This window comes from Paraniabella ginsengisoli, from assembly GCF_022513635.1.
Lineage (GTDB): Bacteria > Bacteroidota > Bacteroidia > Chitinophagales > Chitinophagaceae > Niabella > Niabella ginsengisoli.
Genome location: NZ_JAKWBL010000001.1, coordinates 574807 through 632477, shown reverse-complemented (window position 1 = coordinate 632477; position 57671 = coordinate 574807). Strand labels below are relative to the sequence as shown.

General features: G+C 38.5%; 64 protein-coding genes, 7 tRNA genes and 2 pseudogenes (2 of these 73 only partly in view). 33 read left to right on the top strand and 40 right to left on the bottom strand.

What is annotated here, in order from left to right; all coding sequences use genetic code 11:
- The 15 genes and pseudogenes from MKP09_RS03540 to rpsU form a co-directional block, all read right to left on the bottom strand.
- On the bottom strand, positions 1-473 hold the 5' portion of the coding sequence (locus MKP09_RS03540) for a glycine zipper family protein (RefSeq protein ID WP_240826459.1). The gene continues 55 nt to the left of window position 1, outside the view; 473 of the gene's 528 nt are visible here — the first part of the coding sequence; the start codon lies at positions 471-473; its stop codon lies beyond the left edge, outside the window.
- A gap of 302 nt (positions 474-775) precedes the next feature.
- Positions 776-955 (bottom strand): transcription termination/antitermination protein NusG, encoded by a 180-nt coding sequence (gene nusG / locus MKP09_RS27840; RefSeq protein WP_240829186.1) that lies wholly within the window; start codon positions 953-955, stop codon positions 776-778.
- Positions 956-1054: 99 nt separating this feature from the next.
- Positions 1055-1368, bottom strand: a pseudogene (locus MKP09_RS27835) (transcription termination/antitermination NusG family protein); the annotation flags it as partial.
- 3 nt (positions 1369-1371) lie between these two features.
- Entirely contained in the window at positions 1372-1620 is a 249-nt protein-coding gene (secE, locus tag MKP09_RS03525) for a preprotein translocase subunit SecE (protein WP_240826458.1), read from the bottom strand.
- A 41-nt stretch (positions 1621-1661) separates the two neighbouring features.
- Positions 1662-1732: transfer RNA gene (locus tag MKP09_RS03520), tRNA-Trp, on the bottom strand.
- A 169-nt stretch (positions 1733-1901) separates the two neighbouring features.
- Positions 1902-2291 carry an EF-Tu C-terminal domain-related protein gene (locus MKP09_RS28595; protein ID WP_449586469.1) on the bottom strand — a complete coding sequence of 130 codons (390 nt, stop codon included), beginning with the start codon at positions 2289-2291 and terminating at the stop codon, positions 1902-1904.
- On the bottom strand, positions 2284-2901 hold the full coding sequence (locus tag MKP09_RS28590; RefSeq protein WP_449586718.1) for a GTP-binding protein: 618 nt from the start codon (positions 2899-2901) through the stop codon (positions 2284-2286). Before MKP09_RS28590 ends, MKP09_RS28595 begins: the two co-directional genes overlap by 8 nt.
- A complete protein-coding gene (locus MKP09_RS28585) occupies positions 2883-3086 on the bottom strand; it encodes a GTP-binding protein (RefSeq protein WP_449586467.1) in 204 nt (67 codons plus the stop codon). The genes MKP09_RS28590 and MKP09_RS28585 overlap by 19 nt, the downstream gene beginning before the upstream one ends.
- A 214-nt stretch (positions 3087-3300) precedes the next feature.
- Positions 3301-3372 (bottom strand) — tRNA-Thr (locus MKP09_RS03510).
- A gap of 84 nt (positions 3373-3456) precedes the next feature.
- Positions 3457-3529, bottom strand: a tRNA-Gly gene (locus MKP09_RS03505).
- A 46-nt stretch (positions 3530-3575) separates the two neighbouring features.
- Positions 3576-3658: transfer RNA gene (locus MKP09_RS03500), tRNA-Tyr, on the bottom strand.
- Between the two features lie 74 nt (positions 3659-3732).
- A tRNA-Thr gene (locus tag MKP09_RS03495) sits at positions 3733-3805 on the bottom strand.
- A gap of 696 nt (positions 3806-4501) precedes the next feature.
- Positions 4502-4801, bottom strand: a complete 300-nt coding sequence (locus tag MKP09_RS03490) for an HPF/RaiA family ribosome-associated protein (protein WP_240826457.1) — start codon at positions 4799-4801, stop codon at positions 4502-4504.
- Between the two features lie 122 nt (positions 4802-4923).
- The gene (locus tag MKP09_RS03485; RefSeq protein ID WP_240826456.1) at positions 4924-5829 is read right to left on the bottom strand and encodes a tyrosine-type recombinase/integrase; all 906 of its coding nucleotides are present in this window, start codon (positions 5827-5829) and stop codon (positions 4924-4926) included.
- Between the two features lie 58 nt (positions 5830-5887).
- Positions 5888-6085, bottom strand: a complete 198-nt coding sequence (gene rpsU / locus MKP09_RS03480) for a 30S ribosomal protein S21 (protein ID WP_240826455.1) — start codon at positions 6083-6085, stop codon at positions 5888-5890.
- A 50-nt stretch (positions 6086-6135) separates the two neighbouring features.
- Between rpsU and MKP09_RS03475 the strand changes: the two genes are divergently transcribed.
- The 6 genes from MKP09_RS03475 to MKP09_RS03455 all read left to right on the top strand — a co-directional run bounded on the left by MKP09_RS03475 (position 6136) and on the right by MKP09_RS03455 (position 10861).
- Complete coding sequence (locus MKP09_RS03475) at positions 6136-6414, top strand: hypothetical protein (RefSeq protein ID WP_240826453.1); 279 nt, start codon at positions 6136-6138, stop codon at positions 6412-6414.
- 38 nt (positions 6415-6452) lie between these two features.
- On the top strand, positions 6453-6785 hold the full coding sequence (locus MKP09_RS03470) for a riboflavin synthase (protein WP_240826452.1): 333 nt from the start codon (positions 6453-6455) through the stop codon (positions 6783-6785).
- A gap of 118 nt (positions 6786-6903) precedes the next feature.
- Positions 6904-7776 carry a cupin-like domain-containing protein gene (locus MKP09_RS03465; protein ID WP_240826451.1) on the top strand — a complete coding sequence of 291 codons (873 nt, stop codon included), beginning with the start codon at positions 6904-6906 and terminating at the stop codon, positions 7774-7776.
- Between the two features lie 86 nt (positions 7777-7862).
- Positions 7863-8252, top strand: coding sequence for an HYC_CC_PP family protein (locus tag MKP09_RS28580; RefSeq protein WP_449586464.1), 390 nt, complete (start codon positions 7863-7865; stop codon positions 8250-8252).
- Between the two features lie 78 nt (positions 8253-8330).
- Positions 8331-10004 (top strand): carboxypeptidase-like regulatory domain-containing protein, encoded by a 1674-nt coding sequence (locus MKP09_RS03460; RefSeq protein ID WP_240826449.1) that lies wholly within the window; start codon positions 8331-8333, stop codon positions 10002-10004.
- Positions 9992-10861, top strand: a complete 870-nt coding sequence (locus tag MKP09_RS03455; protein ID WP_240826448.1) for a TonB-dependent receptor plug domain-containing protein — start codon at positions 9992-9994, stop codon at positions 10859-10861. The genes MKP09_RS03460 and MKP09_RS03455 overlap by 13 nt, the downstream gene beginning before the upstream one ends.
- Positions 10862-11059: 198 nt before the next feature.
- On the opposite strand, the gene MKP09_RS03450 is transcribed toward MKP09_RS03455, so the two are convergent.
- The 3 genes from MKP09_RS03450 to MKP09_RS03440 all read right to left on the bottom strand — a co-directional run bounded on the left by MKP09_RS03450 (position 11060) and on the right by MKP09_RS03440 (position 14113).
- The gene (locus MKP09_RS03450) at positions 11060-11791 is read right to left on the bottom strand and encodes a shikimate dehydrogenase family protein (RefSeq protein WP_240826447.1); all 732 of its coding nucleotides are present in this window, start codon (positions 11789-11791) and stop codon (positions 11060-11062) included.
- Positions 11742-12494: a phosphosulfolactate synthase gene (locus MKP09_RS03445; RefSeq protein ID WP_240826446.1), complete on the bottom strand. Its 753-nt coding sequence runs from the start codon at positions 12492-12494 to the stop codon at positions 11742-11744. Before MKP09_RS03445 ends, MKP09_RS03450 begins: the two co-directional genes overlap by 50 nt.
- Before the next feature lie 218 nt (positions 12495-12712).
- The gene (locus MKP09_RS03440; protein ID WP_240826445.1) at positions 12713-14113 is read right to left on the bottom strand and encodes a tetratricopeptide repeat protein; all 1401 of its coding nucleotides are present in this window, start codon (positions 14111-14113) and stop codon (positions 12713-12715) included.
- A 226-nt stretch (positions 14114-14339) separates the two neighbouring features.
- Here MKP09_RS03440 and MKP09_RS03435 point away from each other — a divergent pair, with 226 nt between their 5' ends.
- Positions 14340-14687 carry a hypothetical protein gene (locus tag MKP09_RS03435; RefSeq protein ID WP_240826444.1) on the top strand — a complete coding sequence of 116 codons (348 nt, stop codon included), beginning with the start codon at positions 14340-14342 and terminating at the stop codon, positions 14685-14687.
- Positions 14688-14734: 47 nt separating this feature from the next.
- Here the strand turns inward: MKP09_RS03435 and MKP09_RS03430 are convergent, their stop codons facing one another.
- The 3 genes and pseudogenes from MKP09_RS03430 to MKP09_RS03415 all read right to left on the bottom strand — a co-directional run bounded on the left by MKP09_RS03430 (position 14735) and on the right by MKP09_RS03415 (position 17192).
- Positions 14735-15391 carry a GLPGLI family protein gene (locus tag MKP09_RS03430; RefSeq protein WP_240826443.1) on the bottom strand — a complete coding sequence of 219 codons (657 nt, stop codon included), beginning with the start codon at positions 15389-15391 and terminating at the stop codon, positions 14735-14737.
- Positions 15392-15488: 97 nt separating this feature from the next.
- Positions 15489-16222, bottom strand: a pseudogene (locus MKP09_RS03425) (YidC/Oxa1 family membrane protein insertase).
- A 325-nt stretch (positions 16223-16547) separates the two neighbouring features.
- Positions 16548-17192 (bottom strand): hypothetical protein, encoded by a 645-nt coding sequence (locus MKP09_RS03415; RefSeq protein ID WP_240826442.1) that lies wholly within the window; start codon positions 17190-17192, stop codon positions 16548-16550.
- 306 nt (positions 17193-17498) lie between these two features.
- Between MKP09_RS03415 and MKP09_RS03410 the strand changes: the two genes are divergently transcribed.
- The gene (locus MKP09_RS03410; protein WP_240826441.1) at positions 17499-19088 is read left to right on the top strand and encodes a C1 family peptidase; all 1590 of its coding nucleotides are present in this window, start codon (positions 17499-17501) and stop codon (positions 19086-19088) included.
- 83 nt (positions 19089-19171) lie between these two features.
- On the opposite strand, the gene MKP09_RS03405 is transcribed toward MKP09_RS03410, so the two are convergent.
- Positions 19172-19621 carry a hypothetical protein gene (locus tag MKP09_RS03405; protein WP_240826440.1) on the bottom strand — a complete coding sequence of 150 codons (450 nt, stop codon included), beginning with the start codon at positions 19619-19621 and terminating at the stop codon, positions 19172-19174.
- 316 nt (positions 19622-19937) lie between these two features.
- Here MKP09_RS03405 and MKP09_RS03400 point away from each other — a divergent pair, with 316 nt between their 5' ends.
- From MKP09_RS03400 to MKP09_RS03335, 15 genes are all read left to right on the top strand, one after another.
- Complete coding sequence (locus MKP09_RS03400; protein WP_240826439.1) at positions 19938-20498, top strand: DUF2867 domain-containing protein; 561 nt, start codon at positions 19938-19940, stop codon at positions 20496-20498.
- Between the two features lie 181 nt (positions 20499-20679).
- A complete protein-coding gene (locus MKP09_RS03395; protein WP_240826438.1) occupies positions 20680-21060 on the top strand; it encodes a SpoIIAA family protein in 381 nt (126 codons plus the stop codon).
- A gap of 252 nt (positions 21061-21312) precedes the next feature.
- Positions 21313-21792 (top strand): sulfatase-like hydrolase/transferase, encoded by a 480-nt coding sequence (locus MKP09_RS25335; RefSeq protein ID WP_262915097.1) that lies wholly within the window; start codon positions 21313-21315, stop codon positions 21790-21792.
- The gene (locus MKP09_RS25330) at positions 21789-22721 is read left to right on the top strand and encodes a sulfatase-like hydrolase/transferase (protein ID WP_317235237.1); all 933 of its coding nucleotides are present in this window, start codon (positions 21789-21791) and stop codon (positions 22719-22721) included. The genes MKP09_RS25335 and MKP09_RS25330 overlap by 4 nt, the downstream gene beginning before the upstream one ends.
- A gap of 122 nt (positions 22722-22843) precedes the next feature.
- Positions 22844-23629, top strand: a complete 786-nt coding sequence (locus MKP09_RS03385) for a sulfatase-like hydrolase/transferase (protein WP_240826437.1) — start codon at positions 22844-22846, stop codon at positions 23627-23629.
- On the top strand, positions 23557-23940 hold the full coding sequence (locus MKP09_RS03380) for a sulfatase-like hydrolase/transferase (protein ID WP_240826435.1): 384 nt from the start codon (positions 23557-23559) through the stop codon (positions 23938-23940). The genes MKP09_RS03385 and MKP09_RS03380 overlap by 73 nt, the downstream gene beginning before the upstream one ends.
- A gap of 23 nt (positions 23941-23963) precedes the next feature.
- Positions 23964-24320 carry a hypothetical protein gene (locus tag MKP09_RS03375; protein ID WP_240826434.1) on the top strand — a complete coding sequence of 119 codons (357 nt, stop codon included), beginning with the start codon at positions 23964-23966 and terminating at the stop codon, positions 24318-24320.
- Between the two features lie 121 nt (positions 24321-24441).
- Positions 24442-24771 carry a hypothetical protein gene (locus MKP09_RS03370; protein ID WP_240826433.1) on the top strand — a complete coding sequence of 110 codons (330 nt, stop codon included), beginning with the start codon at positions 24442-24444 and terminating at the stop codon, positions 24769-24771.
- Positions 24666-25514, top strand: a complete 849-nt coding sequence (locus MKP09_RS03365) for an alpha-L-fucosidase (RefSeq protein WP_240826432.1) — start codon at positions 24666-24668, stop codon at positions 25512-25514. Before MKP09_RS03370 ends, MKP09_RS03365 begins: the two co-directional genes overlap by 106 nt.
- Before the next feature lie 62 nt (positions 25515-25576).
- The gene (locus MKP09_RS03360) at positions 25577-25756 is read left to right on the top strand and encodes a hypothetical protein (RefSeq protein ID WP_240826431.1); all 180 of its coding nucleotides are present in this window, start codon (positions 25577-25579) and stop codon (positions 25754-25756) included.
- 277 nt (positions 25757-26033) lie between these two features.
- Positions 26034-26675: a glycoside hydrolase family 88 protein gene (locus MKP09_RS03355; protein WP_240826430.1), complete on the top strand. Its 642-nt coding sequence runs from the start codon at positions 26034-26036 to the stop codon at positions 26673-26675.
- Positions 26672-27055, top strand: a complete 384-nt coding sequence (locus MKP09_RS03350) for a hypothetical protein (protein WP_240826429.1) — start codon at positions 26672-26674, stop codon at positions 27053-27055. Before MKP09_RS03355 ends, MKP09_RS03350 begins: the two co-directional genes overlap by 4 nt.
- A gap of 193 nt (positions 27056-27248) precedes the next feature.
- The gene (locus MKP09_RS03345) at positions 27249-27482 is read left to right on the top strand and encodes a hypothetical protein (RefSeq protein WP_240826428.1); all 234 of its coding nucleotides are present in this window, start codon (positions 27249-27251) and stop codon (positions 27480-27482) included.
- Entirely contained in the window at positions 27449-28504 is a 1056-nt protein-coding gene (locus MKP09_RS03340) for a DUF2264 domain-containing protein (protein ID WP_240826427.1), read from the top strand. Before MKP09_RS03345 ends, MKP09_RS03340 begins: the two co-directional genes overlap by 34 nt.
- Positions 28505-28563: 59 nt before the next feature.
- A complete protein-coding gene (locus MKP09_RS03335) occupies positions 28564-29703 on the top strand; it encodes a glycoside hydrolase family protein (RefSeq protein WP_240826426.1) in 1140 nt (379 codons plus the stop codon).
- 59 nt (positions 29704-29762) lie between these two features.
- On the opposite strand, the gene MKP09_RS03330 is transcribed toward MKP09_RS03335, so the two are convergent.
- The 6 genes from MKP09_RS03330 to MKP09_RS25320 all read right to left on the bottom strand — a co-directional run bounded on the left by MKP09_RS03330 (position 29763) and on the right by MKP09_RS25320 (position 39320).
- Positions 29763-31388, bottom strand: coding sequence for an arylsulfatase (locus tag MKP09_RS03330; RefSeq protein ID WP_240826425.1), 1626 nt, complete (start codon positions 31386-31388; stop codon positions 29763-29765).
- A gap of 10 nt (positions 31389-31398) precedes the next feature.
- A complete protein-coding gene (locus MKP09_RS03325; protein WP_240826424.1) occupies positions 31399-32490 on the bottom strand; it encodes a sterol desaturase family protein in 1092 nt (363 codons plus the stop codon).
- A 162-nt stretch (positions 32491-32652) separates the two neighbouring features.
- On the bottom strand, positions 32653-34497 hold the full coding sequence (locus MKP09_RS03320; protein ID WP_240826423.1) for an arylsulfatase: 1845 nt from the start codon (positions 34495-34497) through the stop codon (positions 32653-32655).
- 27 nt (positions 34498-34524) lie between these two features.
- Positions 34525-36084, bottom strand: coding sequence for a RagB/SusD family nutrient uptake outer membrane protein (locus MKP09_RS03315; protein WP_240826422.1), 1560 nt, complete (start codon positions 36082-36084; stop codon positions 34525-34527).
- Positions 36085-36225: 141 nt separating this feature from the next.
- Complete coding sequence (locus MKP09_RS25325; RefSeq protein WP_262915096.1) at positions 36226-37830, bottom strand: SusC/RagA family TonB-linked outer membrane protein; 1605 nt, start codon at positions 37828-37830, stop codon at positions 36226-36228.
- On the bottom strand, positions 37809-39320 hold the full coding sequence (locus MKP09_RS25320) for a SusC/RagA family TonB-linked outer membrane protein (protein WP_262915095.1): 1512 nt from the start codon (positions 39318-39320) through the stop codon (positions 37809-37811). The genes MKP09_RS25325 and MKP09_RS25320 overlap by 22 nt, the downstream gene beginning before the upstream one ends.
- 675 nt (positions 39321-39995) lie before the next feature.
- Here MKP09_RS25320 and MKP09_RS03305 point away from each other — a divergent pair.
- Positions 39996-40457, top strand: coding sequence for a hypothetical protein (locus tag MKP09_RS03305; RefSeq protein ID WP_240826421.1), 462 nt, complete (start codon positions 39996-39998; stop codon positions 40455-40457).
- 61 nt (positions 40458-40518) lie between these two features.
- Here the strand turns inward: MKP09_RS03305 and MKP09_RS03300 are convergent.
- Positions 40519-40602 (bottom strand) — tRNA-Leu (locus tag MKP09_RS03300).
- A 295-nt stretch (positions 40603-40897) separates the two neighbouring features.
- On the opposite strand from MKP09_RS03300, the gene MKP09_RS03295 reads away from it, so the two are divergent.
- The 3 genes from MKP09_RS03295 (at position 40898) to MKP09_RS03285 (ending at position 41992) form a co-directional block, all read left to right on the top strand.
- Positions 40898-41317 carry a Rossmann-fold NAD(P)-binding domain-containing protein gene (locus MKP09_RS03295; protein WP_262915236.1) on the top strand — a complete coding sequence of 140 codons (420 nt, stop codon included), beginning with the start codon at positions 40898-40900 and terminating at the stop codon, positions 41315-41317.
- Positions 41318-41387: 70 nt separating this feature from the next.
- Positions 41388-41585 (top strand): hypothetical protein, encoded by a 198-nt coding sequence (locus tag MKP09_RS03290; RefSeq protein ID WP_240826420.1) that lies wholly within the window; start codon positions 41388-41390, stop codon positions 41583-41585.
- Positions 41543-41992, top strand: coding sequence for a Rossmann-fold NAD(P)-binding domain-containing protein (locus MKP09_RS03285; RefSeq protein ID WP_240826419.1), 450 nt, complete (start codon positions 41543-41545; stop codon positions 41990-41992). Before MKP09_RS03290 ends, MKP09_RS03285 begins: the two co-directional genes overlap by 43 nt.
- Positions 41993-42179: 187 nt before the next feature.
- On the opposite strand, the gene MKP09_RS03280 is transcribed toward MKP09_RS03285, so the two are convergent.
- From MKP09_RS03280 to MKP09_RS03245, 9 genes are all read right to left on the bottom strand, one after another.
- Positions 42180-44369, bottom strand: coding sequence for a glutamine synthetase III family protein (locus tag MKP09_RS03280; protein WP_240826418.1), 2190 nt, complete (start codon positions 44367-44369; stop codon positions 42180-42182).
- Between the two features lie 359 nt (positions 44370-44728).
- Positions 44729-44802 (bottom strand) — tRNA-Arg (locus MKP09_RS03275).
- 49 nt (positions 44803-44851) lie between these two features.
- Positions 44852-45289, bottom strand: coding sequence for an orotidine 5'-phosphate decarboxylase / HUMPS family protein (locus MKP09_RS25315; protein ID WP_262915094.1), 438 nt, complete (start codon positions 45287-45289; stop codon positions 44852-44854).
- A gap of 8 nt (positions 45290-45297) precedes the next feature.
- Positions 45298-45654 carry an orotidine 5'-phosphate decarboxylase / HUMPS family protein gene (locus MKP09_RS25310; RefSeq protein WP_262915093.1) on the bottom strand — a complete coding sequence of 119 codons (357 nt, stop codon included), beginning with the start codon at positions 45652-45654 and terminating at the stop codon, positions 45298-45300.
- A 301-nt stretch (positions 45655-45955) separates the two neighbouring features.
- Positions 45956-46900 carry an L-serine ammonia-lyase gene (locus MKP09_RS03265; protein ID WP_240826417.1) on the bottom strand — a complete coding sequence of 315 codons (945 nt, stop codon included), beginning with the start codon at positions 46898-46900 and terminating at the stop codon, positions 45956-45958.
- Entirely contained in the window at positions 46843-47385 is a 543-nt protein-coding gene (locus MKP09_RS03260) for a serine dehydratase beta chain (RefSeq protein WP_240826416.1), read from the bottom strand. The genes MKP09_RS03265 and MKP09_RS03260 overlap by 58 nt, the downstream gene beginning before the upstream one ends.
- A gap of 112 nt (positions 47386-47497) precedes the next feature.
- Positions 47498-47980, bottom strand: coding sequence for an FKBP-type peptidyl-prolyl cis-trans isomerase (locus MKP09_RS03255; protein WP_240826415.1), 483 nt, complete (start codon positions 47978-47980; stop codon positions 47498-47500).
- A 22-nt stretch (positions 47981-48002) separates the two neighbouring features.
- Entirely contained in the window at positions 48003-48518 is a 516-nt protein-coding gene (locus MKP09_RS03250; protein ID WP_240826414.1) for an FKBP-type peptidyl-prolyl cis-trans isomerase, read from the bottom strand.
- Between the two features lie 38 nt (positions 48519-48556).
- Positions 48557-48862, bottom strand: coding sequence for a hypothetical protein (locus MKP09_RS03245; protein WP_240826413.1), 306 nt, complete (start codon positions 48860-48862; stop codon positions 48557-48559).
- A 54-nt stretch (positions 48863-48916) separates the two neighbouring features.
- On the opposite strand from MKP09_RS03245, the gene MKP09_RS03240 reads away from it, so the two are divergent.
- On the top strand, positions 48917-49810 hold the full coding sequence (locus tag MKP09_RS03240; protein WP_240826412.1) for a hypothetical protein: 894 nt from the start codon (positions 48917-48919) through the stop codon (positions 49808-49810).
- 471 nt (positions 49811-50281) lie between these two features.
- Here the strand turns inward: MKP09_RS03240 and MKP09_RS03235 are convergent, their stop codons facing one another.
- Positions 50282-51823 (bottom strand): S41 family peptidase, encoded by a 1542-nt coding sequence (locus MKP09_RS03235; protein WP_240826411.1) that lies wholly within the window; start codon positions 51821-51823, stop codon positions 50282-50284.
- Between the two features lie 271 nt (positions 51824-52094).
- Between MKP09_RS03235 and MKP09_RS03230 the strand changes: the two genes are divergently transcribed.
- The 5 genes from MKP09_RS03230 to sucD all read left to right on the top strand — a co-directional run bounded on the left by MKP09_RS03230 (position 52095) and on the right by sucD (position 57170).
- Positions 52095-53558 (top strand): phosphate acyltransferase, encoded by a 1464-nt coding sequence (locus MKP09_RS03230; protein WP_262915092.1) that lies wholly within the window; start codon positions 52095-52097, stop codon positions 53556-53558.
- A gap of 70 nt (positions 53559-53628) precedes the next feature.
- A complete protein-coding gene (locus MKP09_RS03225) occupies positions 53629-54408 on the top strand; it encodes a phosphate acyltransferase (RefSeq protein ID WP_262915234.1) in 780 nt (259 codons plus the stop codon).
- 27 nt (positions 54409-54435) lie between these two features.
- The gene (locus MKP09_RS03220; RefSeq protein ID WP_240826410.1) at positions 54436-55173 is read left to right on the top strand and encodes an MlaE family ABC transporter permease; all 738 of its coding nucleotides are present in this window, start codon (positions 54436-54438) and stop codon (positions 55171-55173) included.
- Between the two features lie 158 nt (positions 55174-55331).
- Entirely contained in the window at positions 55332-56156 is an 825-nt protein-coding gene (locus tag MKP09_RS03215; RefSeq protein WP_240826409.1) for an ABC transporter ATP-binding protein, read from the top strand.
- A gap of 138 nt (positions 56157-56294) precedes the next feature.
- Positions 56295-57170: a succinate--CoA ligase subunit alpha gene (gene sucD, locus MKP09_RS03210; protein WP_240826408.1), complete on the top strand. Its 876-nt coding sequence runs from the start codon at positions 56295-56297 to the stop codon at positions 57168-57170.
- A 425-nt stretch (positions 57171-57595) separates the two neighbouring features.
- Here the strand turns inward: sucD and MKP09_RS03205 are convergent, their stop codons facing one another.
- Positions 57596-57671, bottom strand: partial view of a hypothetical protein gene (locus tag MKP09_RS03205; protein WP_240826407.1) — the 3' end only. Its footprint extends 431 nt past the window's final position; only the last 76 of its 507 coding nucleotides appear in the window; its start codon lies beyond the right edge, outside the window; it ends in the stop codon at positions 57596-57598.

The window sequence follows — 57671 nt, the reverse complement described above, 5'->3', positions numbered from 1 at the left end:
CCCGTTGCCGCACCAATAACTCCACCTACTACACCACCACCTAATCTGTTCTTTTTATTGGCTACAGCACCAATTACAGCACCCGAAGCTGCTCCAACAATAGCACCTTTAGCGGTATGGCTCATTCTTTTCTTTTGTGGAGCCGGGGCTGGTGCAGAAGCTGTACCTGAATTTGATTCACCACTTCCACCACTATTATATGTAGTGTTGTTTCTTGAGTTGGAAGAACTTGCAGATGATGATCTTCTTACAGGAGCTGCAGCAGCAGCTGCCTGCTTAGTTTCCATTTCCTTTTCTGCTTCGATTTCCTCGCGTATTTCACTTTCCATTTTCCATTTTTGATATTCAGCTAAACCTAAAGTGTCCTGCATTTGTGTATTAGCGGCATTTTCATCTTTTTTCCTGCTTGTACATGCGATCATCAAAAAAGTAACGAATAAAGCTACTATTGATAAAATTTTAAAATGTTTCATTTGTCTATTTTTTTAGTTTGTTGGTTAGATAGATCTGATTTGTCAGATTCGCTAAAAACAATATCACTTTAAGAATTTATTGTAACTAGCTTGTTTTACTAACTCAATTTCTGGTTATAAATTGATTTACCACCTATAGACAAAAAATTATGCCAATCAAGTTGCGGAGCAAATCATAAAAAAACCTAATTGAGCGGCACAAATCGTTCATTAGCTATCTTAATAAATTGATAATCAATTAGAAGAATCAAAAAAAGCTGTCTATAACAGACAGCTTTTAATAAAAATTTATTTTGAATATTTTAGATAATTTTTTCCACCTGCATATAATTCAATTCCACAGGGGTTGAACGTCCAAATATTTTCACGATCACTTTCAATTTCTTCTTTTCGTCGTTTACTTCTTCTATAATACCATTAAAGTCATTGAACGGTCCTTCCACGATCTTTATAGTTTCCCCAACTATGTATGGCTCAATCATGCTCACACCGCCAGATTCGTTCATCTCGTCCATGCGGCCCAGCATTTTGTTCACTTCAGACTTGCGCAAGGAGATGGGATTGTCTTTACCTAAGAAATGTATTACGCTATTGGTAGCTACTACTAAATCCCTCAGGTCATCGCTCATCTTTCCATCCTGCACTTCTATCATCACATAGCCGGGATAGTAGTTACGCTCGCGCATCACTTTTTCCCGTTCTGTACCTTATATACTTTTTCAACAGGCAAAAATACCTGTTTCACTGTTTTTTCAAAAGGGCTACGTGAGATCTCTTTATCCAAATACTCCTTTACCTTACGCTCTTTACCGCTTACCACACGCAGCACATACCATTTGGTATCTTGTTGAGGCGCTTCTGCAGCTTTATTTTCTACGTTATTTTCTTCTACCATTTCTTAGCTGTATAATATTTTGTATAAGAAATTAAGGCCGCCACCAGCTAAAAAGTCCATCAACCATACTATAAGTGTGATAATGATAGTAGCAACCAAAACAATCATAGTAGATTGCTGTAACTGCGCCCAATCAGGCCAGGTTACCTTTTCAGCTAATTCTTTGTAGCTATTTTTTAAATAATTGCCAAACTTGTTCATTGTAGTGTAGTTGATATGTTCAAAAGTTGACCGGTTAACAAGTACATCCAATTCAACATTTAAACTTGTAAACTTTTCAACCTAACAAAAAGCACGGGCACAAGGACTCGAACCCTGATCAACGGTTTTGGAGACCGCTATTCTACCATTGAACTATGCCCGTATAAAGCGGCCTCACCAACCCCTCTCCTCTGGAGGAGGGGCTTAATAAGCCGCTAAAAAATTAAAGAACTGTTTTTAAAAACAAAGTACCCAAGCTGATGCCTAAGGTACTTTGTAAAAGTATTCGAAGCTTTTCCAAAGTCCTCCCTTCGGGAGGATTTAGGTGGGCCTTATTTAAGAATTTCAGTAACCTGACCAGCACCTACTGTACGGCCACCTTCACGAATCGCGAATTTCAAACCTTTTTCCATCGCAATTGGAGTGATCAATTTTACAGTTAAGGTAGTGTTATCACCAGGCATGATCATTTCTGTTCCTTCTGGTAAAGTACACTCTCCTGTTACGTCAGTTGTACGGAAGTAAAATTGAGGACGGTATTTTTGGAAGAATGGAGTGTGACGTCCGCCTTCATCTTTGCTTAATACATAAACCTCAGCTTTGAAATCAGTATGTGGAGTGATTGAACCTGGCTTACAAATTACCATACCACGACGGATTTGAGTTTTCTCAATACCACGTAATAATAAACCTGCGTTATCACCAGCTTCACCTTCATCCAATATTTTGCGGAACATTTCCACACCTGTTACTGTAGAAGTTAATGGTTTTTCCATCAAACCTACTCTCAACCGGATCACCAGTTTTGATTTTACCTCTTTCGATACGACCAGTAGCAACTGTACCACGGCCTGTGATAGAGAATACATCTTCTACAGACATCAGCATTGGAAGATCGATTGGACGAGGAGGAAGTGGAATATAGCTATCAACAGCATCCATTAATTCAGTAATAGCGCCAACCCATTTTTCATCACCAGATAATGCACCAGTTGCAGAACCGCTGATGATTGGTGTGTTATCACCATCAAAGCCACGCTTGCTCAACTCTTCACGAACTTCTAATTCTACTAATTCCAAAAGTTCAGGATCGTCAACAAGGTCAACTTTGTTTAAGAATACAACCATTTTAGGTACACCAACCTGTGCAGCTAAAAGGATGTGCTCTTTAGTTTGAGGCATAGGACCATCCGTAGCCGCAACTACAAGAATAGCACCGTCCATCTGAGCAGCACCAGTAATCATATTTTTCACATAGTCAGCGTGACCTGGACAGTCAACGTGTGCATAGTGACGAGATTCTGTTTGATACTCTACGTGAGCTGTATTAATTGTGATACCCCTTTCTTTTTCTTCAGGTGCACCATCAATATCGTCGTATTTTTTGCTGTCGCAAGACCTTTCTTAGAAAGGATTTCAGTAATTGCGGCAGTCAACGTAGTCTTACCATGGTCAACGTGGCCAATGGTACCAATGTTTACGTGGGGTTTCTCCCTCTTAAAGGTCTCTTTTGACATTGTTATCTGTTTTTAAAGTTGTTTTTTATAATTCTGTGCCCGGCAAATGTACTACTATCAGCGCTATTGCGTCGCACTCTTGTACTGCTGTGCATATATTAACAGTTGACAAGTTAATAAGTTGACAAGTTTAACCAGTTGATACGATCGATTTCTTATTCCTTTATCAACTTTTAAACCTTCCAACTTTCAACTCATCTTCACCTTACAATAGAGCCGTTGATGAGAATTGAACTCACGACCTCTTCCTTACCAAGGAAGTGCTCTACCACTGAGCTACAACGGCTTGTCAAATATTAAGTTGACAGATGACCGTTGTTAGTTGACAATAATACTGTCAACCGTCATCTCATTTCTGTCATCTACACAGAGCGGGAGACGAGGCTCGAACTCGCTACCTGAAGCTTGGAAGGCTACCGCTCTACCAAATGAGCTACTCCCGCTAATAATTTCAAATCTGAAATTTCAAATTTGAAATTCAAAGAACTGTGGGCAGGGCAGGGTTCGAACCTGCGTACTCGTGAGAGAACAGATTTACAGTCTGTCGCCTTTAACCACTCGGCCACCTACCCAGTTTTTAAGTCTTAAGTTGAACAAGGAAAGAACCTTTTCACCATGTCAACTTATAAACTTTTTAACTTAACTGAGCCGAAGAAGGGAGTCGAACCCGCGACCTGCTGATTACAAATCAGCTGCTCTACCAACTGAGCTACTTCGGCTTATTATTTAAAAAGAACTGATTTTTCGGTATTTCAATGTATTTCAACAATACAGCAAGTAATACCCTAAAAATTTGGAAGGCAAAAGTAGGGGGAATTTTCCAAACGTCAAAATACGTTAAAGAATATTTTTATAAAAAATAAATAGCGTTCGTTTAAAATATAATGCTGCTACAATGACTTCAATTTACTTTAATATAGCAGTTTTCATTTTCCAAATAACCAGTGCAGAATTTTGTTTTAGAAAAATTCGTTTCCAAAACTGTACTCATTTCCATGGTTGTATCAGCTATCAGTTCAGGATATTGAGTAAGATCTCTGTCTAAGTTGAGAAAAAAGAATAAAGAGTAAGTTCTCTGTCATTATGTTCCCACAATGCATTCATCTTCAAAATCAGTTTACCGTTTTGATTATAAACCTTTCGGATATACCTATTGTGCTCCATTAAATAAATTGTATCTCGTGTATTTTTATAATTCACGGCCGAATACTTTCCCAAGACCGCTTTATGGTTTTGCCTACAAGCATATCCAACAAGAACAATAGACAATATCAGCATACACTTTTTATACTTTGATTTATACATAAGTAGCGTTTTCTATTAAAAAATAATCCTCTCACTCGTTATAACACATAAACGTAAGATAATTCCACACAAAAAAAGCCCCGCTTTTCAGCAGGGCTTAAGTATTTTATTTAAGCAATCATCTTTTGTTTTCGCCTTTTCACCTGGTTTACGAGGGAGTCGAAGGCACTGTCAAACGACTCTTCAAAGGATTTACTGGAAGATTTTACAAAAAAGCTGTGGCGGGGCACATGCACTTTTATCTCCACTATCTTGTCTTTAATATGGTGTACCACATTGTCCAATTTCAAAAATACATCCGACTCAATGATGCGATCATGAAACGTATTCAGTTTTTCCATTTTTCGACTAACAAAATCAATTAGTCTTTGATCTGCATCAAAATTAACCGTTTGAATGTTTACATTCATAGTTCATATATTTAAAGAGTGAATAATCAATAAAATGTTTTCAAAGAACTGTATCAACTGATACTAAAATTAATAAAAACATAATCTATTCTCAAAAAATAATTGCTAAAGTTTTCTATAAATCATGCTTTAGGATGGGCGTTTTTGTACACTTCTTTCAGCTTTTCAATAGTATTGTGTGTGTACACCTGCGTGGCAGCCAGACTGGAATGTCCTAATAATTCTTTTACTGCGTTTAGCTCTGCCCCATTATTTACCAAATGTGTGGCAAAACTGTGTCTTAGCACGTGTGGGCTCTTTTTGTCAAGCGTTGGAATGGCAGATAGTAACTGCTTTACCAATAAATAAGCATATTTCGGATACAATTTTTTACCCTTCTCTGTAACTAACAAAACCTCTTCTTCTCCTTTTTCAAATTCCTTGCGTTTCAAAGCAATGTAGTGTTTTATAGTCAAGATCATCTCGTCAGACAAAGGAATGCTCCGCTCTTTATTACCTTTACCCAATACCTTCACTTGTTGCCTGCTAAAATCCATTTGCTTTTCCTTTAAGTTGATCAACTCGCTCAAACGTAAGCCGGTGCCATAAAATAGAGTTACAAGCATTTTCGCATTAAGAGATTTCCAATCTTCCGTTGAAGCTGCCACAGCTGTTTGTAAAAACTGAATATCATCCTCCTTAATAAATACCGGGAGGCGCTTATTTGTTTTAGGAGAAACAATTTTAGCCATGGGATTAGCCGAAATGCTCCCTGTTCTTAAATGAAATTTGAAGAAAGACTTCAGCGTAGATATTTTTCGATTAATACTTTTTGATGTCAGGCCATGCTCCTTCAGTTCGGCCAACCAGCTCCTCACCAGCTGATAAGTCACCTCAGCCAAATGGGTATCGCCAAATACGCGAAGCAGATAAATATTGAATTCGTTAAGATCACCTTCATAAGCTATGATCGTATTTTGTGAAAACCGCTTTTCAAACTTTAAATAGTTGGTAAAGGGGGCAATATATGTTGCAAGTTTTTCCGACATAAAATAAAAAAGTCCCACATATTCTGTGGGACTGCAATTTATTCAAAATCTCGTATAATTATAGTTCGATTTTACCGCTGGCGATCTGCTGCTTGTACACGGCCTTCAAAACCTGGCCACGACGCTTAATCGATGGCTTTATAAAAGCCTGACGTTCACGCAATTCCAAAAGCACTTTAGATTTCTCAAATTTCTTTTTGTACTTTTTCAGCGCCTTGTCGATGTTTTCGCAGTCTTTAGAATCAATAATTAACATAATTTATATACCTCCTTTGGTAATTTTTTTGAGGTTGCAAAGATAGAGAAATGTTTTTTATAAACAAATATTTTGGTAAGAATGTTATAGACCCTGAAATTAGCATCATGTTTACAGGAATTATAGAAGCAACAGGAATCATAAAAAGAATAGCATCTTCAGGTAGTAATAAAACTTTCTGGATAGAAAGCGATATAAGCAATGAATTAAAAGTAGACCAAAGCGTGAGCCACAATGGCGTCTGCCTTACTGTGGAAACCATTTCAGGTAATGTACATAGTGTTACAGCCATTAACGAAACCTTGAAAAAACAAATCTTGGATCGTTAAAGGAAAATGACCTGTTAAACCTTGAGCGATGCATGATAATGAACGGCAGGCTTGACGGACATATTGTGCAGGGCCATGTGGATGGAACGGCGAAATGCCTTTCGGTAACAGAAAAAGATGGAAGTTGGGAATACGTATTTGAATTCGATGAAAAATTTGCGCCTTTGATGATCGAAAAAGGATCTGCATGTATAAACGGCATTAGCCTTACCGTTTTTGATGTAACCACTAACGGCTTTACAGTAGCTGTAATTCCATATACATACAATTATACCAATATTCGATTTATTAAAGCCCAAAGTACTGTAAATATTGAATTTGATGTAATTGGAAAATATATTTTAAGAAGCCGGGAATTAAATAACAAATGATTTTTATTAAAAAAATCGCCTCAAAACAGGAGATTCATTTCCCACCCCCTCTTTCAAAATATTGTAATCTTTAATTTTTAGTTTACATAATTTTGCACATTGTTTAAAGCAAAAACAAATGGACCTAAGACCAATTGATACGGTTGAGACAATTTCTCAACAGGAGTTTAAAACAAAATATTACAACCCCAATAAACCGTTGATCATAAAAGGCCTGGCAAAGCAATGGCCCGCTTATAATAAATGGAATTGGGATTATTTTATAGACATTGTTGGCGACAAAGAAGTAGGTGTTTACAACAATGTCAAAAGCGACTCCTACACTCCTATCAATACAGCTGACGCCTACTTGAAATTTGGAGAATACCTGCAAATGGTAAAAAAAGGGCCGGTTGACCTGCGTATTTTTCTTTTCAATATATTTCAACATGCGCCTCAAATTGTTAAAGACTTTTCCTGGCCGGATGAATATATGAACGGGTTTGTAAAAAGGTTTCCAATGCTGTTTGTTGGTGGGCAGGGAGCCATCACCCACATGCATTTCGACATTGACCTGAGCCATATTTTACATACCCAGTTTTTGGGAAGAAAAAGAGTATTGCTCTTTCCTTTTGAAGAACAACGCAAACTTTATAGAAAACCCTGGGAAGTTTTGAGCCTGGCTAATTATGCTAACTATAATGAACATTTCGATTATGAAAGCTTTCCGGCAGTAAAACTTGCAAAAGGTTATGAAGTGATCCTTGAACATGGCGACACTTTGTTTATGCCGGCAGGTTATTGGCACCACATGGAATATATTGATGCTGGTTTTGCGATGAGCCTGCGCGCCTTGCAAAGCAGCATTGGCGGCAAATTGCATGGTGCCTGGAATTTATTTGGTATGCGCAATATTGATACATTGATGAAGAAAACAGCGCCAAAGTGGTGGTATGCAAGGAAAAGAGTCAATCTCTATAAAAATGCAGATAGAGAATTGAACACCATATAAAATTCCAGAAAACAATTAATCTTTAATTTGATATTTTGAACAAATCTCCTGCTTAGTTGTTGTGAAAATTAAGAAGCGCAATTCCATTGTTGAAAAAATTTACCATAGTAGCACTACTTACACTTTACAGTTTCACTTCGTTTGGAGTAAGTGTGAACCTGTTTTATTGCTGTGGTAAACTTAAAAGTGTTTCTTTAAAGGTTCAGACCCATCATGCCAACTGCACCGTTCAGGAAAAAAGTAAAGATTGTTGCAAAGACCAATCACTTCAAATAAAGATTTCCGACGATCAGCGCAGTAATGCTTTTGAATCTCTTAGTCTTTATGCGACCAGCCAATTGGCCATAACGCCTCCGAATTTTTACACCTTTACATCGGCGTCGATTTCAACGCGCAATATTCTGTCTCAAATGGCAGACACGTCGCCACCGGCGATCCCCAGTCGATCCATTTTATATAACGTTTTCAGGATTTAGAAAGAAAGATCAAATTTCTACACAATAGCTATGGCTATTGGATTTGCTATTCTTTCTTTTCTTAAAAAATAATTTTGAATGAACGTTAAATATTTATTTTTTGCGTTGATGCTAATAATCAGCGATGCAGCCATTGCGCAAAAACACACCATCTCTGAAACATTTAAAGTACGCGGCGTTTGCGATATGTGCAAAGAACGTATTGAAACCACCGCGCTTGATCATAAAGCAAAAACTGCCGTTTGGGAAGCCGGAACACAATTGCTTACTATAAGTTTCGATAGCACCAAAACGTCTGCAGCACAAATAGGCAAAGCAATAGCCAACGCTGGCCACGATAATGAAAAAGCCAAAAGTGCTGATGATTCTTATAAAAAATTACCGGATTGCTGCCGCTATTCCCGATCAGACAATGAGGCTGACGCACACGCTCTACATGGTATCACCGGAGTTGTACTTGAAGAAAGCATTAAAGGAAAGCTAACACCACTTAGCAATGCCACTATAAACAATATTCACGCTGACGAGCAATTTACAACCGATAGCTCAGGCGTTTTTCATTTTGAGACAAAATTACCAGCACAAATAGTAGTGAGTTATGTTGGTTTTAAATCGGACACTATTACTGTCAATAGCTCCGAAATGCTTTCTATCACTTTAAAAAACTCTGTAAACAGTGATTTAACAGAGGTAATTGTTACATCCCGAACACCGTCGTCCTATGTTTCTACTCTAAGCGTTTTAAATAAACTAAACCTCGGTGTTGGCGAGCTTACCAAAGCGGCTTGTTGTAATTTATCTGAAAGCTTTGAAACCAGTCCATCAGTAGATGTTAGTTACAGCGATGCCGTTACCGGCGTAAAGCAGATCCAACTCCTGGGCTTGTCTGGCAACTACACACAACTCCTAACAGAAAATACCCCTGAGATTAAAGGGTTCGCTTCTCATTACGGAATGACTTATGTACCCGGCCCATGGCTTGAAGGTATTCAGCTAACCAAAGGCGTGGGGTCTGTAGTAAATGGTTATGAAAGTATCGCCGGACAAATCAACATCGAAGAAAAGAAGCCTGATAATTCGGAAAAATTATTTGTAAATACTTATGCCAATACAATGGGTCGCCTGGAAGCCAATATCAATACAGCTCATAAGCTGAATGATAAATGGAGCGTGGGCTTGTTGGCGCATGGCAATTATAGCGATCGAAAAGTAGATGATAATAATGACGGCTTTAAAGATTTACCAACCGGCTCGCAATGGAATATTATCAACCGCTGGAAGTATGTTGATAACAACGGATGGATTATTCAGCTTGCGCTGAAAGCTATGCAGGACAAGCGCTACGCAGGACAAACTAATTTTGATCGCTTTAAAGATATTGGCACCACTAATGCTTATGGCGTGGGAATAGATGCGGAACAATACAGTTTTACCAGTAAAATAGGATATATATTTCCTCAACATAAATATAAAAGCATTGGTCTGATACTATCAGCCAACCGATATACCAACAACGCCTATTACGGGCTTTCGAACTACGTCGGAAAACAATCTACCGTATATGGAAACCTGATTTATCAATCTATCATTGGCAATACCAATCATAAGTTTAAAACCGGATTGAGTTTCTCCAATGAAAATTATAACGAAAACTTTAACACCCTAATATTCAAACGCAATGAAATAGTCCCTGGTGCTTTTTTGAATATACTTATGACGTATCCGATAAGCTTACAGCATTGGCAGGTTTAAGAGCCGACTATCACAATCTTTATGGATTCATCACCACGCCACGCATGCACTTGAAATATGACTTTTCACCTAAAACAAATCTGCGTCTTTCTGGCGGATCGGGATTTCGTGTAAGCAATATTTTTGCAGAAAATGTAGGCGTTTTTGTAAGCTCGCGACAATACGAGATCGTGAACCCTTCCTCAACTTATGGTTATGGACTAAACCCGGAAAAAGCATGGAACTATGGTTTAAACTTCATCCACAATTTCAAATTAAATGGTCATAATGGATCCATTGCTTTTGATGCATATCGCACACAATTTAATAATCAAACAGTAATTGATTTAGACGCAAACCCGCAAGCCATCCGCTTTTATAACCTTACCGGGAAATCTTACGCAAATAGCCTTCAGGCAGAATTGAATTATGAATTGATTAGAAAATTGGATGTGAGAATGGCTTACAGATGGTTGGATGTAAAAACTCAATATCAAAATGGATTGTTGGAAAAACCGTTTACCGCTAAACATCGTGCATTCATAAACCTGGCTTACGAAACTACCAACAAATGGAAATTTGATTATACCACACAATGGCTAAGTAAAAAGAGAATTCCTGGCACTGGAAGCAATCCTATGGGTTTGCAAATGCCTGCTTATGCTCCATCTTATTTTCAAATGGCGGCGCAGGTAAGTAAAAAATTTGGTGAGAAATGGGAGGTTTATGTAGGCGGAGAAAACCTTACCAATTATGTTCAAAAAGAAAGAATTATTGATGCTCAAAATCCTTTCGGCCAATACTTTGATGGTTCGATGATTTGGGGACCGGTTATAGGTAGAATGATTTATGTAGGGATGAGATTTAATATCAAGTAAGCCTTGTTAAATCTACCGTTTAGCAAACCTTCCAGGTTTTGAAAACCTGGAAGGTCTGCTAAAATTATGTTTTGTTCAGACCGAGATGATCAGACCGCTTAAAGACTTATCGTTGTTAATATAGGATCAGATATGTATTACTGCTGAAGAGTGCGACGCAATATTGACGCTATATATTTACAGATGGCTCAATAAGAATCACTTTGTATTCCAAATTTCCCAACTTAATTCTGCCTGGCCAACCAGCATTTCATAACCGTTCTTTATAGCGGCACCGCGCTCCTCGCCTTTTTGTAAAAACAAGGTTTTGGCAGGATTGTAAACTAAATCGTACAAATAATTTTTGTCAGTTAAATATTGATACGGAATATCAGGTGCAGTATCAACTTTGGGGAAGCTACCTAAAGGTGTTGAATTAATAATAAGCGGATAGGCTTCTATAATTTCTTTAGTCAAATCTTCATAAACAAAGCCTGCGCCTTTATTTCGGGAAACATAAGCGTATTCAATACCCAACTTTTTCAAAACATAAAGCACGGCTTTTGCGGCACCGCCAGTACCCAAGATCAATGCTTTTTTATGATGAGATGCTAATTGCGGTAATAAAGATTTTTCAAAAGCAGGCGCATCTGTATTGAAGCCGGTTAATTGACCGTTGTTGATTTTTATACAGTTAACGGCGCCGATTTCTTTTGCTTCGTTGTTCAAAGCATTTAAAAATTGTAATACCTGTTCTTTATAGGGAATAGTTACATTCAAGCCTTTCAGCTCAGGATGAGTTTGCAACAAATCTGTTAATAGAGAAATATTTTCAAGTGGGAATAACTCGTAAGCGGCGTTGGCGATATGCTCTTTTTCAAATTTTTCTGTAAAATATTTTTTAGAAAAAGACTGGGCCAAAGGCATGCCGATGAGTCCGTACAAGTTCATCAGGCGGAAGTTTTCTTATCAAGATATAGATCAAATGTATCGCCGCGAAGCCCGATACGCATAGCTTCCAGCGCAATAACTTCGTTAGGGGAATGTTTCCTAAATTAACATTACATCCAATCAATTCAAGAAAATATAATTGTTGTGCTTTTTGCGGCGCCTCCCAGATTATTTTTTCATCAGGAATTTGTGTTAATATTTCCTGCACCAAGCCTTCACGCACTTCTCCACTTCCTCTGTAAATACCAACATTACCTGCTTCTCTTGCTTCAGCAATTACATATGAGGAGCCGGCTTCCAATTCGGCGCGCATCAGTTCGATCCATTTATAAGGGGGTATGATATGTGTTGCATCTTTACTACCCACTTCACTTAATACAGTACCATACTTTGTCAACTTCTCGATGTAACCACATTTTTCTGCATGTGGAATTACCAAAGAGCCGTCACTAACTTCCATATAATCTATACCAAAAGATTGACAGGTGTTGATATAATCCTGCATCTGATTACGTACTAAATATGCTTCAAATAAAGTACCTCCAAAGTAAACAGCCATACCATGAGATTTGTACACTGCTATTTTTTCTTCCAGCTTGGGCGTAACTACGGCTGTACCAAAACCTAATTTCACAATGTCAACATGGGGCTGCGAAACATCCATAAAATTTTTGGCTTCTTCTAAGCTGAGGCCCTTGTCCATTACCATAGTAAGGCCCGATGTTCGAGGTTGTTTTTTCTTTCTGGTAGTTGAGTCAGATTAAACTTCATTCGCTAATTCAAATTAGATAGCGGCAAATGTATTATATTATGTTCAATAAAAGGAAAGATAATGAGCCTAATGAGGCAATACACTTGTTGACGCTTGTTGACATAAAGCCTTAAAATATGCCTACTTGTTACTTTTTCGCTTCTTATATTTTAAGATAAGATCTGCCACTTGTTGATGTTGAAGTATGGCGGGATTGATTTGTAAAACCTTTTAAACTGGCCAGGATCGCTGATTAACGCCTCTTCCAGGTAGATCAGCGCCTGCTTCTTTTTCCCTTGTGCAAATTGTATAAGTGCTCTATAATAAATAAAAATGGGCTTGTTCTTTGTCATCGTTAATGCGTTATCAATTTGCTTTGATGCTTCATCATAATATTCTGCATCGTATAAGCATTTAATAAGCGCCTCCCAGCCAACTGCGGATTTTGGTTTAAGCCTGACAACATTGGAGAAGTATTGAATCGCCTCTTTAGTAAACCCTAACTGCATTTTACAATCGCCCATTAAAATGCTGTACTCGGGTTTATTACGTTTCAATTTTAACGCTGTATCGAGCTGCTTAACACACATTTCGTATTTTTCTTCTTTGTAATATGTGTATGCAATTTTATATGCCAGGTAACTTATATCAGGATTTAAATGAGACGCCTTACGATAATAAAACCTGGCTAGCGCATAGTTCTTCATTTTCTCATAACAGAACCCAATCGCCTCATAAATAACATCTTCTGGTTTTGATAATTCTAACACCTTCTCTAAATACTCGATCGCGTCTTTGTACTTCCGCAAACGGATATAGGCATCGCCAATATTACGGTAAGCATAATCCATCTTCTCATCAATTACCAATGCGTACTGATAAGCATCAATTGCTTTTTCGTAAAGCTTTAAACCTTGAAACGCTGCTCCTAAATTAAACCATGCTAACTCATTGTAAGGAGTTTCATCAATGATCTTTTTATGCAGTTCTATACTTTCTGCATTGCGGCCTGTATAGTCGGTCCAGAAACAAATTTTATATAATGCTTCTTCATTGTCGGGCTCTTGTTGTAAAATTTCTTTAAGACAGTCAAAAACTTTCTCGAAATCCTCATAATCGTCATAGACGTCCGCCAGTTCAAATAATAGTTCGATTTTATCCTCGCCTTCAAAAAACTCAAGTGCTTCTTTTAATAATTCAACAGCTTCTTCCTGTCGATCAAGTGCCAGAAACGCCTCCGTTTTCAAAATATAGATATCTATATTATTGTTATCAAATATCGAAGCCTGCTCAAGTAAAGTAAGCGCCTGTTCGTATTTGCGTCTATTCAATAACAGATCGGCTTTTTTGATTAATAAAGAAGCTGAATAAGGAAATTGCTCAGTTGCGATTTCTACTGCCTGGAGTGCTTTTAAAAATTGTTCCTGTGCCTCAAAATGTTCGATAATTTTCTCAAAGGCTTCTTCTTCAATGTATGAACCGCCCCTTCCTCCTCTAAAATCTTCGTACCTCTGTAACAATTCGCTTAATTCCTGGTCTTTCTCTTCATCATGCTGGGAAAAATCCTTCATAATTACCTCCTTTTGATTAAAATATATATCCGAACCATAACAATTACTAATTTATACTACTTAAACAATTAAACCCGTGCTAAGTTTTCCTCCAATTGTGAAAAACTAATTTTTGATATTTAAAATGCCATTTTTTCAATTGTTAACAAAATTTTAAAATTTATTATATATTGTCATAAAATTTCTTATCTTTGTGGTGTCTTTTAATTATATTAACTTATATGTTATGATAAAGGCTATCTTTTTTAACCTCATATTTATTTTATCTTTCTCTGCGGTAGCTTTCGCAGAAGGGGAGGCTAATGACAATGATTTGGGTAAGGAAAAACCCAAAAATGGTTTATCGTTAGATAAATCTAAGCAACTTCATTCTTTTTCGCTTCGCTCTGGGATGTATTTCAAGGGCGGAAATTTGATCAATGCAGAATCTGCTTCTAACAATAATTACACGAGTTTCAATATCAATTTCCAAAAAGAACAGAACAACTTCATTCAGCATAATAAAAAGAAAGCATTATTAAGCAAGCTTACTTTTAATCCTAATGAATTATTGAGAAATTATTCAGGTAAATAATCATTGAAAAATTTATACGAAAAATCCCGGTTTAAAACCGGGATTTTTTATTTGGCTTGTTTGCTGAATTCTGTGTAAGACATGGCGCGGTAGCCGGTTTTAGGAATATCAAATTTTGCTAACGGCACTGGATTGAACTCGATATTAGAAACGGTAAATGTAACCTTATCTTTCCCTTTAGATGCATCATACTGCATGGCTAAGCCGGGTAATCCTTTATTAATAGTTTGAAAATTAGTATTTACGGGAATAAGTTCCTTTGTAAAGAAAACAGTGAATGTAGTACCATCCGAAAGTTTTCCTATCGCCTTTTGACATTTATATCCGGCGATTTGCTTGAATTCATTTTCGATTTTATACGTTACACCTTCATAGCGTTTGTTATATGTTTTCCATTCGGCAGGAGAATATGTAATCAGAAATTTTTTATTCCCATAATCTCTTATGTTAGTGGCTGTGCTTGTTTTTTCGTCAAAAATGGTGGATGAAGCGCCTAATGAGCTTATAAAATCTGAGCGACTCATGTTACCTTTCACATAAACGATATTAGTTGCACCGTCAAGCATATCAGCCCTTTTCGGGGTATTATTATCTGTGCTTACAACAATATCGTAATATATTGTTGCATCCGTAACTTTCTTTTGAGCGAAGGATAGTTTTGTTGCGAATAAAAGAATCAGTATAGGAAAAAATCTATTTTTCATTATAAATTATAGTTCAAACAAACCTTAGACGCTACAAGATAAACAATAAGTTGCTTAAAAAAATCCGGGTTTAAAATAAACCCGGATCACTTGCTTCTTATTTTTTCTGCTTGTCTTTTAATTGTTTTTGTTGCTCCTGCATCTGCTCCAGTCGCTCCTGCCATTTGGACTTACCTTTTGGCTTCTTCCTGTTTATTTCAATTTTTGATAGAATTTTATCGTGATCTATGATATAATTCTGAATAACAAACTGAAGTGCTAAAGTAACAATGTTCGATACTGTGTAATACCAGGTAAGTGCCGATGGAAGTTTATTGAAGATAAACAATAAGAACACCGGCATAATGTATGGCATATACTTCATCATCGGATTACTTTGGTCTGGCGTCATGCTCATACTGTATATGGAAATCAATAAGCTGGTCACTACCGCAGCAATTGTAAATAAGCTTAAGTGATTGCCTAATAACGGAATATTGAAGCCAAAAGTTATCGGCGCGTCATAAGCCGACAAGTCATTCGCCCAAAGAAAATCAACCCCTCTTAAATCAACATTAGCGCTAAAAAAACTATACAATGCAAAGAATATCGGAATCTGCAGCAGTGCCGGGATACAGCCCCTAACGGGTTTACACCAGCCTCTCTGAACAACTTCATTTGATCCATGCTCATTGCCTGTTGATCATCTCCGTGTTTCGCTTTTAATTTGGCAATTTCCGGCCTTAATGCTTTCATTTTAGCACCACTTAGGTAACTGCTATAAGTTAATGGAGATATGACCAACCTGATAATAAGTGTCAGCAAAGCAATGATAATACCGTAGCTGGACACAAAACCTTTAAAAAAGTTGAAAATAGGAATGATGATATACTGGTTTAGTGGCCTTACAAAAGCATATACGCCCTGACCAAGATTTACCAGTTTATTTAAACCATTACCTTCTCTTTTCAGAATGTTATAATCTGCGGACCGTAAAATATACTAAATGGAACAGTTACAGTGGCGGCAGGTGTTACTGAAATACGCATGTTTGCAGTAGATTGAGAAACGATATGGCTGTTGTTTTCAGGCATGCTCCAATCCATATTTCCTCCGGAAAAATTATTTTTTGCGATCAGGAACGTATTGAAGAAACGTTGCCTTACGCCTACCCATTCTACAGATTTTCCAAACTCAACTGAGCTTTTTTACCAATGGTATGATAATCGAAATTGCCATCTTCAATATAACCCACCTGAGTATTCTGCCTTTCAAAATCCAGATCAGACTCCTGCTGATGAGCTTCGTATTTCCATATTAAATTCAGATTTCCTTGCGTAAGCAACTGTGCAGGCTGAGTTAGTGCGATGTTAAAGTCGATCTTATAAGTATCGGGATAAATAATAAACTGATGTTTGATGTAAGTATTTGTTTGTGCGCTATCGCCACCTCTTAGTTCGAAGCTTACCACCTGTGAACCGGAAGGGCCTTGTTCTACTTTGCCATTGCTAAAAAATAAATCAGAAGTTTGGGAACTTTGGTTAGCCGCTGTGTTAATAGCATAGCTGATTTTATTAAAATCTGAAGCCGCAAGCACAACCGGTTTTTGAGTTTCAGCATTTTTAAAACTTTTTAGTTCAACATATTTAGGCTGGCCACCCTTATTAGTAAAAGCTATTTTAAAGACACTGTTCTCAGCAAATATCACCTGCTCCGTTCCGTTAACCGCCTGCTGAAACATACCTGCTTTTGTAACCTGTAATTGCGAGTCAGCTTTTTGAGCATCTAACCGCATTGTTGTTGTATCTAACTTTGGTTGCATTGCTTTCGCAATAGAATCCTGACGGGCTTGTTCTATTAAAGACGCCTTCTGCTGCTTGGAATTATAGAAAAAGTAAAAGAAAAAAGCAGGGCCAAAAGAGAAAAACCTATGACGGTATTACGATCAAACTTCATTATGAGCTGTAATTTTTTGAGGCGCAAAGATAAGCAATGTGCAACAGGATTGACAGGTTTTAGAAAGATATTAGACAGCTGCCGCACATAAGTCATTTTGCCTGTATGGTTCAGCAATCAATTTGCAACTTAATGTGTAACATCATTTATTTTTATATCAAAATTCATTTCTATGCCAATAAGAATGACTGATGACCCTGAAGAACAAAGTAATGATTATAATAATGATCGCGGTAGCGGAGGCTCCAATTCATCTGGCGGCGGCGGATTATTTGCATTATTACCGCTCCTGCTAGGTTTGTTTAAAGGGAAGGGCATTATATTCATAATTGTGGTTGGTGCCGCACTGTGGTTTTTTATGGGGCGTGGCGGAGGGGGTTGCGGAAACATGAACATTGGAGATATGGCACAGCAATTATTTTCGCAAAGCGGTTATAGTTATAACCCTAACGAGTTTAATAAAGCCTCAATTTATGAAGGCTTAGAAGATGACACTAATAAAAATCCTTTGCCGGAAGCTGTATCATTGCTACGTTTCGCTCCTCGCCGCGGCGATCAAGGGGCACAAGGAAGTTGTGTGGCCTGGAGCAGCGCTTATGCTGCACAAACTATTTTAACAGCTGCAGCCACAGGGAAAGACCCCAACACACTTGTTTTCAGCCCTTCCTATCTTTATAATCAAATAAGATTAGGCGACGATTGTCAGGGCTCTTATATACAACGCGCTATGGAAGCCATGAAAGTTAACGGTGGCGTACCACTAAGCCAATACCCTTATACAGATCAGGATTGTAGCAGTACTCCAAATGGTACAGCTATACAAGCCGGAAGGCAAAACACCATTCATGGATTTACCAGGCTTACTGAAGGTGATAATTTAAACCAGATTAGTGTAAGAGCTGTAAAAGAACATTTGTCGAAAGATGCTCCGGTGGTCATTGGAATGATGGTTGGGCAGAGTTTTATGCAGGACATGATGGGTAAAGATCTCTGGCAACCACAAGGCCTCGATCAGTCTCAAGTTGGCCTGGGTGGTCATGCAATGTGTGTAACCGGTTATGATGACAGGAAATACGGTGGTTCTTTTCAAATCATGAACAGTTGGTCACCGCAATGGGGAAACAATGGTGTAGCATGGGTTCGCTACGCAGATTTCAAGGAATATGTTCGCGAAGCATACGGAATAGATCCACTTCCAAAGTCTTCTGCTGTAGCATCTTTGCCACTTGAATGTAATATCGGCCTGGTAAATAATGCTACAAAAGAATATATAAAATTAAAATCAACAGGTAATAACACCTTCCAAACCGCCAGTCCCATAAGCATTGGAACCCGTTTTAAAATGGAAGTAAAAAATTCAACTGAGTGCTATATATACATTTTTGGACAGGAAACAGATGGCAGCAGCTATGTATTATTTCCTTACCTAAAACCTGGACAAACGGTTTCCAAGCATGTTCTTTATTGTGGCATCACAGGTTATCGTTTGTTTCCAAAAGGGCAATCTTTAGAAGCCGATAATGTGGGAAACAAAGATTATATGGCCATTGTAACAAGTAAAAAAGAAATTAATTACTCACTATTTAATGAAGCCATAAATAATAGCAAGCAGGGCGATTTTGCGGGTAAAATTAATGACGCCTTGAAATCTTATGCCACTCAATCAACTCAAACCGCTACTGCTGATGGGCGAATATATTTTAAAGTAAATGCGAGCCCTAACCAGGCAGTTGCTACTATTGTCGCTTTCGACAAAAGATAAAATTAATTACAATTAGAGAATTTATAAATCAAAAGCCATCTCAGAAACTCTGGATGGCTTTTTAATTTTCCTTTTATTCTAAACTATCTTTTTTGAAAATTGTAAATAATATAGATCGTCTTACCTTCAAACTGAACAGGACTTCTAGCTTCAAAAGAGTTGTCTGCAAACGATGTTACTTCAAGTGAATAGCCTTCAGCAATATGCTTCGAATCACTTTTCTTTACACCGTCTTGCTTTTTAAAATTGAATAAAGTAGTGCCGCCATTTACACGCTGCGACCATAAAATTTGTCTTGCACCGCCGGGGCAATCACCACCTGCATTGATTGTATATGATCCATATCCATTATTGGGCAACACCCATTCACTTCCCTCAAAACATGTTAAAGGGGCATCATCAAAAGCAGTAACATTTATTTTCCCCTCAACACCTTCCACTCTTGCGGAAGTTATTGTCCAGTTGCCTTTAAAATCTTTGCGTGGTGCAACAGGTGCATTTTTACTTGAAGAGCATGATGCAAGAAAAAGCATCGATGCAATAAAAAAGTGAGAGCCGCTAAGTTTTTGTTTTTATTCATGTTTGTATTTTTTGCTTGTAGAATTGCCAATATAGAGCCGATAACTATCGGTTTCTTATAATACATGATTACGGCTCATTTCATGGTTAATAATTTTAGGTACAATTGCGATGCCAAATTTAGCATTTTGACGAAACCCCAAAACCAAAGGTTGTAAATTACATGGGATAAATTTTGAAAGTGTCTCGCCACTGTATTATTATACAATATGATAACACGTCTGTGCTAATTTTACACGATCCAAATTCAATCACCCTTGCCAACTTTAAATGAAAGAGATACTAGTACAAAAATCGACCATCCCACCGCAATCGCTTTTAAGAAGCACGCCCAATAATTACGACTACTTAGATAGTTTTGAAAGCCAGTTAGCTGACCCAAAGCAAAATCTTAACGCAGAAGATTTAGCAACGGCATTTTTCTTGAGCGAACCTGGATGGGTGGATAAACTATTAAAGTTTAGAAACAAAATCGCAAGGCAACTAAACCTAAAAACGCCTGGTCAAATAAAGCACAAGGAACAATATATTAACGAAATAACATGGACACCAGGCATCATGATCGGCCTCTTTAAAATTTTTGACATAACAGATAATGAAATAATAATGGGTGAAGACGATAAACATCTCAATTTCAGGGTATCGCTTTTTATTGCTAGCAATCAAAACCAAAAGCTAATAACTATATCAACAACAGTACAGTTTAATAACCTGCTTGGAAAATTATATTTCTTACCTGTTCAACCATTCCACAAAATCATTGTTCCCATAATGCTAAAGAATATGATCAGGCAGTTGCATAAAAACAAGGTCAATCCTATCCATTTTTAAGAAGTTTCACTTAGATAATAAGTAGTTAATAAAAGTAAAAATCAATTCGCCAAATTATTTCTATCTGATATTAAGCATGTAAGTCAATATCTTACTACCAATGCAACATTTCTTTACACTTAAAAAATATTTCCGGTACGACTTTGGCATATACAAGAATATTAACACTTAAAATCTACCTATGATTGATAAGATTGATAAAGTTCCGGATAATATTATGGCATTCAGTGCGTCTGGAACAATTGATGCAAATGACTTTACAAATATTTTAATTCCCGCAATTAAGAATTATATGAAAGATCATAAAGATCTTAATTATATGCTCGTGCTCGATAATGATTTAAGTAATTTTTCAGTAACGTGGTGGATGAAAAGCTTATGGGTCGCAATAAGGGATATGACTACTTGGAACCGGTCTGTTATCATCAGCAACTTAGACAAATTAAAAAATTTTACCAACGAATCCTGTAAAGAGCTTCCTGGCGAGCTTAGAGTTTATCCGAAAGAGCAAATAGAGGAAGCCATAAGATGGTTGAGCGGCAACATTAATACGAGATCATAAATATAGAGCAAATAAAATGGTGTACTTGGCTGTTTAATATTGCTTTGATCAGCTTATGATACCTACTTCATAGCCGACTCGACATTAAGGTTGTGAATAGCATTATAACATAAAAAAATCATTTTTCCACTTTATCGTCAACCATAGTTCCATAGATTACTCCTGCAATAGTTTGTATAAACTATCCTCATAATTAACAGATTTCGAAACAATTGCTTAGCTTTCACCTTTGTAAAAATTTAATATGCTTGAATGAATTACCGTAGTTCATTACGTCTATTTTGTTTTCTTTACCTTGGGTTAATTGCATTCCGCTCTTCAGCGCAAAGCAACAGCATTAGAAAATCTAACCATCCAAACATCATTTACATACTTGCCGATGATTTAGGTTATGGCGATGTAAGTGCTTTTAATAAAAATTCAAAAATCCATACTAAGCATATTGACGCTCTTGCCAGTAATGGAATGAGTTTTATTGATGCGCACACCAATTCTGCTGTTTGTTCACCTACTCGTTACGGTGTATTAACCGGGCGTTACGCCTGGCGCACTCATTTACAAAACGGTGTTTTGTGGAGTTATGATTCAATGTTGATTGATAATAACCGGGCAACGGTAGCTTCTTTGTTAAAGCAAGGTGGGTATCAAACTGCATGCATTGGTAAGTGGCATTTAGGTTTGGGTTGGCAAAAAGACAGTGACAATAACAAGGTTGACTTCACAAAAAAATAGCAGCGGGGCCTAAGAGCGTTGGCTTCGACTATTTTTATGGCATTACTGCATCGCTTGATATCCCTCCCTATTTCTATATCGAAAATGATAAGATAACCGCTGCTAAAATTGACAGCATTCCGGGGACTACAGGTAAAGGTTTTTGGCGCGAAGGTCCGATAGGTAATGACTTTAAACATGAAGAAGTATTGCCGCATCTTACACAAAAAGCAGTCGCATATATTAAAGCACACGCCAAAACGTCGAAGCCTTTCTTTCTCTACTTTCCGTTGCCATCGCCACATACACCAATTTTACCAACCAAAGAATACCTGGGCAAATCAGGCACAAATGAATATGGCGATTTCGTTTTGATGACTGATGATATGGTAGGACGAATTATAAAGGCTGTGAAAGACGCAGGCATTGAAAGCAATACTATGATTGTGTTTACAAGTGACAACGGCGTTTCACCGAACGCCGATCTTAAAGAATTGGAAGCAGCAGGACATCAGTCCAGTTATATTTTCAAAGGCACAAAAGCCGATATTTATGAAGGGGGACATCGTGTTCCTTTTATAGTAAAATGGCCTGCTAAAGTTAAATCCGGCACCAAATCTTCTGAAACCATTTGCCTTACTGACTTTATGGCTACTGCTGCAGATATTGTTAATCAACAATTAAAGCATAATGAAGGTGAAGACAGTTACAGCCTTTTACCTTTATTAATACGGAAAGGAAGGTATCAAAGAACGAGCACCATCCATCATTCCATAAACGGGAATTTTGCTATAAGAAAAGGGAAATGGAAGTTGGCTTTTGCTTATGGCTCTGGAGGATGGAGTGCGCCTGTAGAGAAAGAAGCAAAAAACAAGACGCACCTCGTGTTCAATTGTTTGATATGGAAAAAGACGTTTCAGAGAAAACCAATATTGCCTCTGATAATGTAGCAGTTGTAGAGAGCCTTACCAAAACTCTGGAAATAATAATTCAGAACGGCAGATCAACGCCTGGTACAAAACAAGCTAATGATGTTCCTGTAAACTATTCAAAATATAAATGATTTGATTTTATGAAGAAAGTATGTGTACTATCTGCCTTAATTTTATTTTTTGCCTCATTTGCCGGCATAAAAAAGGAAGCACCTTCATCGAAGACAACAGCCGACATGGAGTCTCAGCCACCCAATGTCATTATCATTTTTATGGATGACATGGGTTATGGCGATCCCGTATGCTATGGCGGAGGTCCTTATCAAACACCTAACATTGATGCGCTTGCCGCAAGCGGTATGCGTTTTACTAACTTTTATTCAGCACAGGCGGTTTGTACCGCTTCAAGAGCAGGGCTGCTAACAGGATGCTATCCTACACGGCTTAGTATTCACGGAGCTATTAATCATGCTTCAAAATTCGCACTTAATCCAGATGAGCAAACCATTGCTGAAGTATTAAGAGACAAAGGCTATAAAACCGGCATGGTTGGCAAATGGCACCTGGGACACAAAGTACCTTACCTGCCTTTGCAAAACGGATTCGATGAATTTTATGGCCTACCCTATTCTAACGACATGTGGCACTATGATTATGACGGTCAAAAGATAACCGATACATCTTTATGGAAATCAAAATATCCGCCACTTCCTTTAATCGACGGTAATAAAACTGTAAAGGTCATTTCGTCTTTTGCTGATCAGGATGAGTTAACAACGGCCTACACAAACAGAGCTGTATCATTTATCAAAAAAATAAGAACAATCCATTCTTTTTATACTTCGCCCATTCAATGGTGCATGTACCGCTTGGTGTTTCCGAAAAATTTAAAGGTAAAAGTGGCGCAGGATTATTTGGTGATGTAATGGAAGAAGTTGATTGGTCTGTGGGTGAAGTAATGAGAACATTGAAAGAAAATAATTTATTGAACAACACAATTGTAATTTTCACAAGTGACAACGGACCCTGGCTTAACTTTGGCAATAATGCGGGTAATACCGGAGGACACAGAGAGGGTAAAGGAAGTGCATGGGAAGGCGGCCAGAAAGTGCCCGGAATAATTAGTTGGCCAAAGCTTATAAAACCCGGTACGGTTAGCAATAAACTGCTTAGCACCATCGATATCTTACCTACATTAGCAGAAATAACTGGCGCGAAAAAACCTGAGAAAAAATAGATGGCATAAGCTTTAAAGAGGTATTGTCAGGCAATACAGATATCAATCCGCGCGATGAGTTTGTCTATTACTACGATCGAAACAACTTAAAAGCAATTCGAAAAGGGAGCTGGAAATTAGTGTTTGCTGCTAAATCACGAACATACGGTCCGCCTTCAACCATCGAAAATGACAGGTATGCCGGGAAAACACTAGAAGTGGAAGTTCCGTTAGCTTTATATAATTTAAGTACTGACCCTGGCGAAGACCGAGATATAAAAGATCAACATGCTGATGTAGTAAAACAACTTGATCAAATAGCACAGAAATACAGAGAACAATTAGGTGATGGGCTTACTAACACAATTGGAAAAGAAGTAAGGCCTGCAGCCCAGCTGTAACAGATCAGAACTAATAAAATCGTAGCATAATCCATAATAAGTTTGTGATACTCCATTTTTAATAACAGATGATAGGAATATCTTCGAATATTAATTATACGTTATTCTATCATAAACGATCATGAAAGAATTTATAAAGGGGACTACCAGTGTTCTTTTCCTGCTATTAGCGCTAATCAGCAATGCTCAAATACCGGTACCCAGCCAATCTCAAATTGCATGGCAGGAAGCCGAATTAGGTGTTGTATTTCATTACGACCTGCATGTATTTGACAAAAAAAATACAATCAGAAAAATAACCGAACAAGCCCCATTGCTGATTACAATATTTTCAATCCAGAAAAGTTGGATACTGATCAATGGATATTGGCAGCAAAAAATGCCGGTGCAAAATTCGCTATTCTTACAGCAACACATGAAACAGGTTTTGCTTTGTATCAAAGCGATGTAAACCCTTACTGCATGAAGGCTTTAAAATGGAAAAATGGGGAAGGCGATATTCTTCAGGACTTTGTAAATTCTTGTCGCAAATACGGAATCAAACCCGGTGTTTACGTTGGCATTCGCTGGAATGCTCGTTTGGGAATTTACGATTTTAAAGTGCAGGGCGATGGCGCATTTGCCCAAAACAGGCAGCAGGCTTATAAGAAAATGTGTGAAGGAATGGTGGAAGAAATTACTACACGTTACGGCGATCTTTTTATGATTTGGTTTGATGGTGGTGCATCTGATCCTAAAACTTATGGCGCCGATGTATTGCCCATTGTTGAAAAAAATCAACCCAATTGCTTGTTTTATCACAATGCACAAAGAGCCGACTTTAGATGGGGTGGTTCCGAATCAGGCACGGTGCCTTATCCGTGTTGGTCAACTTTTCCATATCCTTATTCCCATGCTTCAAATACAGATAAAATTTTTAAGAACGATTTCAAACTATTAAAAGAAGGTGATCCTCTAGGTAAATATTATATGCCGGCCATGTCTGATGCACCACTGCGTGGCTACAAAGGCCGTCACGAGTGGTTTTGGGAGCCAGATGATGAAGCACATATTTATCCGGTAAAAAATTTGGTTGATATGTATCATGGTTCAATCGGTCACAATTCTACTTTAATATTAGGGCTTACGCCCGATCCGAATGGCTTACTTCCTAAAGCCGATGTAGACACGTTGGCCGCTTTTGGAAAAAAATAAAAGAACTTTATACTACCCCAATTGCCAGTACAAGCGGCAACAAAAGTACAATAGACCTTCAAGTGCCTAAAGGCAAACAAATACAACGCATCGCTATCCAGGAAAATATTGTAAACGGGCAACGAGTAAAAGCTTTTGAAGTGCTGGGCTTTCAAAATGGGAAATGGAAAATGATTGTTAGCGGTTCTTCTGTCGGTCATAAATTTATTACATCGGTACCAAAAGCAACTTATAAAAAATAAGATTGGTAATTAAAACATCGAAAGGACAACCTTTTATAAAGCAGTTTGCTGTATATTGAACAGCAAATAAAATTAACCTATGCCGACACTCTACTGACTTCGTTAATAAAAAAATCTGAATAGTTTATAATGAAAAAAATCTTTTCTTTTTCTCCATCGCATCAATGTTTGCTGCAAACGCACAGGTGAAGAAAGACCTAAAAATCCTGATCGACGAAAACTTCCAACTTGCTGCACAACAATATAAATTGCTGGAAAAAATACGCCTGATGATAAAATGCCGAAAACATTTAAAGACGGAAAATCAGAATCGTCAGGGATCAGCTGGTGGACGAGCGGCTTTTTTCCCGGCAGCCTTTGGTTAATTTATGAGGCGACCAGCGATGCCGAAATTAAAACCTTTGCTGAAAAAAGATTAAAGCTTCAGGAAGGCGCACAGCGTCACATAGGCAATCATGATATTGGTTTTATGATTTTTTGTTCCTTCGGAAATGCCTATCGAATTACCGGCAATAAAAATTACAAAAGCATAATCGATACAGCAGCCGCATGGCAGATCAAACGGTACAAGCCAACTATTCGCGCCATTCAATCCTGGAATACATCTGACAAATTTAAATGTCCGGTGATCATTGACAACATGATGAACCTGGAGCAGCTTTGCTGGGTTACCGATAACGGAGGAAGCTCGCAATACAAGCAAATAGCCATCACTCATGCCAATACTACATTAAAAAATCATTTCAGAAAAGACAATAGTTCTTACCACGTTGTAGATTACGATATCAACACGGGAGGTGTTATCAAGAAAGTAACGCATCAGGGTTTTGCAGATGAATCAGCATGGTCGCGCGGACAGGCCTGGGGCTTATATGGTTACACTATGATGTATCGGTTCACAAAAAATAAAAATATTTGAATCATGCAAACGCAATTGCAAAATTCATGATTCACCATCCCAATATGCCAGCCGATATGATTCCATTGTGGGATTACAATGCGCCAGAAGGATTGAAAGCGCTTAGAGATGCATCGGCTGGAGCTGTGATGGCTGCTGCCTTATTGGAGCTAGCTAAATATTCAAAGAAAAATAAAACAGAATATGTAAAGGTTGCAGAAACTGCTATACGTACTTTATCAAGCGATGAATATCGTGCAAAGCCTGGCGAAAATGGCGGCTTTCTTTTAAAGCATAGTGTTGGTTCGCTTCCACACAAGTCGGAAGTAAATGTACCGCTTACTTATGCTGATTATTATTTCTTCGAAGCCATGAAAAGGTATAAAGACTGGTATTTATAGTAGACGATTATTAAGTCATCAGTCAATAAATGGCAGCCATGTTGCGTCGCACTCTTGTACTGAATAAATAAATATCATCCTATATAAGCAAAACCAACCTGGCACTGCATAAGGCCTCTTCGCCTCAAACAATTATGCTAACGCTTCGGGGTGATTCCTAAAAATATATAAAACAATAGACCAACAAAAAAGTATGAAATTTAAAATATTATTATCAGCATTATTAATATGCCTGTTAACTGTAGCAACCGCTCAAAAGAAAAGAATTATCAAACCCACAGACAAAACCTATGCACAGGGCGGATTGCAGGACAGAGCATATTGGTCTCATCTTTTGTACAAAATAGCGTCGCCGGTTATTTTAAATTTAGCCAACAGTACATTAAAAAAAACATGCCGGTTGAAAAAGCTCCAGGCTATGCCTTAAACGCTTCTAAGGTAACTTACTTAGAGGCTGTAGGACGAACAATGGCTGGCGTAGCTCCCTGGCTGGCCTTACCTGATGATAATACAGCAGAAGGTAAAATGCGTAAAGAACTTCGAACAGCATTAATAAAAGGCATTGCCAATGCTGTAGATCCTTCAAACCCCGATTATCTTAATTTCAGAACGGAATCACAACCGCTTGTAGATGCCGCTTTTATGGCTCATGGATTCTTAAGGGCTCCGAAATCCTTATGGGATCCGCTTGACGAGATCACCAAGAAGAGAGTAATTGAAGAATTTAAAGCTTTACGTACAAGAGCAGCAGGCTTTAATAACTGGTTATTATTTTCAGGTATTACCGAAACATTTTTATTATCGGTAGGCGAAGAAGCAGATCCTGTACGCATTCAACTTGCTCAGAAAAAAATAGCGGAATGGTATGTAGGTGATGGCTGGTATAGCGATGGGCCACATTTCAGTATGGATTATTACAACAGCTTTGTCATTCACCCCATGTTGGTTGATATGCTAAAAGCATTGCTCGATAAAAAACGGATCAAAGCCGAAGAATATGACATAGCTGTGAAACGAATGGCTCGTTATGCCGAATGGCAGGAACGCATGATCAGCGCCGAAGGCACTTATGCTCCTTTTGGTCGCTCTATAACTTATCGCACCGGCGCATTTCAAGCACTGGCACAAATAGCGCTAATGGAAAAGTTACCGGAAAACATAAGTCCTGCTCAGGTTCGTTGCGGCTTAACGGCAGTAATGCATAATATGTATGATAAATGCAATAATTTCGACAACAACGCATGGCTGGTATTAGGTTTTTGCGGCCATCAACCCGAAGTGGCAGATTATTATACAACAACAGGCAGTCTTTATATGGCTACGCTCGCATTTCTACCTTTGGGCCTTCCCGCCAACAATAAATTCTGGGCCGATCCTTATACCGACTGGACCAGCAAAAAAGCATGGAGCAGCAAAGAGCTTAAAAAAGATTATAAAGTGGAATACTAATTTAAACTGCTGCAAAATTTCAGGCGGTTAAAATCAAATAAAAAATTACACATGAAACAGTGTTTATTCCTTATAGTCTTCTGCAATTTCCTGGCACATCTTTCAGCACAGGACAACCTCGATCTGTCAAAAAAATTGGCAAAATCGATTCTACAAATATTTTCATTTCTAAAAACTATTACACCTGGGGTGCCAGTGTGGTAGAAGGGGAAGATGGAAAATATCATATGTTTTATTCGAGATGGCCGCATGGAAAACGATTAGAAAAAGATGACTCCCTAAACTATATCTTCGATGGTTTTGCCGGATGGAACAAATATTCTGAAATAGCTTATGCGGTATCAGATAACATCACGGGCCCCTATCGCCATGTAAAAACTATTTTAAAAGGAACAGGCGATCCATCAAGATGGGATCGATTTACTTTTCACAACCCCTATATCCGCAAATTCGAAGGATATTACTATTTGTATTTTATTAGCAACTCATTCGATTCATCACTTACAGGAGATAAACCTCTCTCCCCATCGCGGCTTCAGTGGTTCAAATATAATTGCACTCAAAAAATTGGTGTATTAAAAGCCAAAACCATTGAAGAGTTAATTGATCGTTCGCCAACATCCGCTACAGGCGCGTTCATTATGGAGCCAGACAATAAACAAACTTTTGAAGTAACCAACAACCCTTGCGTAACAGAAGGGCCTGATGGGAAATACTATATGATGTACAAATCGAGGAAACCGGTTTTTGGACACATGACATTTTGGATGGCTATTGCAGCAAAGCCTGAAGGCCCTTTCAAAACAGTAAGCTCCGTATTAACATCACCTGAAACTGCAAGCGAAGACCCATCCATTTGGTATGATAAAAAAAGGAAACGTTTTTATGCAGTAGCAAAATACTTTTCTAATACATTAAAGCTTGCCCCGCAGTTTGGCTCAATAATTCTAATAACCTCAAAAAACGGCATTGATTGGCAACCCGCAAAACATACACTGGCCACTTTAAAAGAGATTAAATTTCAAAATGGCTCTAAGGTTGACCTGGCAAACCTGGAAAGGCCGTTTGTTGTGGCAGACAGAAAAGGACAACCGATCGCGCTATTCGCTGCAGCAGCTATTCAAAACCCTTTTAAAGGAAATCCGCTGAGAGTAGATAACGAACATAATACTTTCAATGTACATATCCCATTGAAATAATTACTAATTGCCCCCATATAACCCGTCCGCAGATTTGATATAATCAAAGTGCTGATCGTCTATTGAGCAATCGAAAAATCTTTTCTTTTTAATTTATTATAATCGTAAAACCAGGGAAAGGTTTTCTTGAACGGCTCAGCATGTATTTGTTGGTACCAGGCTTCATATCTATTTAAAAGCTTTTTTGCAATTTCTGGCTCCGATGTTGATAGATCATGTAATTCAGACCTGTCCTTCTCTATATCATACAATTGCCATTCCTCAGTATTCTCAGCAACAAGTTTCCATTTACCATCAAGTATAGCTTTATTTCCTTCATGCTCCCAAAAAATAGGCTCTTGTCTTTTTAGCTGCTGACCTAAAAAAGCTGGCTTTAAACTTACGCCTACCGTCGGGTGAATTGCTTCCTCCTTATAAACCGAAGGATAAGTTGCATTGCTCAAATCCACTAATGTTGCCATGATATCCGTAACATGCGCAGGCTGTTTTTCAAAACTTCCGTTTCTTGATTTTGGTATTCCATCGGGCCAGGAAACAATACCCGGAGATGCAATTCCCCCTTCGTGTGTATGATGCTTATATGCCCAAAATGGAGTACAGCTTGCTTCGGCCCAACCTTGTCCAAGAAAAACGGCAGAACCTGCCGCCCCTGGCTGATCGCCCTCATATCTCGCTTCAAAGCCAGGCTCTGCATTGCCTCCATTATCAGAAACAAAAAGTATGACAGTATTATCAAACAACCCTCTTTGCTTTAATCCATCTATTAAGCGCCCAATGCTCTTGTCCAGGTGCGATACAACAGCTGCATAGATAGCCATGATGTGATCGAACTTTTGCTTCTCCGCTTCACTAAGGCTATCCCACTTCGGTACATTAGGATTGAGTGGCGATAATTTCCAAGCCGGATCGATTAACCCCAACTTTATCTGGCGCTCATAACGTTGCTTTCTAAGCGCCTCCCATCCTTCTAAATATTTTCCTTTAAAAGCGTTGATCTCTGATTCCGGAGCCTGCAAAGGAAAGTGCGGTGCATTATGAGCAAGATATAGAAGGAACGGCTTTTCTGTGGCTTTTGCTTCGTCTACAAATTTCAAACTATAATCTGTCCACAGATCAGTTGTATACCAATTTTCAGGTAACAAAGAAGTATCATTAGCCAACTTATTGCCATTTAGAAATAGCTGCGCTTTTTTATCATTGTAATAAAAGCCACCAGCCGGGGCATTAAAACTCCGGTCAAACCCACGCTTCCAGAGGACAACACCCTGTTCCTGACCAACATGCCATTTCCCCACCATTGCCGTAAAATAGCCAGCTTGTTTTAATACTTCGCCGATAGTAACCGTGTTATTATTTAAACGTCCGCGATAAGCAGGATGGTCAGGGCCTTTATCATTCATCATGTGGCCTACACCAGCCTGGTGCGGGTAAACGCCGCTTAAAAGCGCGGCCCGCGAAGGACAGCATCTCGCTGCGTTATAGAAGTTGGTGAAACGTACACCATTTTTGGCTAATGCATCAAGATTAGGAGTAGGTATTTCGCCTCCGTAACAACCTAGATCGGCAAAGCCCAAATCATCTGCAAGGATAACTACAATGTTAGGCTTCTTTTGACCCTGACTCGAAGCAAACGACAAAGTAAGCACTAAGCTCAACAATAATTTACTACAAACTATACGTATCATAAAAGTTTTTTTATGGATGAGATTGACTAACACTTGCAACAGGAACAACTTCTGAAAACTCTTCAGAAACAGCAGCAGGAAATTCATCTCCTACTATTGGCCCATCCGCGGAAAGCTCACTTCCTTTCTTTTTAGATTTTAGCAACGGCCACAAAAATTGTGCATACCATTCTTCTTCTTTATAGTGTTTTATCCCATAAGCAGAGGGGTATTTACGTGTAATGATTCCGGTTCCAAAAATAATATCCCAAAGGAAAAACATATTTCCAAAATTACCTTTATAATGGCCAATACCATCATCAGTTGAATCAGCATGATGAGCGTGGTGGGTTGCAGGTGTAGAAATAAGCCGCTCTAAAACCCATGCAAATGGATGGAGTATCTTGTATTTATAAAAAGGCTTATCCCATGCAATACTGGAGTGTGCGGCCGTAGTAATAATACTTTTTACAGCACCTACAAATAATGCGGCGTATCCCAGACCTAAATAAGTAAGCGCCGCTGTCAAATATATCTGCGAAAAGAAAATAGTATATATTATATTTTGTCTGCTAGCCATAGCCATGCCCATATAACTTGCTGAATGATGCGTACGGTGAAAGCGCCACAACCATGGTATCTGATGGTGCAATCGGTGATACCAGTATTGTGTAAGATCATCTGCAACAGCAATAATAAAAAGCGCCCATACAAATGGCACCCAGGCAAAAACATTTGCAGCATTAGGAAGTATATAAGGCAATACCGCTAGCGTAAAATAAACAACTGCCGGACGAATGATAATTTTAGGAATCGCAAAGCATACAATATCCAGCATTGCTTCATTCTTTTTCCAGCGGTTTTCATATAAACCTAAAGAAAATTCTACGATGCCTAAAGCTACAACAATCACAGGCAATCCCCAGGTTCTGAAATTCCTGAATATATTTTCTATCCAATCAGGAGCTTTAAAGGGAATACGTTCATCAATGGCTGCTAACCAGGGTTGTTCTCCAGTAGCTTTCAATACAACAAACATGAGCAATACCGGAAATGCATATAAAAAAATACTGATCAGGCCATCTCTAACAAGCCTTCCAGATGATATGGTTTCTTTTTTCATCTAATTTATTTTTGATTAAAAAAATCAGGCGCGTGTAAATAGTGTCAATAAAGAATAGAATACAAGAAGCGGTATTAAAAACACAACGATACCAACTAATATCTTTTTTGCCAATAGAATAATATCTCTAAATAACATCGTTATAAAATTTAAAGGTGAATATTATTGAACAGGCCCTTGTTCGTTACTTCCGTTTGGATGATGTATTAATTTATTATTTACATCATATCTGTCAATTAAAGGATAAAGCCTGTTTTTTTCAGCCTGCTCATCAAAGAGCCTCTTTAATTCAGCAAGCTTCTCGGGATGTTTTTTTGCCAGATCAACACGCTCATTGAAATCTTCATTAAGATTATACAATGTCCACACATCATCCTCATAGCGCGTTTTCTTAGGTTCGTTGCCCTTGGAAAAATTAAAGTCGATAGCATCCGGACTGTGCGCTGCACCAGCTTTCCAGCCATCTTTATAAATAGCACGAGAACCAAAAATGTAATAATGCTGAATCGTATGTTTCGATTTCGCTTTTGCGTCATTCACAGAATAGGCGAGTGAAGTTCCCTGAATAGTATCCTGCGGAATGCCACGTATATATTGCGGAACATCAATACCCGCTACTTCAAGTGTGGTTGGCAGAATATCAATCACATGTCCATACTGATTGCGAATGCCGCCTTTCTCCTTAATAAGTTTAGGATGGTAAACGATTAACGGATTATGAGTCCCTCCTTCTGATTGTGCATCCTGCTTCCAGTCCTTAAATGGTGTATTAGTTGCTTGTGCCCATCCTAATGGATAGTTTGTTTTGGCAGATGCCGTTCCTATAGAATCAATAAGTGTCAAATTATTTTTAAGATATTCACTTTCATCGCTAGTAGCAACGTCATTAAATCCTGGATTAATAACCCCGTCAACCGTGCCCTCTTTACTGGCGCCATTGTCGCCCACAATAACGTAAACCAACGTATTTTCTTCCAACCCATTTTCCCGCAAATAATTAACCAATCGCCCTATCTGATAATCAGTATATGTTAGATAACCTGCATACACTTCAAAAAATCTTGTGAACAATTTTTGCTCTTCACCAGCAAGACTGTTCCAGGCTTTAACTCTTTTATTTCTTTCAGGAAGCTGAGCGTAAGAAGGAATAACGCCTAGCTTCTTTTGATTAGCCAACACTTTTTCGCGGTATACATCCCAACCTTCATCAAATTTCCCTTTGTACTGATCGCTCCAATATTTATCAACCTGATGAGGCGAATGAGTGGCACCCGGCGCATAGTATAAAAAGAATGGCTTATTTGGTGCATTCTTCTTTTGCCTTTCAATATAAGAAATTGCTTTATCTGTGATTTGCTCATTTAAATGTCTTCCATCTGGTGCAACGTGTGCGTTATCTTCAACCAAATCAGGTTTATACTGATCTGTGGCAGAACCTAAGAATCCAAAGAAATGTTCAAACCCTTTACCCGTTGGCCAACGATCAAAAGGACCTGCATCGGTAGCTTCCTCATCTGGCGTTATACCATATTTACCAACAGCAAATGTGTTATACCCATTATCTCGCAAAATCTCTGCAATTGTTCCCGAAGTAGAAGGCAACCTGCCATCCCATCCAGGAAAACCCGCCGACATACGTATATGTGAAAAGCCGCCGACATGTACAAAATGACTGTTACGACCGGTCAAGAGAGCAGAGCGGGTGGGTGCACATATTGCAGTGGTATGAAAATTAGTATATCGCAATCCATTATTGGCAAGCCTTTCTAACGTAGGCGTATTAATAAGTCCACCAAAAGCGCTTGCACCACCATACCCAACATCATCCAGCAGAATCAATACTACATTAGGAGCTCCTTCCGGAGCTTTGGGTACAGGCCCCCACCACTCTTTCGATTCTTCGAGGGTTTTGCCAACTTTTCCCTGATACTGAGGCTGGGTAGGTTGTGCCTGAGAAAATTGAATGGCCGTAATTACAGTAGCAATTACAAAAAGTGTTTTTTTCATTTCGTTTGGAGTTTTAATAATTGGTGATTAATCCCATCCGGGATTTTGATGGCCTTGAAGCAATTTGTTATTATCTATTTCTGATTGAGGTATGGGATATAAATAATTCTTTTCCGTACCATTGGTTTTACCAACAGCATATAAATTTTTCAAAAGAGTTCCATTACCACTTGCATCTTTTTGCCTGATCAGATCAAACCATCTTTGATATTCAAAAACAAGTTCCAGCCTTCTATCCAGATAGACAGAATCCCTAAACTGGTCTTTTGTTAAGCCGGAAGTAAGATCAGGCAAACCAGCTCTGTTACGTATACGATTAATAGACTTGTAAGCTTTTGCAGTAGGCCCATTCAATTCATTTTCTGCTTCTGCATGTATCAGTAACAGATCGGCATATCGAATAATGGCCACATTTGACGCGGATTCTGTAGGTACAGCTTGTGCATCCGGGTCCCAAAGCTTATTAAAGAAAGGAGTAGAATCGTTAGGAACAGCAGAATTATTAAGTGGAAGCGCATATCTTTTTCCATTTGTAGGACTGGTAAAATATCTTACAAATGTCACGTCACGTCTTTGATCTTTCGGATTATATATTTTATAAATATTGAAAAAATTATCATTTCCATTTTTATAATAGCGAACCATGTGGGCATAATTTCCTCTAAGTCCAGGAACCCCGCTAAGTATGGGCCGCGATGCTTCACTGTTTCCCTGTCCTAAAGAATTAGATTTAAACTGTGCAGAAAAAATATGCTCAATACCATTTTTATACGCAGGCAAAAACACCTGTTCGTAGCTATTGATCAAATCGTAACCATAAGTACCAGTTCCTCCATCTTTAGGACTCAAAGCCTCCTCTGCAATTTTTACCGCATTGGCATATTTAGATGTATTTTTTAAAGGAATTGATGCTTCGGTTAAATAAACCTTTGCCAGTAGCGACTTTGCGGCCCCTGCCGTGGCACGCCCAATGTCAGATCCGGAATACTTATCGGGAAGCTCAGATGCGGCTTCGGTTAAATCCTTTTCAATTTGTGCGTATACTTCTTCAGCGCTGGAACGAGCCACAGCATAATCACCTGGCGAAATATATGTTTGATAACTTGTAATAAGCGGCACTCCGCCATACAACCTAACAAGATTAAAATAATACAAGGCTCTTAAAAATTTCGCTTCGTGTAGCAACCGGTTTTTAAGGTCTTCATCAAAATCGATCTGCGGAATTTTATCCAGTGCCACGTTTGCTCTTTTTATTGCAGAATAATGTTGTTGCCATATTTCATAGATCCGAAGATTAGAGGAAGATTGCGACTGAACCGATAATGATCTAACATCTGCACTAGTAGCACCCGGCCCCGGATCTTCATCATCGCTACCCATATTCATTCCGGTATTAAATAACGTATTATAAGGTGTTTGTATGCCACCAGAATTAAGCATAAAATAAACTGCGTTGATTGCTGCTATTGCGTCATCCTGTGTTTTATAAAACTGATCTTCAGAAATAAATGATTGAGGATTCTCTTCTAAGAACTTTTTGCAGGAACTGAGTATCACTGCTATTACAAAAATTGAGATATATTTCATTCGTATAATTTTTTATTTTGTCCGCCGTGGCGAACGACTTTTTATGATCGGATGCCCGCCCGGATGACCGGTCGGACGGGGAACGCCTACATACATTCCAATGTGTGAGAAGATTTATAATGGACGTTTCATTTTTTGAATTTATAATGTGAGCAATAGACCTAATTGTACAGACTTGCTATTTGGATATACACCATTATCAATGCCCTGAGCAATAAGCGACTGATTGTTGACGCTTACTTCCGGATCGAACCCTGTGTACTTTGTCCATGTAATAAGGTTTTGGGCAGAGCCGTATATTTTAATCGATTTAATGCCGGTGTTGCCAAATGCCTTTCTAGAAAATGTATAGCTAAGCATTACATTTTTCAACCGTAGATAAGATCCATCTTCAATAAATCGATCAGAAATAGTTGCGGCCGGATCCTGGTAGGCAGCTTTTACATCAGTGTTAGTGTTTGTTGGTGTCCAACGATTTAATAAATCTACAGAGCCATTCGCGTAGCCCGTAGCAAGCTCAAGATTATTTCTGTTTTGATTATATATCTGACCGCCAACAGAGGTTTGCAAAAAGAAAGAAAAATTGAAACCCTTATATGAAAAATTATTGGTTAAGCCTGCTGTAAAATCAGGTTGATTAGCAATAACCACGCGATCTCCAGCCTGTGTTATGATACCGTCTCCATTTACATCTCTGTATTTCTGTCCACCAGGGCTTTTATTTTGTTGCGGGGTAAGCGGTTCATCTCCTACCTGTATTACCCCGTCAGTTTGATAAGCAATAAATGAACCTACGGGATATCCAACTTTAATAATAGAAGGCTGAGATATATTAGGTATGATTTGATCCAATCCATTTCCCAGTTCTACTATTTCATTTACATTTTTTGAAAATACCAATCCGGTTTTCCAGGATAATGGACCATCAAGGTTAATTGAATTGATTGCCAGTTCAACGCCTTTGTTTGTTACAACACCTATGTTCTGGTATATAGTTGCCGCCTGACCTCCGCTCAAAACTGCTAATCCGGAAGTACCTGGAACGGTTAAATCAAGTAATAGATCTGAAGTTCTTTTGTAATAATAATCTGCTACTAGTGTAAGGCGGTTATTGAAAAGGCCAACGTCTACCCCACCATTTAACTGAAAAGTTTTCTCCCATCCTAAACCAGGATTAGCCACCGTTGCTGGTGCATAACCGTGTACGGTAGTGTTTGAAAAATTGTATCGAAGATAGGCCAGTTGAGAAAGTGATTGGTAGGCTGGTATGCTTTGATTACCTGTGGTTCCGGCACTCAAGCGCAACTTTAATTGAGAGAAGGAAGAATTATCGGTAAAGAATTTTTCATTTCTTACATTCCACGCAAATGCTGCGGAAGGGAAATAGCCCCATTTATTATTGGCTCCAAATTTTGACGATCCATCTGCGCGAAACGAGAACGTGAATAAGTATCTGGAATCAAAAATATAATTCACACGGCCCAAATAAGAAGCCAAAGCCCAACTTACATAAGAAGAAGAAGGAGTGCGATTAGTTATTCCTGTTTTTATGTTATGATAGGAAGCATCGTCCGTTGCAAAACCCGCTGCTTCAGCAATGACTCCCTCTGTAACTGACTTTTGAGCAGTGAACCCCGCCACCGCATTTAACTGATGCTTATCATTAATTAATTTATCATAACTGATCGTATTTTCATTAAGCCAGTTTACAGTGTTTAAATTTCCTATTTGAGCAAGACCCTGCAAGTCCAGGCCTTCAGCAGTAGTTTTAGTAAATAGCGATTTTGCTTAGTATCGACAACATCAGCACCAATCAATACTTTTGCTTTAAGATCATTAGTGAGTTTATATTCTGCAGCAACATTGCCTAAAAAGCGATTGATATTATTTTCGTTAAGTTGATTATAAAGAGAATTGATCGGGTTCTGTAAAGAAGATTCAAACGGGCTGTAAAGTATAAAAGCACCCGCATCATCGTATATTGGTAAAGAAGGCGGCGTTAGCAATATATTTCCCACAACAGCAGTAGGCGCAATATTTGCTTTTGATCTGCTAACGATCATACTGGTTGATATATGAAACTTATCGCTGTAATCATGTTCAACATTTAATCTTCCTGAAAATCTTTTGAAGTCTGTATTCTGCAAAATGCCCTGCTGATCGAAATAGCTTAAGGAAAGCGCAAGCCTTGTCTTAGCAGTTCCCATCATTAAGGACAGGCTATGACTTTGTATCGGTGCCTTTCTAAAAGCTGCAGACTGCCAGTCGGTGCCAACGCCAGTCGTGTCCAACGCATAACCTGATGTGGTAGGCAAAGAGGCTGTTTTACCTGAGTTAGCAGCAGCATCCTTTCGCAATTGCCACCATTGAGCTGCGTTTAATACCGGTAACGTTTTTGTTACTTCCTGTATGCCGTAATATGTGTCATAAGTAAATGAGTTTTTATTTTTTGCTCCTTTCTTTGTGGTGATGATCACCACTCCGTTAGCACCTCGAGAACCATAAATAGCAGTTGCCGAAGCATCTTTTAAAACGTCTATGTTTTCGATGTCAGTAGGATTGATAGTAGAAAGAGGGTTAATAGCTGAGCCAGTATTCACGCCAGCGTCTACTAATCCGTAATCAGTATTCACAGGAAACCCATCAATTACATAAAGTGGGTTGCTGCCAGCATTAATCGAATTATTACCACGTATCTGAATACTAGTACCCCCGCCCGGCTGGCCGCTTGTTTGCGTAACCTGTACACCAGCTACAGAACCTTGCAACAAACGTTCAACAGAAGAAACCGGTTGGTCTTTTACAACAGATGGAACAGATGCTACCGCTCCCGTAACATCACTCTTCTTTTGTGTTCCGTAACCAACTACAACAACTTCCGAAAGATCCTGATTTATTGGTTCCAGTGTAATTCGCAGAGATAAAGTATCTGTCACTTCAAGCTCCTTTGCTTTATAGCCAACAAAACTGACGACCAGTATGCATGGTATAGTTTGACCTGTTCTTAAACGGAATTTTCCTTTTTTGTCTGTTGAAGTTTGGTTGGTGGTGCCTTTAATGTTGACTGTTGCTCCGTCCAGTGGGTGTTTATCAATACTATCCAAAATGACACCATCCAAGATAGAATTTATTACGGGTTGCGGTTCATCCTGCGCAGTTACATAGAAGTAGAAACCAAATTGGATGATAAAAAGGAACATGATTCTTCTTAGAATCACAAAGCCATTGTAGTTCATAAAATAAAGTTGTACGCATGAGGCTTTGTAGCAACATGCCGAAAATAAATGTTGGAAAATGAAATTGGTTTAGATGGAGATGCCTGCTAACAACAGCAAATAGCCATACTTGTATAGCATCTCTTTAATGTGCAGTGGCGATAGAGTGGTAATTGCAAATGGTTATGCTTTTTTTCATACCTTTAAATTGTTAAGAATTGAATTAATATGTTCTCAGATGTATTAAAAGCTTAACAGTCTACGGGAGCGTTGCCGCGCTTCCGTTTTTTTATTAATATTAAGCTGTGATTTGAAAAAGTGATTTGAAGGTTCAATACAGACTACCTTAAAAAGCAATCTGAGCCTAAGCACAGACGCTTTAACATCGGGTTACATTTGCTTTCCCTTGTAATACCGTCACCGTATTTTCTTTTACAGTTGCCATATCTAAATGATTACTTCGGTTTAGTGAATGTGTAATTGTGATGTTGCAAAATTATCAATATCTTTTAGTCTACCAAATAAATAGACTAATATTTTAAAAAATATTTTCTGGCCGCTTAATCGATCAACGTACACTAAAATTCATTTTTCGATACACTTGCACTTTTTGTTTTAAATTCATGTACAGGTTTTCAATTGCTTCCGGTGTTAGCGCTTCTTGACTGTTACTTACCTTATAAAAAATTCTAGTAAATGATAAAGGCAATTCTCAAAGCTACATTCGTTGCAGGTTCATTAGACATATGTGCCGCATTTGCACAAGCTTATTTGTCGAACGGAGTAACACCAGATATTGTATTACAATACATAGCAAGTGGGATATTCGGAAAGGAGGCCTATTCCGGAGCGGTAAAATATATTCTGTTTGGCCTTGCAGTACACTTTTTTATTGTATTAATGTGCGCAGTTACCTATTTCCTGAGTTATACCAAAGTTTCATTCTTAAAGAAAAGTATTTTTCTAAGCTCCTTTTTAATTGCACTAATTGCCTGGGTGGTCACAACAATGGTAATTATACCATTAAGTAAAATTCAATCATCCCCTTTTAATTTAGAAAAAGCAATAATCGCTATAGCAATTTTATATTTCTGCGTTGGGATACCCATTTCCCTTTTTGCAAAATCTTATTTTAATAAACAAGGCAGTATAAATTGATGATTTCGGGATACATTGATAGTTAAACGCATAAAAAAACCACCCATCAAAGGTGGTTGTGTGCCCAGAACAGGAATCGAACCTGCACTCCCTTGCGAAAACCAGATTTTGAGTCTAGCGCGTCTACCAATTCCGCCATCTGGGCCTGCTTTTTGAAGCGGGTGCAATATTACGAATTTTATTTTAAAATATCATGGCAAAACACTATTATTTATAACGCCTATTTACAACACTTCTTCCTGGGTATAACTGCCCTGATAATAATTTTAAATATCTTCTTAAGATTCGCCATTCAAAAATCTTTAAAGTAACTTACGTACAACATTGCAACAAAGTTACATGATAAATCTTGGTATCATAAAAGAAGAAAAAATACCACACGACAACCGCGTCGCACTTACACCTGATCAATGCCGTTGGCTATTATCAGTTAAAAAAACCTGACAATAACTGTTCAACCTTCTGAAACACGCAGCTATAAAGACTTTGAATACGAAAGGGCTGGCGTAAAGCTAAATCAGGATTTATCAAAGTGCGATGTGCTACTTGGCATTAAAGAAGTTCCTGTAGCTAGCCTTATTAATAATAAAACTTACCTGTTCTTTTCACATACGAAAAAGAAACAGCCACACAACAAGCATTTGCTTCAAGCTATTTTACAAAAAAAGATCACTTTAATTGATTATGAATGCTTAGAACATGAAGACGGCCAGCGCATTATTGGTTTCGGTTTTTTGCAGGAATTGTTGGTGCACACAACGGAATTATGGCTTATGGTAATCGAACCGGCTTATATCATTTGGAACGAGTGTACAAACAAAAAAACTTTAAGGACCTTATACATAGTTATTTTGGTTTAAAACTTCCCAATATAAAGGTTGCAATAACCGGTAGCGGCGCGTAGCACATGGGCTTATCGAAATTATGAATTTGATGGGCTTGCATGAAGTAGAGCCGGATGAATATTTAGAAAGAAGATTTGCTTATCCGGTTTACACGCAACTAAAAGGCCGCGATCTTTACGAACATGAAATTACAGGAAACTACAGCCGCGAAGATTTTCATCAAAATCCACAAAATTATCAATGCAGGTTCTTGCCTATGCAGCGCAAACAGACATCCTACTAAATGGTATTTATTGGGAAGAATCTGTTCCGCGTCTTTTTCAAAAAGAAGACATAACCAATAATCGCTTTATCATTCAAACCATCGCTGATATTTCTGATGACAAATATGGCTCCATCCCCATCAATATCAGTAATGGAAATATTGAAAATCCTGTTTATGGTATCGACAGAAATAGTTTTGAAGAAACGAGGCCTTATGAAACCAACTCCGTCGACGTAATGGCCGTAGGAAATCTGCCTAATGAATTACCGCGAGATGCCAGCCGCTATTTTGGGGAACAGCTCATCAAATATGTTTTAGATAATCTGTCAGAGCAAAATAATAATAACCTGATAAAGCGCGCCACCATTGCTGCAAAAGGAAATTTGGGCAGCCACTTTCAATACTTGCAGAATTATGTGGAATAATGCCGGAAGTATTTCCTACAAAAGAGCGTAAGAATGCTACGGAACAAAGGCGGATACTCACACAACTCATGTTTCGTTCTCTGCATTCGTTGTGTCCGTTGCGTGAAAGAAATCGCTGTGCTAACCAAACAAAAAAGCCACGCATTATTTACTGCGTGGCTCTCTTCATTATTGATTATTCATTTTCTTAGCGTAAAAATAACAACTCACGATATTTTGGTAAATACCATTCTTTATCATCTACCAATAATTCTAATTTGTCAGCATGGTAACGAATTTGATCAAAGAATTTAGCTTTCACGTCAGCTTCGTATGCGATCGCTTTTTCACGAGTGTCTTCAATCGCATTAGCTTTCTTCCTTGCCCCAATCATTTGCTCTACAAGGTCGCTTGCTTTGTTAATATGCTCAGATATTTTATCAAGGATCTGTTTTTGGTTCGCATAAGCTTCTTCCGTCAATCCTGCATCCTTCAAACCTTTAATGTTTTTAGCTAAAAGATTTTGATAACGAATAGCTGGAGGAAGAATCATGCTGGTAGCCATTTCGCCCATGATACGGCCTTCGATTTGAACTTTCTTAATATATTTTTCAAGTTCTATTTCGTGTCTTGCATGAAGTTCAGAATGACTGTAAATACCGTTCTTAACAAACAACTCAGTATTCTTTTCGTTCACCATTGCATCAAGCGCTAACGGAGTTGTTTTCAGATTTGGAAGGCCTCTTTCCTCCGCTTCTTTTTCCCAAGCTTCGCTGTAGCCATCACCTTCAAACAATATTTTTTCGCTGCTTACAATGTAATCATTAATTACCTGCATAATAGCGATCTCTTTCTTCTCTCCTTTTTCGATCAAACCATCAACTTCAGTTTTAAAGTTCTTAAGCGTTTGCGCCATGATGGTATTCAACACCGTCATTGGGCTTGCGCAGTTTGCAGTAGAACCTACCGCTCTAAATTCAAATTTATTGCCGGTAAATGCAAATGGAGAAGTACGGTTACGATCAGTATTGTCTAATAAAAGATCAGGAATATTTTTGTGAATGTCTAATTTCAACATGCTTTCATCCTGCTCATCCATATCATTGTTCACACGCTGCTTAATATCGTTCAATACTTTAGTTAAGTATTCTCCAATAAATACAGAAATGATTGCAGGCGGCGCTTCGTTGGCACCCAATCTGTGATCGTTTGGAGCAGAAGCAATGGCGGCTCTTAACACATCAGCATAATCATGAACCGCTTTGATTGTATTTACAAAAAACGCAAGGAACATCAAGTTGCTTTTAGGCGTTTTACCCGGAGCCAAAAGGTTTACACCTGTATCGGTAGACATACTCCAGTTATTATGCTTTCCACTTCCGTTAATACCAGCGAAAGGTTTTTCATGAAGCAATACACGCAAGCCGTGTCTTAATGCGATACGTGTCATCACATCCATCAACAATGTGTTATGATCTACCGCAAGGTTGGCCTCTTCAAATATTGGCGCGCACTCAAACTGTGCAGGTGCTACCTCATTGTGACGTGTTCTTAAAGGAATACCTAATTTATAGCATTCGTTTTCAAAATCGCGCATAAAAGCATATACTCTTTCAGGAATCGATCCGAAATAGTGATCTTCTAATTGCTGATTTTTTGCAGAGTTATGACCATACAAAGTACGTCCGCACATAATAAGATCCGGCCTTGCCTTAAACAAACCGTCATCTATTACAAAATACTCCTGCTCCCAACCCAGGGTAACAGTTACCTTGGTCACATTTCTGTCGAAATAGTTACATACATCTACCGCGGCCTTGTTTAAAGCATCGATCGATTTTAATAACGGCGCTTTATAATCTAAAGATTCACCAGTATAAGAAATAAATATAGTAGGAATACAAAGTGTACGTCCGTGTCCAATTTCAATAATAAAAGGAGGAGAAGAAGGATCCCAACCAGTATAACCTCTTGCCTCGAAAGTAGCACGCAGGCCACCATTCGGGAAAGAAGAAGCATCAGGCTCTTGCTGAATTAAAGCAGCACCATCAAACTCTTCGATCGGAGTACCATCACTTTTAAGTGTAAAGAAAGAATCATGCTTTTCAGCAGTTGTGCCTGTCAACGGTTGAAACCAGTGTGTAAAGTGAGTTACACCTTTGCTTTCTGCCCAGGCACGCATACCATTAGCGATGTTCGCTGCTACGTTTCTGTCAATTTTCTGACCAGATTTCATTGAAGCCAAAATGCTTTTATAAGCATCGTCGCTCAAATATTCTCTCGCAGTTTTGAGGTTAAATACATGTGAGCCAAATACCGTTGTAATCTTTGGCGTAATTTTTCCCAACTCATCTGTTGTAGCCGGAATGTTTGAAAGTGCAGAAATTCTTAGAGACATCGTGATAAGTTTGTTTTAATTGTGCGCAAAGATAAGATTTACGTTGTTTTATTATAAAACTTAATTGTAATTTTTACAAAAATTGTGAATATTTCTAACATTTTCTTAAAAAAGAAATATTATCAAAATAATTAATTCATTTATGGCCAATTTTAGATATCTTAATTTTTAACTTTGCAAATTATGACATTGCAAGATTTGCCGTACACGGCTTATAGTGTATGATATATAGCATAGCTTAAAATTGGCAAAGTTTGTCTGATCATGGTACATCGAAAAGCAGATATAATTAGTGAAGATTGTCTGCATTGTATCCATAAATAAAAAACACCTACTATTGTAAGTGTTGAATTTTATTGTGATCCGGATTGGATTCGAACCAATGACCTACTGCTTAGAAGGCAGTTGCTCTATCCAGCTGAGCTACCGGACCAACTCAGAAAACTATTTCTGAGGCGCAAATATAGATATTTTTTGACGAGCTATTTCAAATACTCCATCATTTCTTTCTGATACATCAATGCTTTTGCTCTGGCAGCTTCAGCAAAATCCTGTCCTCCCGAAGCAAAAATAATATCGCGGCTCACATTCACTAACAAACCACAATCAGCATTCATCGCCTTTTCCGAGATGTCTTTCAAACTGCCGCCTTGAGCACCCACACCCGGAACCAATAAAAAATGATTAGGAATTATTTGACGAATAGCCGTAAAAGAATCAGCCTGCGTAGCGCCAACTACAAACATTGTATTTTCATCCGTTCCCCATTGCGAAACCGTCTTTAATACTTTTTCATACAACATGCCATCTTCGCAAGACTGCAACTCAAAATCCGCTGCACCTTTGTTCGATGTAAGTCCCAATACAATTGCCCATTTCCCATCGTACTTCAAAAATGGCTGAACGCTATCGCTTCCCATATAAGGCGCTACGGTAACAGAATCAAAAGGTAGCGTTTCAAAAAAGCCTTGGCATATTGATCAGACGTATTCCCAATATCGCCGCGCTTGGCATCTGCAATTTTAAAATGATCATCACCAATATAGGTCACCGTTTGCTCCATTGCCTGCCAGCCGGCCACGCCTTGCGATTCATAAAAAGCTGTATTGATTTTATACGAAACGCACAAGTCTCTTGTCGCATCAATAATCGTTTTGTTAAATTCAACCACGCCATCCGGGTTCGCTCTTAAATGCTCCGGAATTTTTGCAATATCCGTATCAAGTCCAACACACAAATAAGATTTTCTGCTTTTAATCAATTGTATCAGTTCAGCTCTTGTCATCTTAAATTATATACGTTTTAATTTTTTTATTGAATCATCTATAAACAACTGGCATCTTCCTTGCCACGCTCGCTTGTACTGCAGCATATAAATCATCCTACCTATTCTCCGCAAATCAATGTACGAGTTAAGAATTACGATGTACGTTTTATGACATTGGCATTAATTAAACATGATTAAGATAAATGAAATATTCATTTCCTTCCTAATCACAAAATCAAATAAATCCAGGTTCAGACATCACATCGCATTATCATATCATCACATTAGCTAATCGGCTAATTATCCTTATCAACTTTCCCTAACATTCCGGCAAGCTCAACGGCACATTCACCGCCAATCCGCCATCTGCCGTTTCCTTATATTTAAAGTTCATATCCTGCGCGGTCTCCCACATTGTTTTAATTACTTCGTCCAAAGATACACGTGCAAAATCAGGCGTGCTTTGCAAAGCCAACTGACTTGCAGTTATAGCTTTGATAGCGCCCATGGTATTACGTTCTATACAGGGCACTTGTACCAGCCCACCGATTGGATCGCAGGTCATGCCCAAATGATGTTCCATCGCTATCTCGGCAGCCATTAACGCCTGCTTTTGCGAGCCGCCCATCGCTTCGGTAAGCGCAGCTGCCGCCATTGATGAGGATACGCCAATTTCTGCCTGGCATCCACCCATTGCTGCAGAAATCGTAGATTCCTTTTTAAAAATACTGCCAATTTCAGAAGCTGTCATCAAAAAGTTAATTACTTTTTCTTCGTCATTGTTGCCATTGCAAAAGATCATATAATAATGAAGTACGGCAGGAATCACGCCAGCCGATCCATTTGTTGGTGCAGTAACCACGCGCCCAAATGAGGCATTTTCCTCATTCACGGCCAAGGCAAAACAACTTACCCAATCCAGTGTATATTTAAAATTGTCACCGCCTTTTTTAATGGCAATGATCCACTCCTCATAATTGGAATAATTTAAATCGCCTAATAATTTTTTACTTAGGCTGGCTGCGCGCCGGCGAACATTTAGTCCGCCAGGCAAAATGCCCGTTGTGTGGCAACCTCTGTAAACACAATCTTTCATCACTTGCCAAACCTGTAACATTCCGTTTCTTATCTGGCTTTCGCTACGCCAGGCCTGTTCGTTTTCATACACAATTTCGTTGATCGCCAAGCCCGTTTTAATACACCATTTCAGCAAGTCATCTGCATCATTGATCGGAAAAGGTAAGCTAACAGAAGCGTCAGCCACCACAACTTCACCTTCTTTTTTACAAATCCGCCACCAATGGAATAATAGGTTTCTGCAATCGAATCGCCATTGACAAAAGAGGCCAGAAAACTTAGGCCATTGGAATGATAGGGCAATGTTTCGGTAAATAAAAACTCAATATCCTTCGATGGAGTAAATGTTATTTCATGTTCGCCAGCTAAAACAAGTTGCTCCGTTTGTGCGATCTTATTAATGGATGGCGTAATTTGTTCAACATCGAAGGTAACCGGATCGAAACCACACAAACCCAGTTGCACGGCAATGTCGGTACCATGTCCAATACCTGTTTTAGCCAGTGAACCATATAACAGGACTTTTAAATGAGTAACTTTCGAAAGCCTGTCCTGCGCTTTTAATTCATTTATAAAACGCTCTGCCGCACGCCATGGCCCTAATGTGTGGGAACTGGACGGGCCAACGCCAATCTTCAACATATCAAACACCGATATTGGCTCGTACTGCATTGCAACTTTTTATCTGGCAAACCTACATCAAATTCTCATGGATATATTCGATAAATCACAAAAAAATAAAAGGCCTGATAAAATCAAGCCTTTCAATTTATTTTGGATACATCTAATGCACTTTTACAAGCTCAATATAGAAATATAAAGATTGGTTTTGCAAAGGATGGTATGCGCATCCGTAAGCTAAAGATGAAGGGATAATTAACTTGATCTTTCCGCCCTCCTTTATTTTGGGAATGCCAATCGTCCATCCTTCAATAACGCCGTTTAACTGAAACTGAGTTCCTCCGGGGTCTCTTACATAAGATGAATCAAATCCTTTCCCATCCAAAGTACGGCCAACATATTTTGCTGTAACAGTGCTGTTTGATGTGGGTGAAGCACCTGTACCCGGGTCAATAATTTGATACAAAAGGCCACTTGCATCCTGCATGGTACTAATAGCACTATCTGTAGCAAATTTTGTCATTGCAGGCATATCTTCTTCTAATGTCTTAGCTACACAAGGCTTGTAGTCATCATCATTCTTTAAGCAGCCAATTATACCAAAAACACTCGTTGCCACAAAAAGCAACAATAAAATTTTTTTCATAAGAAAATTTATTGCTATTTAGTTATTGCTTCACGTCTGTCAATGATACATCGTAAATTATTTGTGAATTAGAAGGTATAACATTTCCGTTCTCAGCTCTTCCTTCGTTACAGTTTAATCCATTATTTCGAGATGGAACAATTATTTTAAGAGACCCTCCTTCTCGTAATTTGCGTAAAGAATAGGCGATGATAAAATTATTATAATATCTAACACTATTTGTCGCAGTAGTAACATCAGCAGCTAAAATCTCCGAACCTGATAATAACTTTGCAGTCATTTTGAACGCCACTAAAGAATCGAGATTGGGCATTGACCCAGTACCTTCGCTAATTATTTGCACATAAATCTGGCCTGTATCAGTAGCATCCCATGTAAGATTCAAATCGTTTTCAAAAGCAAAGGAATCTATAATAGCCCTATCCCTTTCCAATGAATTAGGTGTACATCTTACAACATCATCTTCATTTTTTAAACATGCAGTTAAAGCTAAAGCCGTTACAACGGCCATCATTGGCAACCAAAAACTTTTTTTCATTCTTACTTTTTTAAAATTTCTAAAGTGGTTAAAAAGGTCTATTTTCTATTAATCAACTCTTTGTAGCGGGTTTCGTTGATATCCCACTTGTGGTAAGACGAGAACACCCCGGTAAACGCAACAATAATTATTCCAGCTATTAATAAAATTATAAAAAGCGACGGATCTGCATTGGCTATCATGGAAGCACGTTTATACCAACCACTCATAAAGTTCAGTAAAATGGCGATCATTAAAACCATTCCAGCGGGTAGTCCTAACAGAATTCTTCTAAAAAGGCGTTTCTTTTTAGTACGGTTCACCTCCCAATATTTTATAAAGGCCTCCTCTTCCTTTGTGTACATGCGGCAAAATTAAGTTCTTTAGCCTGTTTTGATAATACCAGTAAAAAAATTATATTGCGAACTCATCATAATCAATTGTTTGTGAAATTAGCACCTATCCTAACTCAATATCTTACAGCAAACAAAACATTAAGCTTACCTGGCTTAGGAACTTTTCATGCAGATAGCGCTTACGATCCGGAGGTGGATTATAGTAAAAAAGGAACATCTTTGCTCAGCATCAGGTTTGAACAAGAGAAAATAAGCGAGGTGGATGATGATCTGGTCGAATATGTCTCTACGCAAACAGGGAAAATGAAGGTACTGGCTAAGTCTGACCTGATGTCTGAACTGGATGCGGTGATCAACTTTCTCAATACAGGCAAACCCTATTTTATTAGTGGCATTGGCACGGTAACTAAAAAATCTGATGGAACCCTGGAGTTTCATAAAGAAAAATATCAGCAAACAGAAAGAAGAAAGGCGGCGCCTATTACCGAAAAAAATTTCATACCACAAGCCTATATTGATGAAACGAGAAAACCCAGAAGGACAAGGCCAGCAGCTATTATAACAATATTATGTCTGCTCGCTATTGCCGCAACGGTTTGGTTTTATGTAAAAAATTCGGATGACAATGCTGGTGCAATTGAAGAATCTACAGCGCACAATGATGGTGCTGTTACAGATAGCGCACAATCGCCCCGGCCCAGCTCTACATCCTTAAATCCACAATCGGCAGCAGATAAACCAGCTTCTTATAAGTATATTTTAGAGATCACCCGCGAACCTCGCGCATCCAAACGATTCAGTCAACTTAAAAACATTAACTGGCCGGTTGAAATAGAAACGGCGGACTCTGTCAATTACGCATTGTTTATTAAGCTACCAGCCGCGAATGCCGACACAACAAAAGTGAAAGACTCTCTAAGTGTGCTTTCCGGAAGAAGGGTTTGGATTGAGAGATAATCAGAACTACTATTTTATCTTGAGGTTAAATAAGTACAACGCTTAGTGTAAAATATTGGTCTGAATATAATTCCAAATGAAGACATCTTACTTTTTTATACTTTCTGTATTCCTATTTTTTCTTGCGCATCGTCGCAAAATATTTTCATTGAGGAAGCAGAAAAGAAAATAGAGAAATTAAGTTTACTGCTCAACCTAAAACCCAAACAGTCGCAGCAACTTCTAAAAGTTGAATCAAAATATTTATCTCAAAAAAAGCATTTGAAGATACTATTGATAAGGATCCAGATTTTGACATTAATAAAATTCTAGAAAAAAGAAATAAGGGTTATAAAAAAGTTTTAAGTCACGAACAGTTTATCAAATTTCAGGCTATTGAAAAAAATCACTTTAAAAATGTACGTTTCCGTATTCAGAAAGATTAGTAGGTAAACAGTTGCCATCGTTTAAATGGCAATCATAAATACTTTCTTAATCATTTGAAATATTTCGATCCATACTCTTCATAAGTAATTTCTGTACACCTTCCTTTTGTTGAGGTGGTGTAAATAAAACCGCTCTTTTTAAGCGCTCAGTATGAGGGCTAAACAGTTCTGCATTTTTGAAAGCGTATACGCTCCTTTTAGCATTCCTTTGCACTTTTGCCTGAGCTGACATTCCTGTAATTAAAGAAATTGCTTTGTTTAATAAATAATCATCGGTATCTCCAATTGGCTTCCATTCTGAAGGATTGTGTTCAATACTAGTAACGGGGTAATCAGGTGCTAAATACCCGGGATTCTCAAAATCGTTATTATTCTTATCGCTATATTTTAATACTATGGGTTGCATAGCCCAGTTTTGTAACAAAGACTTTTCGCTGTTTGTCAAATCACTTTCGTCATATACCGGCACTGCACGATTATAATCATTTTGACGGTAATTATTAAAGGCATGTATTGTCCACGAACCTGTAAATTTACCACCAGTATTGCTTCCAATATGAATTACCTTCATATATGGTTTCAAACAAAAAGTAAGATATTCCGAAGCAGAATAAGAATTGCCGGTTGCAATAATATAAACCGTGTTTAGATTCAGGTTTACATTTAAAGGATTTTCTGTTCCGGAATTAATAAAATGGTCTTTTCGCGATATATCCCCGTCGTCAAAAACTTTATTTACGAAACTGTTGTAGTTTAAAATTGAAAACACCGACTTGCTTTCAACAACCGATCGGGGAGCAAATAATGATGCCAGATAAACAGCAGCATCGCCATCGCCACCCGGATTATAACGCAGATCAATAATCAAATCGGTTATTCCATCAGATCTAAACTTCTGAAAGGCTTCGTATAGTTTATTATTATAATTACCAATAAATTCTGTATAAAATAAATAACCAATTTTCTTTCCACCATATTCAGGTTCATCTTTAAAAACCGTTTCAAAAAAGACGGGATTTGTTTGTATTGTTACAGGAGTCATGCTAATATTTCTCGGATTAGCAAAATTTTGATCATAAACAGTTGCATTAATCGTATTAACAGAAAACAATAAATCCCTATAATTATCGTCATTTAAAGTTGTGCCATTAATTTTATTTATCACGTTGCCTCTAACTATTCCCGCTTGTGCAGCTGGCGTATTAGGATAAACATAATTTACTAAGGCAACAATATCGTTTGAGGTTTCAGATATATAATATAAGCCCAAACCCCAACCGTAATCTTTAGGAGTTCCGGCAAAACCATTCATCAATGCGTCCACATCATCTGTAATCCAGGACCAGCCCTGCCTTGCATCAAGCGGGTTAAGCAAGGACTTAAAATATACTGCCGGATTTCTTGCACTATCAGCGGTAGGTTTTTTATCTTTCATTCCGTCTGCCCACAAATAATAGGTTGACATGCCATCATATACAAACTGAGAAACCAGAGATTCGTCATTGTGAATAATATCATCATCATCACGATCGCAGGAGGCGAAAAGAAGTGTTGCAGAAATAAGCAGCAGCGTTATACTTTTATTCATAAGTTGTGTTTATGCCAGCCCGAATGACCTGCCGGACTGAAAATTGATGAGTACCTTTATTAATTATTGTCTGTCTCATTGAACCTGGTTTCGCCCAATAGCATTGTCTTAAAAACCAAAATTCTTATGGCTCGTTTAATAGATAGAACTAATTAGTTTTAGAAAATAAGCTGCCAGCAAAGATAAACAATGATATATTTCAATTTAAAATAATCTTTTTGACAGTTATCGCAAATTACTTTACTTTTCGCTTGATTTTTAATCCTTGCTTATGTCTAAAAACGAACTTAGAAAAGAACAGGCCCTGGAGTACCATGCAAAAGGTCGCCCGGGTAAAATTGAAGTAGTTCCTACAAAAGAAGCCAAAACCCAAAGAGACTTGTCTCTTGCTTATTCTCCAGGTGTGGCTATTCCTTGTCTCGAAATTGCAGAGAATGTTGAAAACGTTTATAAATATACCGCCAAAGGAAACCTGGTGGCCGTAATCAGCAATGGTACTGCGGTGTTGGGCTTAGGCGATATTGGTCCGGAAGCGGGGAAACCTGTAATGGAAGGCAAAGGGGTTTTATTTAAAATCTTCGCTGACATTGATGTGTTTGATATTGAGGTGAATGAAAAAGACCCGGTAAAATTTGTAGAAATTGTACAGGCTTTAGAACCGACTTTTGGCGGCATCAACCTGGAAGATATAAAAGCTCCGGGATGTTTTTATATAGAACGGGAATTGAAGAAGCGCCTGAAAATACCGGTAATGCACGATGACCAGCATGGCACAGCGATCATTAGCGCAGCGGCATTATTGAATGCTCTTGAAATTCAAAAGAAAAAGATTGAGAAAGCAAAGTTTGTGGTAAATGGCGCTGGTGCGGCAGCTATGGCTTGTGTTTTATTATATCAGCAAATGGGCGCCAACCCTGAAAACTTTATCATGTTTGACAGCAAGGGTGCTTTGCATAAAGGCCGCACTGGGCTGGACGAAATTAAAGCGCCATTCGCCATAGCAGAAAAAGATGTGTCGCTGGCTGATGCTTTAAAAGGCGCCGACGTATTTATCGGATTAAGTGCTGCCAATGTGTTGAACGGGGAAATGGTGAAGAGCATGGCTAAAAACCCGATCGTTTTTGCGATGGCAAATCCTGATCCTGAAATCTCATGGGAAGAAGCAACATCTGCGCGTAAAGATGTGATCATGGCAACCGGCCGAAGCGATTATCCCAACCAGGTAAATAATGTACTGGGATTCCCATATATTTTTAGAGGAGCGCTTGATGTAAGAGCCACCCAGATCAATACTGAAATGCAACTTGCTGCCGTAAAAGCATTGGCCGAGTTGACCAAAACACCAGTGCCGGATATTGTAAACCTGGCGTACAACCAGCAGAATATGCACTTTGGACCGGAGTATATTATTCCAAAACCAGTTGACCCACGCCTGCTTTCTACAGTAGCACCGGCGGTAGCAAAAGCCGCTATTGAAACAGGAGTAGCCAGAATCAACATTGAAAACTGGGAACAATATGAGCATGATTTAAATAAACGGCTGGGGCTCGATAATCATGTTTTGAGGGTGTTGGGTAATAAAGCCAGAAACGCGCCCAAACGTATTGTATTTGCCGAAGGCGAGAACATCAATATTTTGAAAGCCGCACAGATTGTGTTAGATGAAGGCATTGGTTTTCCTACACTTTTGGGTGATGTAAAAAAATACGCGCGCTGGCAGAAGATCATAAAATAGATATCAGCGATATGCCGCTGATTGATCCGCGCAGCGATGATGCCAAAGAAAAAGAGAAGGATATGTAGACCTGTTTTATAAGAAAAGATCGCGGAAAGGATATACCAAGCATGAGGCTGGAAAATTATTGGAAGATCGCAACCACTTTGGCTGTATGATGGTAGAATGTAATGATGTGGATTGTATGATTTCGGGCTTGACCAAAAGATATTCAGACGCTATAAGACCGGCATTGCAAATAATTGGCACCGAAGAGGGCGTAAAGAAAGTGGCCGGCATGTATCTTATTATGACACCGAAAGGGCCTTTGTTTTTGGCAGATACAACTGTTAATATTAACCCCACGGCGGAAGAACTTGCTGAGATTGTTTTGCTTACTGTGAAAGAAGTTACAGCCTTTAATATAACTCCAAGAGTTGCTATGCTTAGCTATTCAAATTTTGGAAGCAGCAATACACCAGAAGCACAATTGGTGTCGAAAGCGCGGGAACTGGTAAAACAGAAAGACCCTTCGATAATAGTGGATGGAGAAATGCAGGCCAATGTAGCACTTAACAATAATTTGTTAAAGGAAATGTATCCATTTAGCGAATTAGTGGAAAAAGAGGTGAACACCTTAATCTTCCCTAATTTAGCATCAGGAAATATTACTTATAACATTTTAAAGGAAATAGGATCGCATGATGTAATCGGGCCAATACTTTTAGGACTGAAAAAACCGGTACATTTGTTGCAATTAGGAAGCACGGTAAACAACATTGTGAATATGGCTTTAATTGCGGTTACAGACGCTCAGATAAAATCAGCTGCAATTGAAAAAGAGAAAAAGGCTTCTGGGAAAAAACAATAACTATTTCCACATAAATTAATTTCATTCTTGAAAATATTAAAAGAATTCGGGCAGTATATTAAAATGTTCAGGGGCATGTTTCGCATGCCGGAAAACAAAGCTATGTACTGGAAGCAATTTATGCTTCAATGTAACGATATCGGTATAGGTTCGTTAGGTATCATCTGTATCATTTCAGTATTCATTGGTGCGGTATCAACTGTGCAAACAGCTTACCAATTAGTGTCGCCTATTATTCCAAAAACAACTATTGCACAAATTGTAAGGGATACCGTAATACTTGAATTTGCACCAACGCTAAGTTGTATTGTATTGGCCGGTGTTGTTGGCAGTAAAATAGCCAGTGAGCTGGGTAATATGCGCGTGAGCGAACAAATAGATGCGCTAGAGATTATGGGTATTAATACAAAGGCTTATTTAATATTACCCAAAATTTTGGCAGGTGTTTTAACTATACCCTTGCTGATCATACTGGCGATGGTACTGGGTATTTGGGGAGGCCGCCTGGCTGGCTCAGCTGCCGGCATTATTGATCCTTCCATTTATGATAATGGTTTACTAATGGGCTTTAGTGGTTATAACGTGTTTTTCGCCCTTACAAAAAGTTTTGTATTTGCGTTTATTATAACAAGTGTTCCTTCTTTTTACGGCTACCATGTAAAAGGTGGGGCATTAGAAATCGGGCATTCTAGCACAAGAGCGGTGGTAGTATCCTGCGTATTGCTTTTACTGGCCGATTATATATTATCAGCGTTGCTGTTGTAACAAAGAGAATATGTAGGATAAGAAATGCACAGGTGTTGAAGAGTGCGACGCAACGAAGCTGAATCCTGTTTATTGCTGATTAAATAATTAAAACTCATTACTTCAAACCGAAGTACGATGATCGAAATAAAAAATCTTAAAAAAGTTTTGGCGATAAGGTGGTGCTGAAGGAAGTAAGCGCTGTCATGGATCCGGGCAAATGTAACCTCATTATTGGAGCCAGCGGAAGTGGGAAAACTGTGTTAATGAAATGTATTGTGGGGCTGATGCCACCTTCTGAAGGAGAAGTTATTTATAATGACAGAAACTATATTACCATGTCGCTGGAAGAAAGAAAAGCGATCCGAAAAGAGATCGGTATGCTATTCCAGGGGTCCGCTTTATTTGATAGCCAAACGGTTGAGCAAAATGTAATCTTCCCGCTGGACATGTTTACTACCGACAAATATTCAGTAAAGAGAGACAGGGTAAAGGAAGTATTGGACCGCGTAAAACTAAGCGAGGATGCTTATAAAAAATTCCCTTCAGAAATAAGCGGCGGTATGCAAAAACGTGTAGCGCTGGCAAGGGCAATCGTTTTGAATCCAAAGTATCTTTTTTGCGATGAGCCTAATTCTGGCCTTGACCCTAAAACCTCGATCGTAATTGACAAATTGATAAAAGAGATTACCGAAGAATACAAGACAACCACTATTATGAACACCCACGATATGAATAGTGTGATGGAAATCGGAGATCATATTGTGTACATGCACAACGGGGAAAAAGAATGGGAAGGTACCAACAAAGAGATTATATACAGCGATAATGAAAAGCTAAACGAATTCATTTTCGCGTCCAACTTTTTGCAGGACGCCAAAAACATGAGGATGATACAGGAAACCGGGGAAATTCCCAATGATGTCCACTCTGACGTTCGTGATGCACTGGAAGATAAGTTCAATACAGATATGGATGGTGATGGCACCATCGGAACAAAGTAATATTTTGTTAACCAGCTTTTCTGCATATAGCATCGCTATTGCGTCGCACTCTTCAACTTTTCTGCACGAATCAGCAAAAAATTATTTATTAGCATGTTGGTTTCCTTACTTTTGTAACCAATCAGAAAAAACTATAAAATGGCAGTATTAGTAAATAAAGATTCTAAAATTTTAGTACAGGGCTTTACAGGTACAGAAGGTACTTTTCACGCAACACAGATGATTGAATATGGAACTAATGTAGTTGGCGGTGTTACTCCTAATAAAGGCGGAACTACACACCTTGACAGGCCCGTGTTTAATACTGTGGCTGATTGTGTTAAAGAAACGGAAGCTAATGTAAGCATCATATTTGTACCTCCTGCATTTGCAGCTGATGCAATAATGGAAGCAACAGATGCCGGGATTGAACTGGTGGTTTGTATTACTGAAGGCATTCCCGTTCAGGATATGGTAAGAGTAAAAAATTATTTACAAGGCACTACAACAAGATTGATCGGGCCAAACTGCCCCGGTGTAATTACTGCCGGCGAATGTAAAGTAGGTATTATGCCAGGCTTTGTTTTCAAGCAAGGACGCATAGGTATTGTTAGCAAATCTGGTACGCTTACTTACGAAGCTGCAGACCAGGTAGCTAAAGCAGGCCTGGGAATAAGCACAGCAATTGGTATTGGCGGTGATCCAATTATTGGCACACCTACCAAAGAAGCTGTTGAGTTATTAATGAATGATCCTGAAACTGATGCCATTGTAATGATTGGTGAAATTGGTGGTGGCATGGAAGCGGAAGCAGCCAACTGGATAAAAGCGACTGGCAACAAAAAGCCGGTAGTTGGTTTTATTGCCGGACAAACAGCGCCTCCCGGCCGTAGAATGGGACATGCCGGAGCGATTGTTGGCGGAGCAGATGATACTGCAGAAGCTAAAATGAAAATCATGAGCGAATGCGGTATTCATGTGGTAAGCAGCCCCGCTGATATTGGTAAAACTATGGCGGAAGTGTTGAAGAAGTAAGTAGGGAATAGTGAGTAGCGAGTAGGGAAAATTTAAGTTTTAAATATTAAAGATCCTTCGATGAATAATCGGAGGATTTTTTTGTCTGAACCATTACTCAGGCATGAACTAAAATATCGCCTCGGTTCGTGCGGACACCATAGCCGTCAGCTTAATTTTTATTCTTTGTATTGGAGTTCTTTTATACACTCCATCCTTTCTTGTGCGTTTTAGCTTACATTTTTTATCATTGAGGCTATTAGTTTGTTTAATGCTTGTTTAAACACCTGCTATCTATTATTATTTTCGCTGATCGTGTACAAAGTTTTTTACATAGATGCTGTTAAAATTACCACTATGGTGAGGATGCGAAGCGAGGCTGAGCGGTAATTCAATTTATGCAAAAAGCCACAGCACTTTAAATCGAGTCTGAATGTTCTTTAGGCCTAATAAAAATATTCTTTGTTTTTTCCGTCAATGCTATGTTTTATTTTTTGTCCCATCCCGGATGTCACATATCCC

Excerpts from the sequence above, each read along its gene's own strand:
- MKP09_RS03435 (WP_240826444.1), top strand. The coding sequence starts at position 14,340 with ATGATAAAGGCTATCTTTTTTAACCTCATATTTATTTTATCTTTCTCT.
- MKP09_RS03465 (WP_240826451.1), top strand. The coding sequence starts at position 6,904 with ATGGACCTAAGACCAATTGATACGGTTGAGACAATTTCTCAACAGGAG.
- MKP09_RS03385 (WP_240826437.1), top strand. The coding sequence starts at position 22,844 with ATGAAGAAAGTATGTGTACTATCTGCCTTAATTTTATTTTTTGCCTCA.
- MKP09_RS03315 (WP_240826422.1), bottom strand. The coding sequence starts at position 36,084 with ATGAAATATATCTCAATTTTTGTAATAGCAGTGATACTCAGTTCCTGC.
- rpsU (WP_240826455.1), bottom strand. The coding sequence starts at position 6,085 with ATGTTAATTATTGATTCTAAAGACTGCGAAAACATCGACAAGGCGCTG.
- MKP09_RS03250 (WP_240826414.1), bottom strand. The coding sequence starts at position 48,518 with ATGAAAAAAAGTTTTTGGTTGCCAATGATGGCCGTTGTAACGGCTTTA.
- MKP09_RS03445 (WP_240826446.1), bottom strand. The coding sequence starts at position 12,494 with ATGGACAAGGGCCTCAGCTTAGAAGAAGCCAAAAATTTTATGGATGTT.
- MKP09_RS03340 (WP_240826427.1), top strand. The coding sequence starts at position 27,449 with ATGCCGGTTGAAAAAGCTCCAGGCTATGCCTTAAACGCTTCTAAGGTA.
- MKP09_RS03460 (WP_240826449.1), top strand. The coding sequence starts at position 8,331 with ATGAACGTTAAATATTTATTTTTTGCGTTGATGCTAATAATCAGCGAT.
- nusG (WP_240829186.1), bottom strand. The coding sequence starts at position 955 with ATGATTGAGCCATACATAGTTGGGGAAACTATAAAGATCGTGGAAGGA.
- MKP09_RS03355 (WP_240826430.1), top strand. The coding sequence starts at position 26,034 with ATGCCGAAAACATTTAAAGACGGAAAATCAGAATCGTCAGGGATCAGC.
- MKP09_RS03490 (WP_240826457.1), bottom strand. The coding sequence starts at position 4,801 with ATGAATGTAAACATTCAAACGGTTAATTTTGATGCAGATCAAAGACTA.
- MKP09_RS25315 (WP_262915094.1), bottom strand. The coding sequence starts at position 45,289 with ATGGGAAGCGATAGCGTTCAGCCATTTTTGAAGTACGATGGGAAATGG.
- MKP09_RS25310 (WP_262915093.1), bottom strand. The coding sequence starts at position 45,654 with ATGACAAGAGCTGAACTGATACAATTGATTAAAAGCAGAAAATCTTAT.
- MKP09_RS25320 (WP_262915095.1), bottom strand. The coding sequence starts at position 39,320 with ATGAACTACAATGGCTTTGTGATTCTAAGAAGAATCATGTTCCTTTTT.
- MKP09_RS03330 (WP_240826425.1), bottom strand. The coding sequence starts at position 31,388 with ATGATACGTATAGTTTGTAGTAAATTATTGTTGAGCTTAGTGCTTACT.
- MKP09_RS03400 (WP_240826439.1), top strand. The coding sequence starts at position 19,938 with ATGAAAGAGATACTAGTACAAAAATCGACCATCCCACCGCAATCGCTT.
- MKP09_RS28585 (WP_449586467.1), bottom strand. The coding sequence starts at position 3,086 with ATGTCAAAAGAGACCTTTAAGAGGGAGAAACCCCACGTAAACATTGGT.
- MKP09_RS03370 (WP_240826433.1), top strand. The coding sequence starts at position 24,442 with ATGAAAGAATTTATAAAGGGGACTACCAGTGTTCTTTTCCTGCTATTA.
- MKP09_RS03470 (WP_240826452.1), top strand. The coding sequence starts at position 6,453 with ATGAACGGCAGGCTTGACGGACATATTGTGCAGGGCCATGTGGATGGA.
- MKP09_RS03280 (WP_240826418.1), bottom strand. The coding sequence starts at position 44,369 with ATGTCTCTAAGAATTTCTGCACTTTCAAACATTCCGGCTACAACAGAT.
- MKP09_RS03415 (WP_240826442.1), bottom strand. The coding sequence starts at position 17,192 with ATGCAACCAAAGTTAGATACAACAACAATGCGGTTAGATGCTCAAAAA.
- MKP09_RS03305 (WP_240826421.1), top strand. The coding sequence starts at position 39,996 with ATGATAAAGGCAATTCTCAAAGCTACATTCGTTGCAGGTTCATTAGAC.
- MKP09_RS03475 (WP_240826453.1), top strand. The coding sequence starts at position 6,136 with ATGTTTTTTATAAACAAATATTTTGGTAAGAATGTTATAGACCCTGAA.
- MKP09_RS03325 (WP_240826424.1), bottom strand. The coding sequence starts at position 32,490 with ATGAAAAAAGAAACCATATCATCTGGAAGGCTTGTTAGAGATGGCCTG.
- MKP09_RS03285 (WP_240826419.1), top strand. The coding sequence starts at position 41,543 with ATGCAGGTTCTTGCCTATGCAGCGCAAACAGACATCCTACTAAATGGT.
- MKP09_RS03430 (WP_240826443.1), bottom strand. The coding sequence starts at position 15,391 with ATGAAAAATAGATTTTTTCCTATACTGATTCTTTTATTCGCAACAAAA.
- MKP09_RS03485 (WP_240826456.1), bottom strand. The coding sequence starts at position 5,829 with ATGTCGGAAAAACTTGCAACATATATTGCCCCCTTTACCAACTATTTA.
- MKP09_RS03260 (WP_240826416.1), bottom strand. The coding sequence starts at position 47,385 with ATGCAGTACGAGCCAATATCGGTGTTTGATATGTTGAAGATTGGCGTT.
- MKP09_RS25335 (WP_262915097.1), top strand. The coding sequence starts at position 21,313 with ATGAATTACCGTAGTTCATTACGTCTATTTTGTTTTCTTTACCTTGGG.
- MKP09_RS03450 (WP_240826447.1), bottom strand. The coding sequence starts at position 11,791 with ATGAACTTGTACGGACTCATCGGCATGCCTTTGGCCCAGTCTTTTTCT.
- MKP09_RS03405 (WP_240826440.1), bottom strand. The coding sequence starts at position 19,621 with ATGCTTTTTCTTGCATCATGCTCTTCAAGTAAAAATGCACCTGTTGCA.
- MKP09_RS03320 (WP_240826423.1), bottom strand. The coding sequence starts at position 34,497 with ATGAAAAAAACACTTTTTGTAATTGCTACTGTAATTACGGCCATTCAA.
- MKP09_RS03380 (WP_240826435.1), top strand. The coding sequence starts at position 23,557 with ATGGTGCATGTACCGCTTGGTGTTTCCGAAAAATTTAAAGGTAAAAGT.
- MKP09_RS03345 (WP_240826428.1), top strand. The coding sequence starts at position 27,249 with ATGAAATTTAAAATATTATTATCAGCATTATTAATATGCCTGTTAACT.
- MKP09_RS03235 (WP_240826411.1), bottom strand. The coding sequence starts at position 51,823 with ATGAATAAAAGTATAACGCTGCTGCTTATTTCTGCAACACTTCTTTTC.
- MKP09_RS03440 (WP_240826445.1), bottom strand. The coding sequence starts at position 14,113 with ATGAAGGATTTTTCCCAGCATGATGAAGAGAAAGACCAGGAATTAAGC.
- MKP09_RS03230 (WP_262915092.1), top strand. The coding sequence starts at position 52,095 with ATGTCTAAAAACGAACTTAGAAAAGAACAGGCCCTGGAGTACCATGCA.
- MKP09_RS03255 (WP_240826415.1), bottom strand. The coding sequence starts at position 47,980 with ATGAAAAAAATTTTATTGTTGCTTTTTGTGGCAACGAGTGTTTTTGGT.
- MKP09_RS03395 (WP_240826438.1), top strand. The coding sequence starts at position 20,680 with ATGATTGATAAGATTGATAAAGTTCCGGATAATATTATGGCATTCAGT.
- MKP09_RS03410 (WP_240826441.1), top strand. The coding sequence starts at position 17,499 with ATGCCAATAAGAATGACTGATGACCCTGAAGAACAAAGTAATGATTAT.
- MKP09_RS03245 (WP_240826413.1), bottom strand. The coding sequence starts at position 48,862 with ATGTACACAAAGGAAGAGGAGGCCTTTATAAAATATTGGGAGGTGAAC.
- sucD (WP_240826408.1), top strand. The coding sequence starts at position 56,295 with ATGGCAGTATTAGTAAATAAAGATTCTAAAATTTTAGTACAGGGCTTT.